The sequence below is a fragment of the Streptomyces albipurpureus genome, from assembly GCF_023701525.1.
Classification (GTDB): Bacteria; Actinomycetota; Actinomycetes; order Streptomycetales; family Streptomycetaceae; genus Streptomyces; species Streptomyces albipurpureus.
Window position 1 is genome coordinate 57,672 of record NZ_JAMQAW010000026.1, and the last position, 45,534, is coordinate 103,205.

Here is a 45,534-nt window from a genome sequence, read left to right on the forward strand (position 1 = left end):
AGCCGCAGGGTCGGCGCGCCGATGATCACACCGAAGATCAGCGAGACGACCGCCCCCGTGAGGACCGAGGCCCAGAACGGGAACTGCACATCGAACGCGGACGCCGTGGAACCGGAGACCAGGGCGGCCGTGTACGCGCCGACGCCGAGGAAGGCCACGTAGCCGAGGTCCAGCAGACCGGCCAGACCGACGACGATGTTCAGGCCCAGTGCGACCGTCGCGAAGATCAGGATGTTGACCGCGATGAGCGTGTACGTGTCGGTGTTCTGGGTGAACGGGAAGGCGATGGCGGCTGCGAACGCCGCGATCACCGTGACCTGGCGGTACTTGCTGGTCAGCCCTGAAAGCCGTGCTGTCAGACCGGCCTTGATCAGACCGGCGACCGCGAAGCCGACGGTGATGAGATAGCCGGTGAACAGCTCCGAGTACTCGGTGTCGATGCCGTACGTGATCACGTACATGCCGACGGCGAACGCGGCGACGATCAGCAGGATCTCGGCCCAGGAGGGCAGTTCCCTGGGACGCTTGGCCTTGTGGGTGTCGTCCGGGAGCGCGAAGGCGGCCAGCGGCACGGCCGATGCGACGGCGGCGGCAAAGGCGCCCGGTTCGAGGTTGGCCAGGCCTCCGAGCTGCCAGGCGATGGCGACGGTCGTGAACCAGGTGGTGGCGAAGGCGCCCAGGGCGAAGAACCAGAGCGCTTTGGTCGTTCCGGTGGGAGCGAGCCAACCCAGTCCCTTGATGCCGAGCGAGGCCAGTCCGTAGAGGACGACGAGCGCGCCGGCGACCAGGGTGAGGATCTGTAGTCCGCCGGGGTAACCGTAGACAGTGAGATCACCGGGGAACGCGTCGGTGTAGGTCCAGGCCGTAAAGGTGCTGGCGACGGTGGCGAGGCCACCGGCCGTGACGATCCAGCGGATCAGGGGCGTTCGGGACGCGTCGTCCCCGGCAGGTGTCGCGGCAGTCTTGGTGATGTCCGTGGTCATCGCTCTCACGCCCGATCCGCGACGCGCTCGCCGAGCAGGCCCTGCGGCCTGACGAGAAGCACGACGATGAGGAGTACAAACGCCCAGACGTTGGCCCAGGCGCCGCCACCGAGCTGCTGCATACCGGGGATCTCTTCGATGTAGGCGATCGACAGCGCCTCAGCGAGGCCGAGGACGACTCCGCCGACCATCGCTCCGTAGATGTTGCCGATGCCTCCGAGGACCGCGGCGGTGAACGCCTTCAGCCCGAGGATGAAGCCCATCTCAAACTGGATCTGACCCTTGTCCAGGCCGTACACCACCGCGGCGATCGCGGCGAACGCGGCACCGATGGCGAATGCCATCACGATGATCCGGTCCGTGTTGATGCCCATCAGCTTGGCCGTGTCCGGGTCCTGCGCGGTGGCCTGCATGGCGCGTCCATTGCGGCTCTTGGAGACGAAGAGCCCGAGCGCGAGCATGCAGAGCGGGGCGAGGACCAGCACGAAGGCGTCAGCGCGCTGGATGATCAGATTGTCCAGGATCTTGAAGGACTCACCGGTGAACTCCGGGAAACTTCTTGCCTTCTTCGCGTCCGGGTACCAGCCCCAGACCAGCTGCTGGAGCACGATCGACAGTCCGATCGCGGTGATCAGTGGGGCGAGCCGGGGCGCGCCTCGCAGTGGCCGATACGCGAATCTCTCCGCTAGTACGGCGACGCCGACGGAGGCTATCGCGCCACCTATGATCATGAGCGGAATCGCCACGAACAGGGAGATTCCGCTGGGGAGCCCTATATAGGTGGTGAGGGCGCCAAACCCCCCGATCATAAAGATCTCGCCATGGGCGAAGTTAATGAGCTGGACGATGCCGTAAACCATGGTGTACCCGATGGCGATGAGGCCATAGAGGGCACCCAGGGCAAGGCCATTGGCCAGCTGTTGCGGCAGTTCGTTCACCGCAGAGCCTCCGATGTCCGATGAGCGTGTCGGATATGACTCCGCGCGAGGGTGCTGTTTGCACCCTCGCGCGGCTGGTTCAGTGCTGCGGGGCAGTGCCGTGGGTCAGTCCTTGAACGTTTCGCTCTTGACGTCGGTCCACTTGCCGCCCTTGACGGAGTAGACGGTGAGCTGCTTGTTCGTGGTGTCGCCGAACTCATCGAAGGAGACCTTGCCGGTCACACCGTCGAAGGTCACCTTCGACATGGCCTCGGTGACCTTGGCGCGGGCGTCCTCCGGCAGCTTGCCGTCGTTGGCTGCCACGACGGCCTTGACGGCCTCGATGATGGCCCAACCGGCGTCGTAGGAGTAGCCGCCGTACGCCGCGTACGGGTCCTTGTAGCCGCCCGCCGCGTAGTCCGTGATGAACTTCTTCGCCGTTTCGAGCTTCTCGACCGGGAAGCCGACGGAGGTCGCGAGGTCACCCTCGTTGGACTCGCCGGAGGCGCTGATGAACGCGGGGTCGTAGATGCCGTCACCACCCATGGTGGGAATCTTCGCGCCGGTCTTCTTGATCTGGTCCGCGAGCAGGCCCGCCTCGGGGTACTGGCCACCGAAGTAGACCGAGTCCGCGCCGGAGGACTTGACCTTGTCGGCGGTGCTGGAGAAGTCGGTCTCCTTCACCGTGACGTGGTCGGTGCCCGCGACGGCACCGCCGAGGCGCTTGAACTCCTCCGCGAAGATCGCCGCGAGTCCGGCACCGTAGGTCTGCTTGTCGTCAACGACGTAGACCTTCTTCTTCTTGGCGTCGTTGTAGAGGTACTGGGCGGCGAACTTGCCCTGGATGACGTCCGTGGTGGCGGTGCGGAAGTATGTCTTGAAGGTGCGCTTCTTCTCGCCCTTGCCCCAGTTGTCGCCCTGTGACAGCGACGGGTTGGTGTTGGCCGGCGAGACCTGGGTCAGATTGGCCTTGTCGAATTCGCCCTGCATGGACTGGGCGACACCCGAGTTCAGCGGGCCGACGACGCCTATGACGTCCTTGTTGCCCACGAGCTTGGTGGCGTTTGCCTGACCGGAGGCGGGAATCGCCTGGTCATCGAGTGCTTCGATCTTGAATTCCACGCCGGGCACCGCATTGGTCTTGTTCGCGGTCTTGGCGGCGAGGTCCACCGAGTTCTTGATTCCCTGGCCGAGTGCGGACAGTGAACCCGTCAGCGGAGCGTCGACACCGATGATCACAGTGGTTTTTTTGCCACTGTCGGACTTCTTGTTGTCGTCGTCGCGCGATCCGCAGGCGGTGAGGGTAAGCGCTCCCGTGGTGACCACGGCGGTGAGTATGAGCAAGGAACGGTTTCGCACGAATAAGTCCTTTCCCTGGCGCGGCCCCTCCCCTGAAGGGCCGTTTCGTCGCCGAGCCGTACGGGCGTACACGTGTCGCGCTGACATTGCGCTCGGCGGCGCGGTGACTGGCCGTGACTCTAAGGGCAGGTGGATGGGTGGGTCAGTACGGAGGTCAGGATGTGACTCTCTTGTTATGCCGCGGTCAAATATCGGTGAGGTGGGGCGCTACGGATCAGTCATACGCCCCGCCAAACCTCGACCGCATCCTGAGAACGCCCAGTTCCACTAAGGGGCTTGAGGCGATATTGGTGCTGACTGCACGCATTCGGCTCCAGGGGTCTCCAGGGGCGTGCGGCAGGTAAGCGCGATCCGAGTGGACGGCTGGACTCCGCTTGGATTTTAGCTACGGAGAGTAAGTGTCAACGAGAGGCGGCTATCCGTCATATCCGGCTTGCCGCCGACTTCCGGCCCTGGCTCAACCGGGGCGGGGGAGGTGTGCGAGGTGCGGGTGGCTGCTGCTGCGTCTCCCTCGGGGTCGCGGAGCTGATGGGGCGTCTCTCCCTCTAGCGCGGAGTGCGCCAGTTCTCTGAACTGCCCGTCGCGCCACGTCGCGCTGTGCACTCCCGTCTGGCGCGGACATCGATCAACTCAAGTGCTCTCTCGCGACCTTGATGCAATTCCGTCGCCCGGGCGGCTGCCAGCAGATCCTCGTGGATTTCGTACTGCTCGTTGGACAGGCCCTTCTGCTCCCAGTCGAGCCCTGCCCATTTGCTGCCCTTGAGCGACTCTTTGGCCCAATACGATATGAGAGTTGCGCATATATCGGCAGGTGAGGACTTTCGGGGTGCGAGGGGTGAGGCGCCCTCGCCTTCGGGTTGAGGCCCTGGTGAACACCCGATGAAGGTGAGAATGAGGAGAAGTGCACCCAGGGCGAATCCGGCCGAATCGTGCCGTGAGATCCCCATGCTGGACACGCTATTCCGTCACGTTCGGTAACTCAATGGCGACGAATTTCCGGGGTGCCGGTGGATTGGCGAACGGGCCGGTCTATCGTTCCGGCGTGCCGCGCTGGCCACCTGGTGATCTTTACCGCGCGGTTTCGCGCCTTACGGCGGATCACGCAGGAGAGGGCACCATGATCGACTTCAAGCGATTCCCGCGGCCGGAAAGTCGGCGGACCGGCAGGGAACGGGCGGCGCAGTTGGGGCGGCAGGGGGCTCGATGATGATGTATATCGCCTTAAGCTGTCGCATTCTGCTCTTCGGGGTATTTCTGACCGCACTGGCCGGGAAGGTACATCGAAAGGCCGCTTTCGATGAGTTCACCACCTCAATACGGGACATGAGGCTTTTCTCCCCTAAGGTCGCGGGGATTGTCGCCGTTGCGGTGGCCGTAGGGGAGTTGGCCGCCCTGGTGCTGCTCGCCCTCCCAGCCACCGCGTCGATCGGACTTGCCCTGGCGGCGCTCCTGCTACTGGGCTTCACCGCGGGCATGGGGGCGGCGCTGCGCCGGGGGAGGCGTACTCCATGCCGTTGCTTCGGGGCCTCGGTGACCCCGCTGGGGCCGGTCCACCTGGTGCGGAATCTGGTTCTGGCCGCAGTGGGAGCCACCGGGGCGGCGGCCGTGGCCATCGGCGGTGGCGCCGGCTGGCCTCCCCATCCGGGCGGTGCGGCCATAGCCGCCACCGCCGCACTGGTCGCCGTGATCCTGGTGGTGCGCCTCGACGATCTGGTCGCCCTGTTCTCACTCGCCCCGGCCCCGGCCACTCGGGCCACCCCGCTGAGCCAAGCGCGGTCAGTGCCGCCTGCATCGGCGAAGGGCCAGTCCCGTACGCGGAGATGAGCCGGGCTGACGCCCTGGGCGGGCGGTTGGCGAGGTGCCCTGTCCCACCGGGCCCAGCGGCAGGAACTCCGATGCGCCTCCCGCCCGACCGCTGTTGTGCGTGAGCGGCGGCGCCCAGGGCTGGAGCACCGACCGAGGTGCGGGGGTTCGGCGCGGTAGGGGGCGGCGTCCTACGGTCGGACCCGTGGGCCTCCCGGTCCTGTTGACGCGCCGCTGTCCGGAGAGTCCCCGGACCGGTGACGCCCCACTGCGCAGTGGGCCCCGGTTCTGCTACGCGCCGCTGCGCATCGCGTCCGCCTCGCCAGGGCGTAGATCCCGCAGCATGCAGGTCAGCCGAGCGGTGCAGACCCGTCGGTCCTGCTCATCGGTGATGACGATCTCGTAGGTGGCCGTCGACCGGCCGCGGTGCACCGGCGTCGCCACCCCCTTGACGAGTCCGGAGCGGACCCCCCGGTGGTGGGTGCAATTGAGATCCACCCCGACGGCGATCTTGCTGCTGCCGCCGTGCAGCATCGCACCGATGGAACCGAGCGTCTCCGCGAGCACGGCGGACGCACCGCCGTGCAGCAGCCCATAAGGCTGGGTGTTCCCCTCGACGGGCATGGTGCCGATGATCCGCTCCGGCGCCGCCTCGACGACCTGGATGCCCATGCGGTTGCCCAGATTCCCCGCGGAGAAGAGCGCCAGGAGATCCACACCGAGCGCGGCGTACTCGTCGATGACCTCTTGCGGGAACTTCACGGCTTGGTGCTCGCCCATGGGGACCGGCTCCGATCTGAGTGGGTGCGTGCTGTGTGCACCGTCTTATCAGATGGCTGAGCAAACGCTTAGCGCCCAGGTCACATTCTGCCCCCGCTGGCCATGCCATCAGCGGGGGCCACCAGCACCGCTTCGCCGACCGGGACACCACTGGCGCGGCCTCGCACCTGCTCACTGATCCAGCCTGATCCAAACGACAGACCCTAGTAGTGCTTTGTTAGGTGGCCTTGTCAGGTTTGGTGTCTGGTAGTTCGCTGGTTGTATGAGGGCTGGGGAGCTTGCTGGGTGTCGGGGCCGGTTGGAGGATTTCGCCGGTGAGGTGTTCGCGCCGCTGGTCAGGCGGGATCAGCGGGCGAAGGGCCTGCTGTATCTGCGGGGTCTGCTGTTGGACGGTCGGCGGAAGTCGATGCAGCCCATGGCCGGGCGCCTTGGTGTCGATCATCAGCAGTTGCAGCAGTTCATGACCTCTTCGACCTGGCCGGTCCAGGACGTGCGGGCCCATCTGGCGTGGAGGGCGGTCCGCGTGGTGCGTCCGCAGGTATGGGTGGTGGACGACACCGGCTTCCCCAAGGACGGGATCTCCTCGCCGGGGGTGGCTCGGCAGTACTCGGGCACCCTGGGGAAAGTCGGCAACTGCCAGATCGGGGTCAGTATCCATGCCGCCTCCGACGCGGCCTCGTGTCCGTTGTCGTGGCGGCTGTTCCTGCCCGCCGTGTGGGACGGTCCGGATGCGGCGGCCCGGCGAGCGGCCTGCCGCATCCCTGAGAGTGAGCATCACCGCCCGAAGTGGCGGCTCGCGCTGGAGGAACTGGCCGGCACCGGGCTGAGGCCGGCGGTACTCGTCGCTGACACCGGCTACGGCGCGAACGCGGACTTCCGGCACGGTTTGGAAGCCCGTGGCCTTGCCCATGTCCTGCAGGCCAAGGGCGAGATGACCGCCCACCCCGCGACCGCCGAGCCGCATCAGCCCGCCTACGGCGGGCTCGGACCCCGACCCCTGCCCCGCTACCGCACCCGTCCGGTCTCCTTACGCGACCACGTCATCACCGCAGGCCGCCACCAGGGCCAGGCAGTGACCTGGCGCAAGGGCTCCAGGGCCGCGATGAGCTCGCACTTCGTACTCCTGCGGGTCCGTCTCGCAGGACGGCGTCCCAAGCCCACCGACGACGGCACGATCCCTCCCACCTGGTTGATCGCCCAGTGGCCCGATGGCGAATCAGAGCCGGTCAAGTACTGGATTTCGAACCTGCCGGAGACCATCCCGGCGAAGGATCTGGTCCGCCTCGCGAAGTCCCGGTGGCGCATCGAACACGACTACCACGAGCTGAAGACCGCCCTCGGGCTCGACCACTTCGAGGGACGCTCCTTCACCGGCTGGCACCGCCACGTCACCCTCGTCACCGCCGCCCATCTCTTCCTCACCGAACAGCGGATCTCCCCAAAAGCCCCTGCCAGGGCCTGACCCTCTACCAGGCCCTGGCACTCTTGCAGCACCTCATCGTCACCTGGACAGGCACCTGCCCTACCTGCCGACAACCCACCCCATGGCAGCCCTACGACACCACCTAACAAAGCACTACTAGGCCGGTTCCAACCGCACCACTACGGACTTGCTGGCCGGTGTGTTGCTGGTGTCCGCCGTAGAGTCCAGTGGCACCAGGACATTGGTCTCCGGGTAGTACGCCGCGGCGCACCCTTTGGCCGTTGGGTAGTGGACCACCCGGAAGCCGGGTGCCCTGCGCTCCACTCCGTCGCGCCACTCGCTGACGAGATCGACGTAGGAACCGTCCGCGAGATCCAACTCATCCGCGTCCCGCGGGTTCACCAGCACCACCCGCCGGCCCCCCTTGATGCCCCGATAACGGTCGTCAAGGCCATAGATCGTGGTGTTGTACTGATCGTGCGAACGCAGTGTCTGGAGCAGCAGCCTGCCCTGAGGCACCTCGGGGAACTCCACCGGTGCGGCGGTGAAGTTGGCCCTGCCCGTGGCGGTGGGGAAACGGCGCTCATCCCGCGGGGCATGGGGAAGGGTGAATCCACCAGGGCGCGCGATCTTCGCGTTGAAGTCCTCGAAGCCGGGCACCACCCGCGCGATCCGATCGCGGATCGTGCCGTAGTCCCGCTCGAACTCCTCCCACGGGGTCGCCGACTTGGCCCCCAGCACGGCGCGGGCCAGCCGCGCCACGATCGCGGGCTCCGAGAGCAGTTGCCCACTTGCCGGCGGGAGATTGCCCCGGGACGCGTGCACCATGCCCATGGAGTCCTCGACGGTCACCACCTGCCGGCCGCCGGCCTGCACATCCTTGTCCGTCCGCCCCAAGGTGGGCAGGATCAGCGCCCGGCTGCCCGTCACCGCATGAGAGCGATTGAGCTTGGTCGACACATGAACCGTCAGCCGCGCCGTGCGGATGGCGGCCTCGGTGACCTCCGTATCGGGGCTGGCCGCGACGAAGTTCCCGCCCATCGCGAAGAAGACCTTCGCCGTGCCGTCCCGCAGGGCCCTGATGGACCGTACGACATCGAGACCGTGGTGGCGGGGCGGTGCGAAGCCGAACTCCTTCTCCAGTGCGTCCAGGAACGCCGGCGCCGGGCGCTCGAAGATGCCCATGGTGCGATCGCCCTGAACGTTGGAGTGTCCCCGTACGGGGCACAGGCCCGCACCGGGGCGGCCGATATTGCCCCGCAGCAGCAGGAAGTTGACCACCTCGCGGATGGTGGCGACGGAGTGCTTGTGCTGGGTGAGTCCCATCGCCCAGCAGACGATCGTCCGCCGCGAAGCCAGCACCATGGTGAGAGCCCGCTCGATCTCGGCCCGCTCCAGGCCGGTCGCGGCGAGCGTCTCCTCCCAGTCGGCGGCCAGGGCGGCCGTGCGGAACTCCTCGTACCCATGGGTGTGCTCGGCGATGAACTCCTGATCGACCGCTTCCGCACCACTCTGCAGGACCAACTTGTTCAGGAGCCGGAACAGAGCCTGGTCGCCGCCGATACGGATCTGGAGGAAGAGGTCGTTCAACGCGACACCCTTGATCAGACCGCGCGGTGTCTGCGGGTTCTTGAATCGCTCCATACCCGCCTCGGGGAGCGGATTCACCGAGATGATCCGCGCGCCCGCGCGCTTCGCCTTCTCCAGCGCGGAGAGCATCCGAGGGTGGTTGGTGCCGGGATTCTGACCGGCGACGATGATCAGATCGGCCTGGTGCATGTCTTCGAGCGACACACTGCCCTTGCCGACCCCGATGGTCTCCGTGAGCGCCGAGCCGGAGGACTCATGGCACATGTTCGAGCAGTCGGGGAGATTGTTGGTGCCGAACTCACGGGCGAACAACTGGAGCAGGAAGGCCGCTTCATTGCTGGTGCGGCCCGAGGTGTAGAAGAGGGCTTCATCGGGCGAGGAGAGCGCGGTCAGATCCGTTGCGATGATCTCGAACGCCCGCTCCCAGCTCACCGCCTCATACCGGTCGCCACCTTCGGGCAGATAGACCGGCTCGGTGATCCGGCCCTGCTGACCCAGCCAGTAACCGCTGCGGGAGGCGAGATCCGCCAGGGGGTGCTCGGCGAAGAAGTCGGGCGTCACCCGGCGCAGGGTCGCCTCCTCGGCGACCGCCTTCGCGCCGTTCTCACAGAACTCCGCGGAATGGCGCTTGTCGCCCTCGGGCCAGGCGCATCCCGGACAGTCGAAGCCATCCTTCTGATTGACCTTGAGGAGCGTCTGCGCGGTGCGTTTCACACCCATCTGCTGCTGGGCGATCCTCAGGGTGTGTCCGATGGCGGAGAGACCGGCCGCCGCATGCTGGGGCGCGTCGATCTGCGGCGCGTCCTGAATCGGATCGCCTGCGGGAGGCTTGCCGGCCATCGTGCTCCCCTTCGAGCGCGGTCTCCACAGCTGTCGGTAGCTGTCTGTTTCCGTCCGTCCACGGCCACCAGGGGCGAGGTCGGACGAGATGGGGCGAACATATATACGTCTGAGGGACTCGTCCACTTTCGATACTGTCATGCCCCGCTGACAGCGGCCCGCGCCCACCGGTCGCGGGCTCGTCCGGGCACCGCCGGGCGGTCGCATTGCCAGTGATGTCAGTGGCACGTGGCAGGATCGTCCCCGTGGTTGAGACAGCATCGAAGAAGACTCCAGACGACAACCGTCCACGCCTGCTCCTCATGGACGGGCACTCCCTGGCGTACCGGGCGTTTTTCGCGCTGCCCGCGGAGAATTTCTCGACCGCGAGCGGCCAGACGACCAATGCCGTCTACGGCTTCGCGTCCATGCTGGCGAACACGCTGCGCGACGAAGCGCCTACGCATTTCGCCGTGGCCTTCGACGTATCGCGGAAGACCTGGCGCTCGAATGACTTCCCGGAGTACAAGGCGAACCGTTCGTCGACGCCCGACGAGTTCAAGGGGCAGGTCGAGCTGATCGGCGAGCTCCTCGACACGATGAACGCGGCGCGGTTCGCCGTCGACGGCTTCGAGGCCGACGACATCATCGCCACCTTGGCGACCGAGGCCGAGGCCGCCGGCTTCGACGTGCTGATCGTCACTGGCGACCGGGACTCCTTCCAGTTGGTCAGCGAGCACACGACCGTGCTCTATCCGACCAAGGGCGTCTCCGAGCTGACCCGCTTCACCCCGGCGAAGGTCGAGGAGAAGTACGGGCTGACCCCCACGCAGTATCCCGACTTCGCCGCCCTGCGCGGCGACCCGTCCGACAATCTCCCCGGTATCCCGGGCGTCGGCGAGAAGACAGCCACGAAGTGGATCCATCAGTTCGGCTCCTTCGCCGAACTCGTCGAGCGTGCGGACGAGGTGAAGGGCAAGGTCGGACAGTCGCTGCGGGACCATCTGGACGCGGTGAAGCTCAACCGCCATCTGACCGAGTTGGTGCGCGACGTCGAGCTGCCCAAGGCCGTCGCCGAGCTGGAGCGCGCCCCTTATGACCGGGCCGCGCTGAAGGGGTTCCTGGAAGTTCTGGAGATCCGCAACCCCAGCCTGCGGGATCGGCTGCTCGCGGTGGACCCGGGTTCGGCGGAGGAAGAGGCTCCGCCCCCCGCCGCCGGAGTGGAGCTCAACGGCTTGGTCGTGGGCGCCGGCGAACTGGCTCCCTGGCTTGAGCAGCACGGCGATCAGCCCCTCGGGATGGCCGTGGTCGCGAGCTGGGCGTTGGGCGTGGGCAGCGTCAGCGAGATCGCCCTGGCCGCCGCCGATGGAAACGCCGCGTGGTGTGACCCGACCCGTCTCGACGAGGCGGACGAGCGGGCCTTCGCCGCCTGGAGCGCGGACGAGTCCCGGCCCAAGGTGCTGCACAACGCCAAGGAAGTGCTGCGGGTGTTCCCCGAGCACGGCTGGCAGATCGCGGGCATCACCATGGACACCGCACTCGCCGCCTATCTGGTGAAACCCGGCCGCCGATCCTTCGCCCTGGACGCCCTTTCCATCGAGTACCTCCACCGTGAGCTGGCGCCTGCCGCAGCCGATGGCCAGTTGGCGTTCGGCGCGGACGACCAGGCGGAAGCCGACGCTCTGATGGCCCAGGCTCGCGCCGTCCTCGATCTGGGCGACGCCTTCGGCACCAAGCTGACCGAGGTCGGCGCCACCGAACTGCTCCACGATGTGGAGCTGCCCACCTCACTGCTGTTGGCCCGGATGGAGCGGTCCGGCATCGCCGCCGACCGAGCCCATCTGGAAGCCATGGAGCAACTCTTCGCGGGCGCCGTTCAGCAGGCGGTGAAGGAAGCCCACGCAGCCGTGGGCCATGAGTTCAACCTCGGCTCGCCCAAGCAGCTCCAAGAGGTCTTCTTCGGCGAGCTGAACCTCCCCAAGACCAAGAAGACCAAGACCGGCTACACCACCGACGCAGACGCACTGGCCTGGCTCGCCGGGCAGACCGAGCACGAGCTGCCGGTCATCATGCTGCGCCACCGCGAGCAGGCCCGGTTGCGTTCCACGGTCGAGGGGTTGATCAAGACGGTTGCGGCCGACGGCCGCGTCCACACCACGTTCAGCCAGACCGTCGCGGCGACCGGACGGCTCTCCTCCACCGATCCGAACCTTCAGAACGTGCCGGTGCGCACCGACGAGGGACGGGCCATCCGTCGCGGTTTCGTCGTCGGCGAGGGCTACGAGTCGCTGATGACGGCCGACTACAGCCAGATCGAGCTGCGGGTCATGGCCCACCTCTCCCAGGACGAGGGCTTGCTTGAGGCCTTCACCTCCGGTGAGGACCTGCACAACACCGTGGCCTCCCAGGTGTTCGGCGTGGAGACCTCCGCGGTCGATCCGGAGATGCGTCGGAAGATCAAGGCGATGTCCTACGGACTGGCCTATGGGCTCTCGGCATTCGGTCTGTCCCAGCAGCTCAACATCGAGGCGGGTGAGGCTCGCGCCCTGATGGACACCTACTTCGAGCGCTTCGGCGGAGTGCGGGACTACCTCCACCACGTCGTGGACGAGGCCAGGGCCACCGGGTACACGGCCACCATGCTCGGTCGCCGGCGCTACCTCCCCGACCTCAACAGCGACAACCGCCAGCGCCGCGAGGCCGCGGAGCGCATGGCGCTCAACGCCCCGATCCAGGGAACAGCCGCGGATATCGTCAAGATCGCCATGCTCAGAGTGGACGGGGCGCTCCAGGAGTCGAAGCTCTCCTCACGACTGCTGCTCCAGGTCCACGATGAAATCGTGCTGGAGATCTCACCGGGTGAGCGAGAGCAGGTGGAAGCGATCGTGCGCCGTGAGATGTCCACTGCCGCCTCGCTGAGCGCGCCACTGGACGTCTCGGTGGGTGTGGGCACGGACTGGGAGTCCGCAGCGCACTGATTCCGAACCATGAGCGGTGAAGGCGGGCCAGGGGAAGCCTCCCCTGGCCCGCCGCTGCGTGCCCCGGCTCGGATGGTTGGTTCCGGTGGGTTGCCTTGACTCCGATTCGAAGCGCCGCCGCCCGGGAGCGCGGAACCGTCGAGAAGCGACAACCAGACCGATGCCCGGGTGGGCACCACCGCGCTGGCGCTGTGTTGAGCCACCAAGCACGCGGGTCCGCCCAGAATGCGCCCGCTGTCGGATACGACGTTCCGTTGGGTCCGGGCGGTCAGACCCGGCTCCGGGCCGGGTGGGACTCCCGCGGCTCCGGGCCGGGTCGTACTCCCGCGTGTCAAACCCCGCCCGCCACCCTGCCCGTCAGTCGCATTCCCGCCCCGTAGAGCAGCAGCCCCGCGACCAGTCCCGCGCCGCCTCCGAAGCAGGCCGTGGGGATCAAGTCGATCGGGGAGAACGCGACCTCGGTGCGCAGATAGAGCAGTACGCACCGCTGTAGGGCTCCGATGAGCACGCAAGCGCCCAGCAGGACGCCGACGACCCGGCGCCCACGGCGGTCAAGGGAGGGAAGCGACGGGGGAGCGGACACCAGGGGCAGCCGTCGCAGCGCGGACCACAGGCATGCGCCGAGTACCGCGAGGGCGAGCGCGGAAGACCCGTACTGCACGAACTTGTGGACCCCGAAGCCCCCCACCGTTTCGTTGAGAACGGGTATCAGCCGGGTGCCCCAACGGCCTTCATGGGTGAAGGCGTCCCAGCCGATATGGGTGGCGGCACCGAGCACCGCGGAGAAGTAGAACCACATGACGGAGCGGGGATGGGGATGGAATGGGCGGCCTCGCAGCAAGAGATGGACGCGGCCCTGCCATTTCCTGGGCAGCAAGACTACCAAGGGGTCGCGCACCATCAACCAGAAGCCCACCAGCAGGGCGGTGAAAGCCACATCGACCGTGAGCAACCCCGGAAGCCCATGGGTGAACTGTCCGAAGGACATGGCGCCCGGCACCACGGAGGCCGCGAAGTAGGTCATGTCGGGCGAGAATGACCCCATGATCAGTGCCGAGGCGACCAAAGGCCCCCGCGCGGTCCCGTCTTTGGTGAGTCCCGGCAGAACCGCGGCGGCATGGCTGAGCGTGAATGGCATAGGAGGGGCCCCTGGTGATCGCGCTTGGTCGGATCTTGATTGTCAGCGCTCAGCATGAACGAAGGCCGCAGTCTGGACGCTTGGCAATGCGGAGGTGGCGACCTGGTGAAAACCGGTCAAGGCGCGGTGTCCCGGGGCCCGTAGTTGCCGTAGGGTCGCGTGGGTATTGCATTTAATCGTACTGGGGAGCGCGGGGCACCGCTTTCGGGAGGGAACAGACGTATGGCAGCGCAATTCGGCCGACGGCTGCGCAGGGGGGCGACCACCACCGCGGTCGCTGCTGCAGCTGTCGCGGCACTTTCCGCTTCTCAGGCGCCTGGAGTCACCGCCGCCGTGCCGGGTGACAGTCAGGGGCGCGGCGGCGGACAGAGCACATCCGAGGCAACGCCACCGGCAGGTACACCCGTCACCGGTAACTCCCCGTACTACACGGACCTCCCACCTCTGACCATTCCCGGCAAGCCCGCGACGTCCACGGAGCTTCCGGTGACCACCGGTCCCGCGGAAGCGGGAATCCCGGCCACCGTCCTCGCGGCCTACAAGCAGGCCGAGCAGACCATCGCCACCTCCGATCCCGGCTGCAAGGTGCCCTGGCAACTGCTCGCCGCGATCGGCAAGGTGGAGTCGGGGCAGGCCCGCGGTGGACGAGTGGATGCCAACGGCACCACTCTCTCTCCCATTCGCGGCCCGGTATTGAACGGTGTGGGCTTCGCCAACATCTCCGACACCGACAACGGTGCGCACGACGGGGACACGGTCTACGACCGTGCGGTCGGCCCTATGCAGTTCATCCCCTCCACCTGGGCGACATGGGGACAGGACGCCAACAGCGACGGGCTCAAAGACCCCAACAACATCTATGACGCAGCCTTGGCCGCGGGGCGATACCTCTGCGCGGGCAACAGGGACTTGACGGTCCAGAGCGACCTTGGCAGGGCCATCCTGGGCTACAACCAGTCCCGGGAGTATCTACGTACGGTTCTGTCCTGGTTCGAGTACTACAAGAGTGGTTCGCACGAGGTTCCCGACGGCGAGGGAGTCCTGCCCGAGGCGGGGACCCCGGACAGCCCGGCGACGGGTTCCGGCTCGATACCGGGGGGCGCTGCGCCGGGTGGAACCACTCCGGCCACTTCGCCCCCCAGCACCCAGAAGCCGGACCCCAAGCCGCCGAAGGGCCCCGGCGGGGGCACGGACACGCCACCCACCACACCGGGTTCCAAGCCGCCCCAGCCTCCCAACCCGCCGACGAAGCCCAACCCGAAGCCGCCCACACCGCCCGCCCAGTCACCCGTCACCCGGGTCGAGGACGCTGGTACCGGCAAGCTGACCGCTGCCGCCGGGCGGGACTTCGGGGAGAAGGTCACCGTTCGGGTGAAGAACGCTGCGGGCCAGGCGGTCGAGGGCAAAGAGGTGCGCTTTGAGATCGTCGGTGATACCGATGCGCGCTTCCATGGCGGAAGGACCAGCGTCGTCCGCGTCAGCGGCGCCAACGGCATCGCCGTTTCCCCCCTCTTGAAGGCCGGCGAGAAGACGGGAGCGTTCACGGTCTGGGCCAGTGTCGTGGGGCGCGAACTCAAGCCCGTCGCCTTCTCCGCCACAGTCACCGCGCCGGTGGCCGACAAGCTCACCCGGGTCGGAGACAGCCTCCTGACCGCCGCTCCCGGAGCCGAGTTCGCGGATCGTGTCGCGGTCAAGACCGCCTATCAGGGTGCGGACGCCTCCGGGGTGGCGATCACCGCGACGATGATCAAGTCTGCTGAGGGAACCGAACCGGTCGAGAACGGCCAGGGCCCCTACTTCAAGGACGCTGCGGGCAAGCCAGTTCGCGCACTCACCGCGCTCACCACCGACTCGAACGGAGTGCTGACCCTGCCGAAGATCTTCGCGGACGATCAGAGCGGCACCTTCCTGCTGCGACTGACCGCGGCCGGTGGTGTCAGCATCACCATCGAGCTTCAGGTCGCCCCGGCTTCTTCGCCCTCCGCTTCACCTACGCCGTCCCAGTCCCAGTCGCCGAGCCCGACGGAAAGCCCTACGGGCTGACCTCCAGCTGCCCTGTCGAACACTGCCCCTCCACCGCGGCCCGGTCGAGGGGCAGTGAAGTCGGCGGGCCATGAAGTCGGGGTGAAGTTGACGGGCCGTGATGCCGACGGGCAGCGAAGTCGAGGTGGGTGAAGTCGGAGGGCCGTGAAGCCGAGGGGTCGTGAAGCGATCTCTCTTGTGGCCCGGCTGGGGTCCTGCCGGCGCCAGGCTCTGAGAACTGATGAAGCACTGGGCGCCCCTTTGGGAAGCGCGCCCTCGAAGGCCAACGATGAGCGCCCTCGTCGCTACCACCTCAAGTCGGTCGATGCCTTCGGCGCTGTCCTCGCTGTCCCCGCCGTCCTCGCTGCCGTCCTCGTGGGCGAGCCCTACCGCGACCGGGCCTCGCCCGAGGACGCCCCGTTGTGACGGGCCTTGGTATGGCGGCTCGGCGCGGCGACCGAAGGGTCTTCCGGCCAGGGATGCTTGGGGTAGCGCCCGCGCAGTTCGGCTCGCACAGCTCGATACCCCTGCTCCCAGAAGGAAGCCAGATCCGCGGTGACCGCGGCCGGTCGGCCCGCCGGTGAGAGGAGATGCACCAGCACCGGCACTCCAGCGACCTTCGGCGTCTCCCGCAACCCGAAGAGCTCCTGCAGCTTCACCGCGAGCACGGGCTGCTCCCCGCCGTAATCCACCCGTATCCGTGAGCCGCTCGGTACTTCGATCCGCTCAGGTGCGAGCTCGTCCAGCCGGGCCGCCGCTCCGTCAGTCCATGGCATCAGCCGCCGCAGCGCCTGCCCTGCTGAGATCCGTCCCAGGTCCGACCGGCGCCTGGCCCGGGACAACTCCGGCTCCAGCCACTCATCACCACGCTCCAGCAGGGCCGGGTCGCTCATGGCCGGCCAGGGCGCACCCAACTCCCGGTGGAGAAAGGCCAGCCGTCGCCTCAGCTCTTCAGCCTCGCGTGACCAGTGCAGCAGCCCCAGGCCTTCCCGGCGCAACCCATCGAGCAACGCCTCACGAACGAGACCGGGCCGCGGGCTCCGCAACGCTTGCACGGACAGTTCGATGGCACCCAGGCGCCGAACCTTCCGGGCCACCACATCGTTGTCTTCCCAGAGCACTTCCTCCCTTGAGTCAAGGAGATGCGCGGCAGCCTTCAGCGCGGTCGCCTCATCCACAACAGCCGCGATTCGTACCCGGGCGGACGCGGCGGACGCCGGCCGGTCCGCCACCGCGATGGCGATCCAGGACACATCGCTGAGCCCTGAACCCTCCCGGACTTCGGCCGCGGTACCCGAAGCCATCAAGAAGCTCCGCTTCCCCCGGGCCCTCGCCACCCGCTCGGGAAACGCGAGCGAGGTGATCAGTCCGACCACGGCGTCGTCAGCCGTGGCGTTGATCGAACCGGTCGGCGTGACGGGCGCGCCCGACACCGCGCTACTTCCCGACCCCGCCGATCTGGCGGAAACACGAGAGGCCGAAGGCGCGGTGGACGGCGCGGGCGGGGTGGACAAGGACGACGCCAGCCTTTTGGTCTCCGTCCGCCAACGTGTGGAGTAGCCATCCCCACCACGGCGAGCCGTGCGCCAGGCCGCTGCCAGATCATCTCCGTACTCCCGTGGCGGTTCCTCGCTCAGCAGGGCGACCACCTCCGCCGCCGAGCGCTCACCCACGGCGGGTGCACCGTCGAGCAGCGCCCGGGCCAGCCGCGGGTGCAGTCCCAGCCGGGACATTCGGACCCCCCGCTCGGTCGCGCGACCAGCCCCGTCCACCGCCCCGATAGCCATGAGAACGTCCCGTGCCGCAGCCATCGCCCCGGCCGGAGGCGCATCCAGCAGTGCCAGGCCGGCGGCGGAGGGATCTCCCCAGCAGGAGACGCGGAGCGCGAAGGAGGCCAGGTCCGCGGTTTTGATCTCGGGCGAAGGGAACCGCGGGCGCCGTCCGTCATCGGCCTCCGCCCAGCAGCGGTAGACCACGCCGGATGCTTCGCGTCCCGCTCGACCGAGTCGCTGGGTGGCGCCCGCCACCGATACCGGGATGGTCGCCAGCGAGCCGAGCCCACGCGCGTGGTCCATCCGGGGCTCACGTGCCAGCCCCGAGTCGACGACGACGCGCACCCCGGGCACCGTCAGACTCGACTCGGCAACGGAGGTGGTCAGCACGACGCGTCGGTGGCCACTGCTGCCGCGTAGCACCGCGTCCTGGATCGCTGCGGGCGCCCGCCCGTGCAACTGCAGGACCTCCGCGTCCACCCCGTCCAGCATTCCGGAGACACGTGCAATCTCCCCGGTGCCCGGGAGGAAGCACAGGACATCCCCTTCATGCTGCTCCAGGGCCAGCCGGACCGTCGCCGCGACATGGCGCAGCAGGGCCGGGTCCACCCAGGTGCCGTGGGCCGGTCGGATACCGGCGGGCGGAGATACGAAGCGAACCCCTACCCCAAAGCCCTGGCCCCGGCTGTGGACGACCGGTGCCGGCCCGGAGCCGTCCAGAACCGTGAGCAGATCCGCCCACGCCTTGGTGTCACCGGTGGCGGAGGCCGCGATCAGCTTCAGCTCCGGCCGCAGTGTCGCCCGTACATCCACCAGGAACGCCAACGCCGTATCCGCGTCCAGATGACGCTCATGGCATTCGTCCATGAGCACCGCGTCCACACCCGACAGTTCGGGGTCTCGTTGGAGACGCTGGAGCAGTACGCCGGTGGTGACTACTTCGATGCGCGTCGAAGGTCCGACCTTCCGCTGCCCACGCACCGTAAAGCCGACCGCGTCACCCGGCTGCTGGCCCAGCAGCCACGCCATCCTCTGTGCGGCCGCCCGCACCGCCATCCTGCGCGGTTCGGCAACCAGCACCCGCCGTCTCGGCCCGGTGCCGACCAGACCGGCCAGGACCAGGGGCACCAGCGTCGTCTTGCCCGTACCGGGCGGGGAGTGCAGAACCGCGGCGCCGCGGTCGTCGAGAGCGGCGAGCAGCTCGGGGACGGCGTCACGGACCGGGAGGCGGTCGAGTGCGTCGGTTCGGATCATGCGCTCAGTGTCATCTCTCTGGGCGGCCGCTGCTGCGACTCATCCACAGGACCCATGGTGTCATCGGCTTGTATGACGAATCGGGCCCTGTCTTTGGCCTCCGAGGCGGCCGGTCCGCATGCGAGCCGCCCAGTCCCGAAGCGCGGCGGGGTGATTCCGCGGCCAATCGAGGGAAGCGGAACCCGCCTCAGCGCGACCGACCACCGATCACCGACCACCGATCACCGACCACCGATCACCGATCACCGACCACCGACCACCGACCACCGATCACCGATCACCGACCACCGACCACCGACCACCGACCACCGACCGACGTCGGCGGTGGCGGCTCAGCCGTGCCGCCTCGCTCCGGAGCGGCCTGACCCGATCAGCCCCGGGGGAGGGTGCCAGCTCAGTCCCGCTCGCAGACGAAGATCGCAGTTCCCGGGATCAGGCTGCCGCGTAGCGGAGACCAACCTCCCCACTCCTGGCTGTTCCAGGCCGGCCACTCCGGTTCCACCAAGTCCACCAGGCGGAAACCGCTGGCCACCACGTCCCGTACGCGGTCCCCGATCGTGCGGTGGTGCTCCACATATACCGCGCGTCCCTGTTCGTCCTGCTCCACGTACGGAGTGCGGTCGAAGTAGGAGGCGCTGATGCTCAGCCCTTCCGGACCCGGCTCGTCCGGGAAAGCCCAGCGGATGGGATGCGTAACGGAGAAGACCCAGCGGCCCCCCGGCCGGAGCACCCGGTGCACCTCGGCGAACACCTGCACCGGATCGGCGACGAAGGGCACCGCCCCATAGGCGGAACACGCCAGGTCGAAGGAGTCGGCGCGAAAGGGCAGCGCGCCGGCGTCCGCCTCCACGAGGCTCGGGGCGACGTCCGATGGCGTCTCCCCTTCGATCCGCAGGGCGTGCTGGAGCTGGCGGTGCGAGAGGTCCAGTGCCACCGGATGTGCGCCCTGCGCGGCCAGCCAGCGCGAGCACTGCGCCGCGCCGGCCCCGATCTCCAGGACGTCCATGCCCTTCAGGGACTCCGCGGGGCCCAGCAGCCTGGCCTCTGTCTCGTCGAGCCCCTCGGGCCCCCAGACGAAGCGGTCGTCCCCGAGGAACGAGCCGTGCTCGCTCTGGTACTCATCGGCGTTCCGGTCCCACCAGTGGCGGTTCGCCTGGCTGCTCTCCGTGGAGCCGGCGTCACGGCGGGTCGCCTCCGGCTCGGGATTCCCGACCTCGGCGGGATCAGCCAGTTCGGCGGGCCGGAGAGACGCCGCGGGGGTTGCGGATTGGGCGGGGCCTTGGGGATGCTGGATCATCTTCACCGTCGTTGTAGTTTGCGTTCAGCGCGACTGATGACGGCCATGGTGGCCTCCGCAAACTTTAGTTGTGCCAGGTATGCGGTGTTCCGCCCCGGGTGTGCGCCTTCGCGCATTGACCGGCTCCGGCTGCCCCCGTATGCTACAAGTTGCGCTGCGGGCCTGCGTGCCTCAGACAGAGCAGGCCGCGCTCGCATCTGTATGTATGTCCCTCGGTTCACGAGGCACCTCCATGCGGGTTTTCTCCGGAGTCTTCTGACTTCGTGGGTGACCTTGTGGGTGGGTGCTTCCTAAGCTGTCTGGCTTATGCAGCTGCGATACGGGCTCACGGCGTGGCATTACCTACGACTTCAATGTCCGCACCGGAGCCTTTTCCCACATGACGAGCAGCACCGAGACCACCGCCACTCCGCAGGTAGCGGTCAACGACATCGGTAACGAGGAAGCCTTCCTCGCCGCGATCGACGAGACGATCAAGTACTTCAACGACGGCGACATCGTCGACGGCGTCATCGTGAAGGTCGACCGGGACGAGGTCCTGCTCGACATCGGTTATAAGACCGAAGGTGTGATCCCGAGCCGCGAGCTCTCGATCAAGCACGATGTTGACCCCAATGAGGTTGTCAAGGTCGGCGACGAGATCGAGGCCCTTGTTCTCCAGAAGGAGGACAAGGAAGGCCGCCTGATCCTCTCGAAGAAGCGCGCCCAGTACGAGCGTGCCTGGGGCACCATCGAGAAGATCAAGGAAGAAGACGGGATCGTTACCGGTACCGTCATCGAGGTCGTCAAGGGTGGTCTCATCCTCGACATCGGCCTCCGTGGCTTCCTCCCGGCCTCCCTGGTCGAGATGCGCCGCGTCCGCGACCTCCAGCCGTACGTTGGCAAGGAGCTTGAGGCCAAGATCATCGAGCTGGACAAGAACCGCAACAACGTGGTTCTGTCCCGCCGTGCCTGGCTGGAGCAGACCCAGTCCGAGGTCCGCCAGACGTTCCTCACCACCCTTCAGAAGGGGCAGGTCCGCTCCGGCGTCGTGTCCTCGATCGTCAACTTCGGTGCCTTCGTGGACCTGGGTGGCGTCGACGGCCTGGTTCACGTCTCCGAGCTCTCCTGGAAGCACATCGACCACCCCTCCGAGGTTGTCGAGGTCGGCCAGGAAGTCACCGTCGAGGTTCTCGACGTCGACATGGACCGCGAGCGTGTCTCCCTGTCGCTCAAGGCGACGCAGGAAGACCCGTGGCAGCAGTTCGCCCGCACCCACCAGATTGGCCAGGTCGTTCCCGGCAAGGTCACCAAGCTGGTTCCGTTCGGTGCGTTCGTTCGCGTCGACGAGGGCATCGAGGGTCTGGTCCACATCTCCGAGCTGGCCGAGCGCCACGTGGAGATCCCGGAGCAGGTCGTCCAGGTCAACGACGAGATCTTCGTCAAGGTCATCGACATCGACCTTGAGCGTCGTCGCATCAGCCTCTCGCTGAAGCAGGCCAACGAGTCCTTCGGCTCTGACCCGGCCTCGGTCGAGTTCGACCCGACGCTGTACGGCATGGCCGCGTCGTACGACGACCAGGGGAACTACATCTACCCCGAGGGCTTCGACCCGGAGACCAACGACTGGCTGCCGGAGTTCGACACCCAGCGCGAGGCCTGGGAGACCCAGTACGCCGAGGCGCAGCAGCGCTTCGAGCAGCACCAGGCTCAGGTCATCAAGTCCCGCGAGGCCGACGAGGCCGCTGCTGCCGAGGGTGGCCCCGCCGCTCCGGCCGCCGCGCCCGCCAGCGGTTCCTACTCCTCGGAGTCGGACGACAACTCCGGCGCCCTGGCGTCGGACGAGGCGCTCGCCGCCCTGCGTGAGAAGCTGGCCGGAGGCCAGAGCTGACACCGCTTGGCATCTGCTGAGGGATAGCTGAACAGCGAGGCCCGCTCCTTTGGGAGCGGGCCTCGTCGTCTTTTCACCGGATCTTCCTCAAGAACCGCTCCGTAGCTGGAGTGTTCGGGCCCCTGTGGGGAATGCCCGTGCCAGACCGTGTGTTCTTGTCTACGAAGACGAGGAGGAGCGGTAATCGTGCTTGATCCGCAGGGATTGTACGAATGGGAGCCCAAGGGCCTCGCAGTCGTCGATATGGCGCTTGCGCAGGACTCGGCTGGTCTGGTCATGCTGTACCACTTCGACGGATACATCGATGCGGGGGAGACCGGTGACCAGATCGTCGGCAACATCCTTGACACGCTGCCTCACCAGGTCGTCGCCCGTTTCGACCACGACAAGTTGGTGGACTACCGGGCTCGCCGCCCGCTGCTGACCTTCCGGCGCGACCGTTGGACCGCGTACGAGACTCCGACCATCGAGGTGAGCCTTGTCCAGGACGCCACGGGTGCGCCGTTCCTGTTGCTCGCGGGCCCCGAGCCGGACGTGGAGTGGGAGCGGTTCGCGGCTGCCGTCGCACAGATCGTCGAGCGCCTGGGCGTGCGTCTGTCGGTCAACTTCCATGGCATCCCCATGGGCGTTCCCCACACCCGCCCGGTTGGCATCACACCGCACGGCAACCGCACGGACCTGATGCCCGGCCACCGCAGCCCCTTCGATGAGGCGCAGGTACCGGGGAGCGCCGAATCGCTCGTGGAGTTCCGTCTCATGGAAGCCGGTCACGATGTGCTGGGCGTCGCCGCCCATGTTCCGCACTATGTCGCCCGCTCGTCCTATCCCGACGCGGCATTGACCGCGCTGGAGGCGATCACCGCCGCCACCGGACTGGTACTGCCGGGCGTCGCTCACACACTGCGCACCGAGGCTCATCGCACCCAGAACGAGATCGAGCGCCAGATCGGTGAAGGCGACGAGGAACTGGTCGTACTGGTCCAGGGCCTTGAGCACCAGTACGACGCCATGGCCGGAGCCGACACCCGAGGCAACCTCGTCGCGGAGCCCGTGGACCTTCCGTCCGCGGACGAGATCGGTCTTGAATTCGAACGTTTCCTCGCCGAGAGGGAAGGCGACAGCTGAGGGCCGTCCCGGGGCTGAGGCACCCCGGGACAATCGGTTGCCGGCGAGACCGGCTCCCGGTGGAGGACAGTCCGGGGCTAAGCTGTCGATCATGCTGTCCGTAGGTTTGACCGGTGGTATCGGTGCCGGCAAGAGCGCAGTCTCCCGACTCCTCACGTCGTATGGAGCGGTCCTGATCGACGCCGACAAGATCGCCCGTGAGGTCGTTGAGCCCGGCACAGCGGGTCTCGCCGCGGTCGTCGAAGCCTTCGGCCCCGATGTCCTGACCGCTGATGGGGCTCTTGACCGTCCCCGGCTCGGCTCGGTCGTCTTCGCCGACCCGGAACGGCTCGCGGTGCTCAACGCCATCGTGCACCCGCTGGTCCGCGCGCGTTCAGCGGAGTTGGCGCGGTCCGTGGCCCCGGACGCGGTTGTCGTCCACGATGTACCGCTGCTCACCGAGAACGAGCTTGCCCCGCTGTACGACGTGATCATCGTCGTCGACGCATCCCCCGAGACCCAGTTGCAGCGGCTGGTCGAAGTCCGTGGGATGGCGGAGCCGGAAGCGCGGGCCCGGATGAAAGCCCAGGCGACGCGCGCGCAGAGGCGTGCCATCGCCGATATCGTCATCGACAACGACGGCCCATGGGAAGCCCTGGAGCCGCAGGTGCGCTCGGCATGGGCGGAACTGACCAGCCGAGCGGCAGCGCGCTGACAACAGCCATCGGCACCGACGGCCGGAGGCTGGCCTGAGCGGGGGCTTGCCGGGACCTTCGTACGAGCGGCGTTGTCAAGCCGGTGTGAGTTTTCCGTGCATCGGCGTCAGGCCTTCGTCAACCGACCGCCTGAGTATCCCTACTGCCCGTAGCCTCCGCGGTGTGGAGCTCGTATTCGCCGCCGTCACAGCGATGGGCGGGTTGGTAGCCGTGCTCGCCGGTGCCTACGGTCTATGGCAGACCGGCCGAATCTCGGGTTCCGGCTACTGTGCCATCGCGCTGGTCAAGCCGCCGCCTTTGGGCGCCCAGCGGCCCCTGTTGGAGTTCGAGACACTGGACGGTCGAATCATCGAGATCGTCTCCCCGGTGCCGTTCGCGGACGACAGCGGCGGAGTCCGACTCTGGTACGACCCGGGTAGTCCGAGTGACGTCGTTGTCGACGGTCATCAGCGGACCGGTGTCGACAGGGGGTTCGTCGCCGTGGGGCTCACGCTCATCGCGATCGGACTGGGCCTCGCACTCTCCACCGCGATCTAGAACACCTGCCTCCGGCGCTGGAACGGGCCTCTCGGTAGCTGGTTTCAGCCTGGGGCGCCTGGCCTGATGGCGATGACCCGTTCCCTCTCGCGGGCCGCACCGACCCCGGTCGGAGTGCTGCTCGGGCTCGGAATACCGCCAACGGGGTTGGTGTTGGAACCAGTCAGTGATGGGAAGGATGTTGCCGTGCCCGAAAGTAACCCGGATACGCACGTCATCGACTTCCGCGCGGCCGAGCAGCTGCTAGCGGCCAGAGACCCACGAGGAGCCGTCAAGCTCCTTGACTCGGTCATCGCCGCCCACCCCGAGAACACGGCTGCCCGCCTCTTGCGCGCCCGAGCGTTCTTCGCCGCGGCCCAACTGCGCCCCGCCGAGCTTGAATTCGAACTGGTCCTGGAGCGCGAGCCGGACAACGCGTTCGCGCACTTCGCCCTGGCCCGCACTTTTGAGCGCTCAGGCCGTCCCGAGCAAGCCAGACGTCACTTCAGGCTGGCAGCGGCTCTCGATCCCAAGCCGGAATATCTCAGGGCCGCGCGCTTTGACACGGATGGTTAGGGCCGCCCCCCGAGTTGGTCATCGCGCCGTGGCCCTGCGCTAGTCATCAGGCCGTGGCCCTGAAGGGGGCCGCGGCCCGCGCCGCCGACCCGGTTCCCTTTCCTCGTGCACTGGTTCGTAGGGAGGAACGTCCCGACCCGGCTGATAGTGGGGCCCCTGGTGAATGTGGCGTACCACCAAGCACAAATCGATGATGACAATCAGGAGGAGTACCCCGCAGGCCGCCGCCCAGCCGGGCTCTTCCAGCAGACTGAATATCGCTATCCCCGCTGCCGACCAGGCCAGTCCCCACAGGCTCAACCAGAACCGCATCCGCAGAGCACTGCGTGCGGTGATCGGTTCACTCCCTGTGCGCATGGTCATCGTGTCTCCTCCTCCAGGATGCACCTGCTCAGCTCTTCTGCCGAGGTCTCCGGCGAGCACACAGGTCTCTCTGGGAAACAGCAAGGAGTCGACAGATGGATAGATCGTCATGGGAGCGGGCAGTGGCACGTCGCTCCCGAATACGCGGCTGCCTGCTGGGCGGAGCGATCGGGGATGCCCTGGGCAACCCCATCGAATTCCAATCCCTCGCCACCATTGAGGGCCTGCACGGCGAGAAGGGTGTCACCGGGTTCGTACCCGACTTCGAGGGGATGACCGGGCGGATCACCGATGACACTCAGATGACGCTCTTTACGGTGGAGGGGCTCATCCGAGCACGTGCCACGGCGGCTGCCAGCGGGATCGGTGGCGCCGAGGTGGCGTGTACGCGCCATGCGTATCAGCGTTGGCTCGAGACTCAGAACTACCCGGCGCCACCGACCCGAGCCGCGGCCAACACCGTGAGGACCGGATGGCTCAGGACGCAGCCGTTCCTCTACGCCCGCCGCGCACCGGGCCATGCCTGTCTCACCGGTGTCGCCCAGCAGTACACCCCCGACCCCGAGCGTCCGCTGGGCCGGCCCGGCGAGGTCAACCCTCAGTCCAAGGGGTGCGGAACGGTGATGCGGTCCGCACCCTTCGGTCTCGTGGGAGCCGAACCTCAACAGGCGTTCGAACTGGCCGCACACTGCGCACAGATCACCCATGGGCATCCGACCGGGTACTACTCCGCCGGGGCGTTTGCGGCGATCATCGCCCATGTGCTGGAAGGCGAGACGACACGGCACGCCGTCCAGCAGACCATGGCGCTGCTGTCTGCCTACCCCGGCCACGAAGAGACCCATGCGGCACTCGGGGCGGCCGTCACCCTCGCCGCTGCCGGCGGCCCGCCGAACGCCCGGAAGGTGGAAACGCTGGGTGGCGGCTGGGTCGCGGAAGAGGCGCTTGCCATCGCCGTCTACTGCGCCCTGGCCCATCCAGACGATGTGGCAGAGGCGCTACTGCTCGCGGTCAACCACTCGGGCGACAGTGACTCCACCGGTGCGGTCTGCGGCAATCTCGTGGGCGCCCGAGACGGGGAGGTGGGCCTGCCCGCGTCCTGGGTGGTGGCGACCGAAGGCAGGGGGGTGATCACCGTCCTGGCCGACGATCTCAGCCTCCAGTTCGAGCGGACTGGTACCGGCAGCGTGGATCCCGTGCACCCGTACGACAGATATCCGCACAACTGACCTGATCACCGCGCCGAGAAGCCTGGTGGTGGGCGCAAGGGGGGAACCGCGGTCCCGATGCGGGGTAGCCGATCGACCTCGACGGTCGCACCGCCGCTCATGCGTCTGCCATCGCCGCTCGCTGCCAGAGGCGTGCTCTTCGCAGCGGGGAGTGATGGGGTCGCGGAGTGCGCCGCAGCGCTTGACGGGGGAGGAGAGGCGGGCGCCTGGCCGGGCGGGCCACCACCTTCTCAGGGAAGGCAAAGATTCTGGCTTCATCGGGCGAAGGAGGCATACCGTAGTAAAGAGTGCCCAGCTCGGACAGAAGGGGGTGCCCCGATGGTCGAGGAACTGGTGGTTGCGGGTGTGGCCGCGGCGGCTGGCCTGATGGCCTATGCGACGGCGGCCGCCCGGGTCGTCAAGCAGTATGAGCGAGGTGTGGTGTTCCGCCTAGGGCGGCTGCGCGGCGGAATCAAGGGTCCGGGCTTCACCATGGTCGTTCCCGCTATCGATCGGCTCCGCAAGGTCAACATGCAGGTCGTCACCATGCCGGTGCCGGCTCAGGAAGGCATCACCCGGGACAATGTCACCGTCCGTGTGGACGCGGTGGTCTACTTCCGGGTGGTCGATCCGGCGAATGCCATCATCGAGGTGGAGGACTACCGATTCGCCGTCTCGCAGATGGCTCAGACGTCGTTGCGTTCGATCATCGGAAAGAGCGATCTGGACGACCTTCTGTCCAACCGGGAGAAGCTCAACCAGGGTCTAGAGCTCATGATCGACAGCCCTGCGATGGGGTGGGGTGTTCAGATCGACCGGGTCGAGATCAAGGACGTCTCCCTGCCAGAGGCCATGAAGCGCTCTATGGCGCGGCAGGCGGAGGCCGATCGTGAGCGTCGCGCACGGGTAATCAACGCCGACGCGGAACTCCAGGCTTCGAAGAAGCTCGCGCAGGCGGCCGGCGAGATGTCCAAGGAACCCGCAGCCCTGCAGCTGCGCCTGCTCCAGACGGTGGTCGCCGTCGCCGCAGAGAAGAACTCCACCCTGGTTCTGCCCTTCCCCGTGGAATTGCTGCGCTTCCTGGAGCGGGCGCAGCAGCCCCAGCAGATACCGGAAGGACCTTCGCAGCAGTTGGCAACAGGTCGGGCCACGGCGCAGCGGGGCGCCGCGACAGGAGCGGCTGCCGATGAGGAACCCGGTGCCGTCAGGAAACCCGGTGTCGCGGGGGACACCTCGGAAGCGACCGGAGCCACCAGGGAAGACCGGGCGCCGGATGCCGCGGACCTCCTGGATACCGCTGATACGGGCTCGCCGGGCGGTGCGGACGCCGCGGACGCCTCCTCCGATCCGGCACCGCGGATACGACCACTGCCGCCTGCCGCCTAACCAGTCTGAGCGTCCTACCCAGGCGAGCGTTGTGCATCTGAGCGGGTCGGCCAGGCCCTCGACAGGTGTGGCAACGACTTCTAGAACCCACGAACCAGCGAGCGGCGTTCCCTCGGGCTCCACGCCGCGGGCAGTCACCCGCGACCGTGCGGGGCGCCGCTCTCCCACCCGCGCCGCTGCCTCCACCCGCTCCCGCTGCCGGGAGGCGATGCGGTCGCCCTGCGGGCCCGACCGTTGACGTGCCAACCAAGCGTGGTTGGCGTAGCCGCCCTGACCAGGATATACGGCCCGACTCGGGGGCGTTGTCAGACCCCACCCGTATGGTCGTAGACGTTGATGAACCGGTGCTGCGGCACCCAACCACTGTGGATGGGAGGTGACCCCATGGCGATCGGAACCGTGTCACCGGTGCGCGAGCCCGCCACGCAGGACACCCTGGGCTTCTGCGCCGCCGTCTTCCTACCGGCCGAGCTGCCGCGCGAGGGCAAGGTCGCCTTCTGGGACCCGGTCTCAGATCGGCTCCGGGGCGCGGCCGACGAGATCACGGTCTGCTCCCCGCCGCCGATGTCGACGACGGAGAGCCAAGGCCTCGACGGGAACATCGCCGTCCGGACCGTCCCCGCCGTGATCCTTCCGGTCATGGAGGCGCTGCCCGTGCTGGCCCGGGCGCGTATGCACCCTGCCTCCCACCCCGCCTCCGCCTCCTGGGGTGCGGCCGCGCTGCACGCGCTTCACCTGGTGGCCAACGGCAGGCTGCTCCCCGGTCTGACGCCAACCCACCAGGATGCTTGGCGAGCTGGCCCGCTGGATGCCCACGACATCGCGCAATTGAGGGCGATTGCCGCTGCGATGCCGTACGAGGCGTATGCGACGCCCGTACCCGGACACCGGGTCATGGCACTGCCCGAACCGGAAGCCCTCCTGCGGGCCTTCTTCGACGCGGTCGCGGATTGCCTGCCTCGGACCCCCGCCGCGGCCTGGGCGGTGGGCGCTCCCTTTGCCGCCATGGCACCCCAGTGGCTGCCCGACGCTGAGGAATGGGCCGCGGAAGCCGCGGCGGGCATGGACGCCGGGGTGCGGGTCTCCCTGCGCCTCGACCTCTCCCCCTTCCACCTCTTCGATACGCCCGCTGAGGGGGAGGAACCCCAGCAAGGAGCAGGCGCGGCCGTTGTCCAGGTGCACAGCCTCGCCGATCCGACGCTCGTCATCGACGCGGCCCGGCTCTGGGCGGGGGACGGGGACGAGCGTTTTGGGCCGCGCGCCAGAATCGACGCCGTGCTCGCCCTGCGCCGCGCCTCCCGGGTGTGGCCGCCGCTCGCCGGACTGCTGGAGCGGGATGTGCCCGATGTGCTCACCCTCGCCGAAGACGAGCTCTATGAACTACTCGGTCCGGGAGCCGAGCGGTTGGCCGCGGCCGGGGTGGCGATCCACTGGCCCAGGGACCTGGTGCGGTCGCTCTCCGCGACGGCGGTGGTGCGATCCGCGCCCGGCTCGTCGACGGACGGCACCCCCTTCTTCGACAGCACGGAACTCCTCAAGTTCAACTGGCAGTTGGCACTCAACGGCGATCCACTGACCGATGCCGAGATGGACGTCCTCGCCGAGTCGCACCGACCTGTTGTGCGATTGCGGGACCAGTGGGTGGTCGTCGACCCTGACCTGGTCCGCAAGGCGCGCAAACGGGAGCTGGGACTGCTGGAGCCGGTGGACGCACTCGCCGCGGCCCTCACCGGTACGGCCGAAGTCAACGGCGAAACGGTGGACGCGGTGCCCACGGGCGCACTGGCCGCACTACGGGATCGACTCACGGTCGGAGCTTCCCCGGTGCCCCCTCCGCGCGGCCTCGTCGCCACCCTGCGCGACTACCAACTGCGCGGACTGGCCTGGCTGGATCTGATGACATCTCTCGGGCTCGGCGGTTGCCTCGCCGATGACATGGGTCTCGGCAAGACGGTGACGGTCATCGCGCTCCATCTGCATCGCGATCGCCCGAACCCGACCTTGGTCGTCTGCCCCGCCTCACTCCTCGGCAACTGGCAGCGGGAGATCAGCCGGTTCGCTCCCGATGTGCCGGTCCGCCGCTTCCACGGCCTGGACCGGACGCTGGAGGGCGCAGCCGCGGGCTTTGTCCTGACCACCTACGGCACCATGCGCACCAGCGCCGAAGAACTGGCCGCACAGCCCTGGGGCATGGTCGTCGCCGATGAGGCACAACACGTCAAGAACCCCTTCTCCGCGACGGCCAAGGCCCTGCGGACCATTCCGGCACCCGCCCGTGTCGCGCTGACCGGTACACCCGTCGAGAACAACCTCTCCGAGCTCTGGGCGCTGCTGGATTGGACGACTCCGGGTCTCCTCGGCCCCCTGAAGGCCTTCCGTTCCCGTCATGCCCGACTGGTGGAGCTGGGTGAGGACGACGAGGCGGCCGAACGCCTCTCCCGGCTGGTCCGGCCCTTTCTGCTGCGTCGAAAGAAGTCCGATCCCGGCATCGTGCCGGAGCTACCACCCAAGACGGAGTCCGACCATCCCGTTGCCCTCACCCGCGAACAGGCCTCGCTCTATGAGGCGGTGGTCCGGGAGGCCATGGCCACCATCAACGGCGCGGAAGGCATCGCGCGTCGCGGTCTCGTGATGAAACTACTGACGGATCTCAAACAGATCTGCAATCACCCCGCGCAGTTCTTGAAGGAGTACGACGGGGTGAAGGGCGCCTCACGCCGAAGAGTCGCCCCGCGGCCCAGTCCTGAGCCTGTTCCGACGGAGATGCCCTCCCAAGCCCTCCCCGGCTCGGACGACCCCCGCTCGCCCCTCCCCGCCAACTGGCCCAGTGTAAGGGGGTCAGTAGCGCCGGCCCCGGGCGGACTCGATCCCACAGTCGCCGGGCATGGGCCTGGGGTAGGGGCTGACCAGTCAGAACCGTCCGTTGGCGGATGGCCTGGGGCAGCAGATACGCCTCCCCGGTTGGCCGGACGTTCCGGAAAGCTGGCGCTGCTCGACGAGTTGCTTGAGGTGATCCTGGCCGAGGGCAGCTCGGTCCTGGTCTTCACCCAGTACGTCACCATGGCCCGTCTGATCGAGCGGCATCTGGCGGCGCGGGGCATTTCCACCCAGCTGCTGCACGGCGGCACACCGGTCGCGGAGCGCGAGCGCATGGTCGACCGCTTTCAGTCGGGCGCCGTACCGGTGTTCCTCCTCTCCCTCAAGGCGGCGGGTACCGGACTGAACCTGACCCGTGCCGGCCATGTCATCCACTTCGACCGCTGGTGGAACCCCGCCGTCGAGGAACAAGCGACGGACCGCGCGTACCGCATCGGCCAGACGCAGCCGGTGCAGGTCCACCGGCTGATCGCGGAGGGCACGGTCGAGGACCGGATCGCCGTCATGCTGGCCCAGAAGCGCGCTCTGGCGGACGCCGTTCTCGGTTCGGGCGAAGCCGCCCTGACCGAGTTGACCAACCGTGAGCTGGCCGATCTCGTCTCGCTGCGGAGGCCCGCATGACCCCGCCCTACGGCCGACCTCGCACCGCCCGACAAGATCCCAGCGATCCGGTGAGAGACCGCCGTGCCCCCGGCGGGCGAGATCGGCGCACCGCCGCGATGGCTGCCCGGCACGATGACCGGCGGCGTACCTTCCCCGCACCCGATCCCCTGCGGGGCGAGGAGTCGGCGACCAGTTGGTGGGGCAACGCCTGGGTCGAGGCACTGGAGGACGCGGCACTCGACCCGGCCAGGCTCGCCCGGGGCCGGGCCTACGCCGGTCGTGGTCTCGTGGATTCGATCACGGTCACCCCCGGTCGGGTGGTGGCGTATGTCCATGGCAGCCGTCCCCGCCCCTACCGCACGGAGATCCGCCTCCGTGCCCTCAAGGACGAGGAGTGGGACGACCTTCTGTCTGCCGCCGCGGCCCGCCCCGACTACATTGCCGCCCTCCTCGACAAGGACGTCCCGCACGCGCTCGCAGGCGTGGTGGATCTTCTGCCGGCCACCGGGGACCTGATTCCGGACTGCTCCTGTCCCGACGACGGCTATCCCTGCAAGCACGCGGCCGCACTCTGCTACCAGACGGCCCGACTGCTGGACCAGGACCCCTTCGTTCTGTTTCTGATGCGGGGGATGGGTGAGCGAGACCTTCTCGCCGCTCTCTCCCATCGCAACGCCACCCGGTCAGCGGCTGAGCGCGCCTCTGCCGAGCCGGCCCCGCTTCCCACGGTCGCGGCCCGGCAGGCGCTCATTCCGCGCAGTCTCCCCGAACTACCGCCTCCCTTCCCGATCCCGGCCAGCCCCGGGCGGCCACCGTCCTATCCGCAGGCCCCCGGCGCCCCCGACCCGCTCGCACTGGACCTGCTCGCTACCGAAGCCGCTGTCCGCGCCCACACCCTGCTGACCACGGGCATCGACCCGATCGCACACCTCACCCCTTGGCAGGACGCGGTCCGGCTGGCGGCTGCCCACCCCGGTTCCGGGCTCACCGCTTCGTCCCGCGCCCTCTATCGGCGACTTGCCGGGGCCACGGGCCGTACCCCCACGGCCATCGCTCGCGCGGTTGCCGCCTGGAGACAGGGTGGCCTGTCGGCGCTCGAAGTGCTGGAGTCCCCCTGGGACCCGCCTGCGGGTCCTTTCGACCGTGCCCGGCCGGCCCTTACCGCCGCCGGCTTCCCGGACTTCCGTCCCCAGCTCAACCAGTTGTCGACCAGCACGCTCCAGCTCAGATTCGGCCGTGATGGGCTGTGGTACGGCTATGAGTCGGACGCGGGACGCGATGACTGGTGGCCACGCGGCGCCCCAGACACCGACCCGGTTGACGCACTCAACGCCCTGCTGAGCGGTAGACCGTGACGACGATGCCCACACAGAGCTCACCGAGTCGATCGGGCCCGTCTTGGGATGGTGCCGCGGGTGCGTTCACCCGCGGGCACCCGGCAGGTGTTCCCGGAGGGCGAATCGCAGGGCACGGCCCTGCGGCGAGGGCCAGCCGTCACTCCCATGACGTCACCGACGAGCACCGGCCCCGGCGGTCCGGCATCCACGCCTCCGGCGGTCCGGCACCCAGGCGTCCAGGGGGGTCCGGCATCCAGGCGTTGAGGCATTCCGGCGTTCGAGTAATCCGGCATCCAGGTGTTCAGGGTGAGGCACTCCGATGGAGCGGCCGCTGGGCCCGAGAGCCAGTGGCCGCTCCTGCTCCCCGTACACCTCCACCCTTCCCACTCCTCCTACGAGCCTCCGAAACCCCTCGGTGAGCGATTGACCTCGGGGAGGGAATTCGGCCCAGAACGGCGGGATTTGATGGCGAGCCGTCCTTGGGCCACTCAGTTCGGCCAGGAGGACAGAGCGCCCTCTCTAAGGTGAATCCACATGACCCTCGACGACCGCACGTCCGAACTCCTGACAGACCCCTACCCCGTCTACGACAAGCTGCGCGAGGCCGCACCGGTACACCGGATCGTGGGCCCGGACGGACTGCCCGTCTGGATCGTCACCCGCTACGAGGACGTACGGGAAGCACTTGCCGACCCACGGCTGTCCCTGGACAAGAGACATGCCACCCCCGGCGGATACCGCGGCTTTCGACTGCCACCCGCACTTGACGCAAACATGCTCAACATGGACCCGCCGGACCACACTCGGATCCGGCGCCTGGTCACCAAGACGTTCACCGCACGGCGGATCGAGCGGTTGAGGGAACCCGTCCGGCGCATTGCCGACGAACTGCTCGACGCCATGGCGACCCGTGACCGGACGGATCTGGTGGTCTCCTACGCCGCGCCCCTGCCCATCCACACCATCTGCGAGTTGCTCGGCGTACCCCGGGAGGCCCGACGGGACTTTCGTGACTGGACGGACGCACTCGTGCTTCCGGACCCCGCACGACCTCAGGCCGCCAAAGAGGCCGTCGGAAGCCTGATCGCCTATGTCTCCACCCTGCTGGAACACAAACGCGCACAACCGGGCGATGACCTGCTCTCCGCGCTGATCGCGGTTCGGGACGAGCCGGGCGCGGACGGAAGCGACCGCCTCAGCGAGGACGAACTGACCTCGCTCGCCTTTCTGATCCTCTTCGTCGGATACGAGAACACCGTCCAACTCATCGGCACCTCGGTACTGACCCTGTTCCGCAACCCCCGGCAGTTCGCTGAGCTGCGGGAGAACCCGTCCAGGATCGCCGCAGTGGTCGACGAGTTCATGCGGTACGAAGGACCCGCGCTGCTGGGCATTCGGCGCTTCCCCATCGAGGACCTGACCATCGGTGGAGTGACCGTACCGGCGGGCGAGACGGTGATGGTCTCCCTGGCGTCGGCCAACCGTGACCCGAACCGGTTCCCCGACCCCGACCAACTCGACCTGGATCGCGACGCACAAGGCCATGTCGCCCTTGGTCACGGTCTGCACTACTGCCTCGGCGCGCATCTGGCCCGGCTGGAGACGGAGATCGCGCTCACCGCGTTGCTTGAGCGGTTTCCTCGGCTGGCACTCGACACTGAGGAGAGCGCCCTGCGCTGGCGTCCGTCCATCCGCACCCGGGGGCTGCTGGCGCTTCCCGTGCGCTACTGAGCGACCCGGCCGAACCGACCGGTCGAGCCGGCTCCCGTACCCCACTTCACCCAACGGAAAAGGCGGACAGCCCGCCCATCCGTGTCGAAGCAGACCAGACCAGGAGGGTCGGATGGGCAGAGTCATCATCAAGGGGTGCACCGCCCTGGTGCATGACCACGACGGGCAGATCGAGTTCATCGAGGACGCGGTCATCTCCCTACGGCACGGCCTGATCGAATCGATCACCGCCCGCGCCGCCAGCGGGGCTGTCTCGTACCAGGTCACCGGTGCTCAGAGGGGTAGGGCGGATGCCGCCCCACCATCCGGGGCACCAGAAGCACCGACCTCGGTGCCGGAAACCGGCTCCACGGGCGGCACCCCGGCGGGTGCGCCCATCGAGTGGATCGATGGGCGGGGACAACTCGCGATGCCCGGCCTCATCAACTGCCATACCCATACGCCCATGGTGGCGCTACGGGGCATCGCCGAGGACATGGACATCGACGAGTGGTTCAACGACTGGATCTGGCCGATCGAGTCCAACCTCACCGATCACCTCGTGGAACTCGGGGCGCGGTTGGCGTGCGCCGAGATGATCCGGGCGGGCGTGACCACCTTCGCCGATCACTACTTCTCGATGGATCAGGTCGCAGCCGCGGTCGCCGAGAGCGGGCTGAGAGCGAATCTCGGCTGGGCCTACTTCTCCAGTCAGGGATCCGGTGGGCGCGAGCGATCCCTTGACTTCGCCCTGCGGCTACGCGGCGCGGCCGAGGGGCGCATCACCACCGCGCTCGCGCCCCACGCCCCGTACACCGTGAACGACATGGATCTGGCGGCGACGGCGGAACTCGCCCGCGAACACGGCCTCCTCGTCCATGTCCACGCGGCGGAGAACGCGGCCCAGACCGCCGCCAGCCTGGAGCAACACGGGCAGACCCCCATCGAGGTCCTTCACCGGGCCGGGCTGCTCGACGGGGATCTGCTGATCGCACATGGCACCGGCATCACCACGGAAGACCTTGAGATCCTCGGGGGCGCCCCAGGCCGGGTCGGTGTGGCGAGCGCGCCCCGGGGCTATCTGAAGTTCGGTTGGGGCACCACACCGGTACGGGGGCTCGCAGCGGTCGGTGTCCCGGTCGGGTTGGCCACCGATGGCGCCGCGTCGAACAACACCCTCGATGTGTGGGAGAGCATGACGCTCACCGCCCTCGTACAGAAGTCGGCCGAGAACGATCCCTCGTGGCTCACCGCTCGACAGGCCCTGGACCACGCCACCACCCAGAGCGCCCGGGTGGTCGGCCTTGGCGAACACATCGGTGCGCTCACCCCCGGGCGACGGGCCGATCTCATCCTGGTGGATCTCACCGGCCCGCACACCCAGCCGTCGCACGACCACGCAGCCACCCTGGTGCACAGCGCCCGCTCCAGCGATGTCCGCACCACGATCGTCGACGGTCGCGTTCTGATGCGGGATCGCCAGTTGCTCACCCTCGACGTGCCCACCATTGTCGCCGAACTCGGCTCGGAACTACCTGCTCTGATCGAGCGTCGAGAGGGTGAGCGAATCCAGAAGTACGGCTGATAGCGATGCCGGACGCTGACCGGGACGGGTGAGGCCGGTTCGAACAGGCGAACACTCAAAGGGGTGAAAGGCACCCAGAGTGGGATCCGAACGCCCTTTGGGCATCGTTGTCCGGGGTGCGGGCGAGTGCCCGAGAAGTTCTCCGGAAGGCAGGACCCGATGAGGCAGATTCATCGAAAGGGGCTCGCCACCGTGATGCTCACGGGTGGCGCGCTTGCACTGGCGGGACACGCAAGCGCGGACTCGATCGCCAACGGTGGTGCGGTCGGCTCTCCGGGAGTGATCGCGGGCAACACGGTGCAGCTCCCGATTCATGTTCCCCTCAACCTCTGCGGCAACACCGTCAACGTGGTGGGGCTGCTCAACCCGGCCGCTGGCAACAGTTGCGCCAACACCTCAAAGGGCGGCGCCACCGCCCCCGGCGGGCAGACGCCCGGCAGCCAGAACTCCGGCGGTTCGGTGGCCAACGGCATCACCAAGGGCTCACCCGGAGTGATCTCCGGCAATGGTGTCCAGCTGCCGGTCGATCTGCCGGTCAACCTCAGTGGAAACTCTCTGAACGTCGTCGGCATCGGCAATCCCGCCTTCGGCAACACCTCGGTGAACGGGCCGGCTGAGCCGACTGGCCCCAAGCCGCCCCCGCCGGTGAAGCCCGTGACCCCGCCGGTGACCCCGCCCATCACCACGCCGAAGCCTCCGCCGACGCAGAAGCCGGTGGACCGACCTGTGGAGAGGCCCAACACCCCGGACACCCCTGACGACACCAAGCCGCGGGGCGCCCTCGCCCACACCGGCGCGGGGGGAATCGGATATGTCGTTCCCGCCGGTGCGGCCCTGATGCTTGGCGGGGCCCTGCTCTACCGCCGAGCGCGTCGCGCGGAGGCCTAGGAGACCTGCCACTACGGCATTGAGCCTCACTACGGCGTTGAGCTGGAGACCGGCCAGTGGCGGGCCCCGGTTCAGCACCGGTCACCGGTCCGGCACAAGCCCTGGCCCCGGGTGTTCAGCGGACGCTCGGGGCGGCTGCACCAATGAACTCCGAGAGGGTCTCGCGGGCCTGCTCCGAGCGCTGTGAGCGATCGTCCTCATCGGGTGCCTCATGCATGCAGTTCGTCACCTCGAACGCGGCTGCCGCAAGCTCCAGTGCCTGAGCGTCGTCACACACCAACTGGACTCGGATCAATGCCTGATGGGCGCTTGAACGCAACCGGTACGAGTCGATCCGCGCCTCTTCGGCGGCTGGGCTGCCCGGCGTCTGCTGAGCGCGGTGCCAGCGGTCGTTCTGTCCCCTTCGGTAGTCGACGAGCGCCCCGGCGAAGGCGCTGTACGCGGAGATCCGCTCCTGACGCAACTGTTCGGCGCGGGACAGTTCGGCGGCGCGCTCGGTAGTCCGGCGCTGGAAGAAGTGGGTGACCACCGAGCCGAGCAGCGTGCCGATGACGGCGATGACGGCTGTCTCCATGGTGCTTGCTCCCCAAGGGCGTTGAGTTGAAGGGGCGAGAGGGTGGTTGGCCGCGGATGACGGCCCGGGCGATGGAGAAATGACGATGATCCGATGGGGATCGGAATAATCGTTCGAGCGCTCACGACGGTCTTGATACCTTGATCGACGTGGCGAAACTAAATCAGATCATCGCAGTGGAGAAGGGCGTCAAGTCCAAGGCGCACCAGGACTTGACCACCGCCCACCACGGGCTCCAGAAACCTGCGCTGCTCGCCGGCATCTCGCGTACCTACCAGCCGAAGGACGAGGACGGCGAGCAGTTGCCGCCGGAGTCGACCAGGGTCCAGGTGCAGGCGGAGGACGTGCTGCGCGAGACGGCGAGGACGCTGACTCGGCTCTTTGATGTGACCGCCACCAAGGATTGGGCGAACTGCACCGCTCGGGCCGATGTCACGGTTGACGGGCGGGTGCTGGTGAGCGAGGTGCCCGTGGCCTATCTGCTCTTCCTGGAGAAGCAGTTGACGGACATCAACACCTTCATCCGCAAGCTGCCCGTCCTCGATGCCTCGGAGTCATGGACGCAGGACCCGTCGACCGATGCCTGGAAGACGGAGATCGTGCGTACGGTGCGGACGAAGAAGGTCCCGCGCAACCATGTGAAGGCGGAGGCGACGGAGAAGCACCCGGCGCAGGTCGACGTCTACTACGAGGACATTCCGGTCGGTTATTGGACGACGGTGAAGTTCTCCGGCGCGCTGCCCGCTCGACGGGTGAACGAACTGCTGGAGCGGGTGGAGAAGCTTCAGCAGGCCGTGAAGTTCGCGCGCGAGGAAGCCAATGGCGCGGAGGTCACGGACCAGCGGGTGGGTGACGCCGTTTTTGGCTATCTGTTCGAGTGAACGGATAGTCTCAAGACTCCTCATCCGCGGTTATGCGGGTGGGGTGCGCGAGGAGCGCAAGCTGAGACTGAGGCTTGTCGTGATCGTGCGGTTCCAGTGGAGGTTCGAATCCTCCCCGCGGCACAGCCAGTACGGGCCGCGGTAGCCCAAGTCCGGTAGAGGCAGACCGCCGTCAGACTGAGATTACTGCTCCAGATTCAGCATTTTCCGCCGATCGCCGGATCGACCGGGCCCGAGCCCTGGGACGTCGAAATGCCGGTTCAAGTCCGGTCCGCACAGCTCGATGTGCGGTGGTCCAAAGGCAGGACGCGACGACATAACGACTGACTCGGGTCCTCAAGCGTGCCGGCGTGCCACATGGGTGGAATCAAAGGGTCCGGAGGCCGGCTACGCCTTCGGACCCGCTCCTTTCCCACTGCCGTTTCCGCTGGTCGCGCCCTAGCGGAACGACCGTCCAACCAGTCCGTTGCCACGCTTGCTTTCCGGACTGCTCCTTCTCGAATAGCGTGACGTCCTTTGGCGAGGCACCCGGACGGACGGGTGAGCACAGCCACATCCTCCCGGGCAGAGGAGTTGGAGGCTTTCATGGGGTTCGAGGACATGCTGGGAAACGGTGCACGTCACGGGCGGGCGCGCGGTGCCATGGTGATGGACGGCTGCTTGACGGCGTTACCAACGGCGCCGTCGGCGGCGAGTGCCACGGCGGGCAACGGCGTTGCCAGCAGTGGTGTTGCGGGCACGGTACTGGCGCGCGGAGTCTCCCAGGGGACCTTGAAGATCAAGGCCAAAGGCCGCACCGATGTGATCGTCCGGACGATCACCATTGCCCCGGGCGACTCCACCGGATGGCACTACCACCACGGCCAACTCCTTGCCGTCGTGAAGTCGGGCACCTTGACTCGCACGCTCCAGGACTGCTCCGTCGAGGTGGCCCCCGCCGGGTCGGCGTTCATAGAACCGTCCGGCGCTGAGCACCGCCACATCGCACGGAACGCCGGTAGCGAGCCGGTGGTGCTGTATGTGACGTATCTGCTGCCCCAGGGCAGTCCGCTCTCGGTGGACGCCGAGCCGCCAACGTGTCTGGGGGAGTAGGAACCCCTCTTCGCTACGGATCGATGGATGGTTGGACGATGATTGACTCGTGCTACTCGAAGCGATCACCTGGGAGCGACTGACCGACGCCGTGGTGGACCAGACCACGCGTACCTCGGCCGAGAAGAGCGGTCCTTGGTTCTGCATCGGGTTGGACGGGTCCTTTGACGCAGGTGTCGGAGACTTGGCCGCTCGGGTCGGGGACGCGCTGAGGCTGCGGGGACGGAGCGTGCTGGCCGTCAGCACGGCCGGTTTTCTCCGTCCGGCGTCGTTGCGCTATGAGTACGGGCGCACCGATCCCGATGCGTACTACAACGGCTGGTTTGACACCGGGGCGTTGTGGCGGGAGGTCTTCGGGCCGTTGGAGACCGGCGGCAGTGGACTGGTGCTGCCGGATCTCTGGGACCCCTCAAGGGACAGGGCGACCCGTAGTCCGCGGGTCGCCCTTCCCGAGGGCGGTGTGTTGCTGCTCTACGGCCCGTTTCTGCTGGGGCACTGGTTCCCCTTCGATCTCACCCTGCATCTGAGGCTGTCGCCCGGGGCGTTGGCGCGGCGTACGGCGGCGGCCGAGCGGTGGACACTGCCCGCGTTTCAGCGGTACGAGGAGGAGGTGGGCCCGGTGGAGTCGGCCGATGCGGTGGTGTCGGTGGATGACCTGCGCCATCCCGCGTGGAGCGGATTCGGCGGGGACTTCTGACAAGCCGGAGCCGGCTGTGCGCACCGAGTGGGTTCGGCCGCGCCGGAGTTGTGCGGCCGCCGTGCACCGTTGGATCTTGCGGGTCAGGGGATGGGGCTGCTTAGGTTTCGGCCATGACCAGCAATCCAGTGCCACCTCGTCTGCCGTCGGTGGCTCTCCGGGGTCGTTCGGAAAGCCTCTGGCTGGAAGGCGGGGCGATTCTGCTGGAGCAGCGCGGTGTCCGACGACGGATACCGTTGAAGGCAGTGCGAGAGATACGGGTTGGCGCGGCCGGCCAGCGTTCGGTGGAGGTGGTGCTGACCGCGGCTGAGGGGACCTTGGGCACGGTCTACCGGATCGACTGCCGCAACGAACGCGCGGTGGCCGCCTTCGCGGACGCCGTCAACGGTGCGCTGCCGGTGCAGGGTCACACACCCCATCGAGACGGCAAGCGACTCGTTGAGGTACTCCCTCGATCGGCTGCCACCGGCTGGGGGGCGATGGACCGTTCGATGAAGACCATTCTGTTGGTCTGCGTGGGCACCTACGCAACGGGTTTGGTGACCATGTTCCTCCTGGGTGACATGACCAACCAGTTGAGCTGGGGGCTGGGATTCATGCCCCTGTTCCTCGGGGTGTCCGTAGCGGCGATCGCCGGCCGAAACCTCTATGACCGGGTGGTGTTGAGCCGGCGCGGCATCACTGCGACGGCGACGTTCCATGGAAAGCGGGGCAAGGAGAAGCTCTTCTCCTACATCGACGTCGAGGGCAGGAAACGCAGGGTCGTACTCCCGTGGAAACCCTTCTTCGTCGATGGTGTCCCCAAACGGGTCCAGGTGACCTACGACCCGCAGCGCCCGGAGTTCAGTGTGGTCGCCCTTCCCCTGTGGAGTTGGGTGTTCCGAACGATCGGATTTCTTGGCCTGGGGCTTCCGCTCCTGGTGCTGGGCCTCTTCATGGTTCCGTATCAGCTGATTGATGTGCTCTTTCTCTGAGTGAGCCGCGCCAACACATCACTCTGACCTCGTGCGCGTCACGGTGGGATGCGACCTCACCTCGGCTGCCGGGGCGAAGCCGCGGGGGCCTTCCGTGGTGGACGGGCGCCGACCACTGTCACTGCCTGTGCTCCCGCGCGGCAGCCCGCTGCCGCCGCCCTCGCCGCGTCCGCGCCTGATTGCCGGGCGGCCAGAAACGCCCCGGTGAAGGCGTCTCCCGCCCCGGTCGAGTCCAGGGACCTGGCCGTATGGGGCGGCACCGAGGCGATCAACTGACCTGAACCGGCCACCAACGCCCCCTTCGCACCCAGGGTCACCACTGCCAGCGGCACGAGTCCGCTCAGGGCCAGGGTGGCGTCGGTCGGATCGGGTAGCCCGGTGAGCAGACATGCTTCGTCGGCGTTGGGGATCAGGACATCCACATCCCCGTATGCGTTCAGTAGACGGTCCACGCCCACCGCCTCGATGAACCCCGCAGACGCCGGGTCCACGCTCACCGAGATCCCGCGGCTTCGGGCTGACTGCGTGGCCACACGGGCTAGTCGGCGCCCGGTATCGGAGAAGTAGAGATAGCCGGACAGATGGAGATGTCCCACGCCGTCCAGAAGCGACGGAGACCAGTCCTCAGGGCCGATACGCAGCGCGGCCCCGCTGTCCGAGAGCAGTGTTCCCTCGGCGGTTGCGTCAATCAGGACGATGACGGTCGCGGTTGGGGCCTCGGCGTCCCTGATCAACAGCGGGCGCACTCCGGCCGACCGGAGCACTGACTCATGCCAACCCGTCTCATCAGGGCCGACGCGTCCCAGCAGCCGTACGTCCGCCACCCCGCAGTACGCCGCCCAGCAGGCCACATTCGCTCCGGCGCCACCCGGGAGGATGCTGATGCGGGCGGCGGTGTCGGTGCCTCTGACCAGGTCCGTGGAGTGGCGGGCCAGCACATCGGTCACCACCTCTCCGATGACCAGGAGGGCGGAGGGCTCGGGTGAGCCGACGGAGAGGGCCGCTCGGGGGTCTTGTCGGCCGCCCGTCCTGTGGGACGGCACCTCGTCCACCGCGGTGCCGCCCTTCTCGTCGGTGCCTCCTGAGCTCATAGTGCCGCAGCGATCTGGGCCGCCAGCCGTACGTTGCCCCGTACCGCTGAGACATTGGCCTCCAGGGACGCGCCACCGGTCTCGCGGGTGAGGAAATCCAACAGGAACGGGGTCACCGACTGCCCCGTGATCGCCCGCTCGCGGCATTCGTCCAGTGCCTCACCCAGCACGCGGTCATGCAGTCCGGGATCCAACTGCTCCGACTCGGCCACCGGATTGGCGACGATCAACGCGGACTCCGGAGGACCGAGCGCCTCGCGGGCATGGATCACCTCCGCCACGCCCTCAGGGGAGTGGACCGTCCAGTCCACCGGCTGTCCCGAGGAGGAGAGGTAGAACCCGGGGAAGTGTTCCGTCCGATAGCCGACCACTCCCACCCCCAGTGTCTCCAGGCGTTGGAGCGTCGCCGGTACGTCGAGGACCGATTTCACCCCGGCACACACCACGGTGATACCCGTGCTGGCCAGCACCCGCAGATCCGCTGACTCGTCCTGGTCACGGGTCCACTCACGGTGTACGCCACCGAGCCCGCCGGTGGCGAAGACCTTGATTCCGGCGCGGGCGGCGAGGAACGCCGTCGCGGAGACCGTGGTGGCCCCGCTGGCCCCTGTCGCCAGCGCGGGTGCGAGGTCCCGCTGACCCAGTTTCCGTACGCTGTCGTCCTCGGCGACCCGCTCCAGTTGGAGCTTGTCCAGGCCGATTCTGATCCGTCCATCGATGACGGCGATGGTGGCGGGGATCGCGCCGCCGGACCGTACCAACCCCTCCAACTCCGCTGCGACGGCCAGATTCCGTGGACGCGGCAGGCCATGGGCGATGATCGTTGACTCCAGGGCCACCACGGGGCGGTTGGCGGCGAGTGCTTCCCTTACTTCTTCGGTCACTTCGGTGAGCAGCATGTCCCATCCCTGGCACCGGGGCGCGCTCTCCAAACACGGTTCTGCGCGCGCCCGGCGTCGAGAGGAACCGGGTGTCAGGGGTGCGCCGGAGCCGACCATCGGTCACAGCCCCCTGGCCTGCGCCCACAGCGGTGGAGTTGGTGACGGGGGCTGCTCCCTCGGCGGCTGAACCGGCGGCTGGTGCGTTGGCTCGTGGCCGGTGCAAACCGGGGAGCGAAGCAGTCAGCGGGCGCTCGGGGGTGCGGGAAGGGGGCCTAGTCTAGGCCGCTCGGTCGGTGTCGAGCGAGGGGTGCACTGCGCTCTCCGGCCTCGGTAGGCCGTGCATCAGCGCATGGCCCGGCGGATCGCCAGCGCGGCCATCGGAAGGAGCAGACAGGCACCGACCGCGTTCAGCCAGCCGTAGCCGGCTTGCGCGACGATCAGTCCGGCGCAGATCCCGCCGATGCCGGCGGCCGTGTTCATCACCAGGTCGGAGAGGCCCTGCACGGCGGCGCGCGACGGGGCCGGCACAGAGTCGGTGAGCAGTGCCGATCCGGACACCACACCGGCCGACCAGCCGAGTCCGAGGAGGAACAGTCCGAGGGCGAGCTGGGTGTGGCTCGGTCCGGCCCCGCCGGCGAACAGTGCCGCGAGCGCGAGCAGCCCTACCGCGAGACCGATGACCGAAATCCTGCCGAATCGATCCGCCAGCCAGCCCATGACGGGGGAGAAGGCGTACATGCCCGCGATGTGCCCGCTGATGACCAGGCCGATCAACTCGATGTCCGCTCCATGGTGGCTGAGCGCCACCGGCGCCATCGACATGATGGCCACCATGGTGGTGTGTGACACCGAGACGGTGACCAGGGCGAGTTTGGCCATCGGTGACTGCCGTACGGCCTCGATCCCCGATCGCAGCGAGCGCCCTCGGGGCGAAGGCTCGGTCGGCCCCAGGGCCCTGGCCGCCAGCAGCGGGTCGGGGCGCAGGAGCAAGTGCACCAGGAGGGCCGCGAGGAGGAACACACCGGCCGCCCAGACAAAGGGTCCGGCCTCGGCGGGAATCCCCAGACCGGAGACGCTGCGGCCGGCGGGTGCGGCGATGTTGGGGCCGAGCACAGCTCCGACCGTGGTCGCCCACACGACATTGGAGATGGCCCGCCCCCGTCGTTCGGGCACGGCGAGGTCGGCGGCGGCGAAGCGGGCCTGGAGAGTCGCCAGGGAACCGGCGCCGAATGCGGTCATACCGGCGAGCAGCAGCGGAAAGTTCTCCACCACGGCGGCGAGCACCACCACACACCCACCGAAGGCCCCGATGACATAGGCGAGGACAAGGCCGGGGCGCCTGCCGCGGGAGGCCATCAGCGAGGCCAGCGGCATGGAGAGCAGCGCGGTCCCGGCGACGGTCGAGGTGGGAGCGAGCCCGGCCAGCGCCTCGGTCCCGCTGATCTGCTCGGCGAGTACCGCGGCCAGCGCCACACCGATGGCGACACCGAGTCCACCCAGGATCTGGCTGATGACGAGAACGGCGGTGATACGCCGCCGCAGCGCGGGCAGAGCTTCAACGGAGAGGCCGGGCGTTGTGACGGGACCCGCCGCCGCGCGGGCCGGCTCTGCTGGGACGCCTTCGGGCTCAGAGGCGCCGGATATGTCAGGTAGATCAGGACTGATGCTCACCCGCGCAGTCTGTCAGCTCGCGGAATCCTGGTACTCACATGACCCTGGGATATGCCAGCTCGGGAGGCTCGGGAGCGGCATCACCGGCCCGGAGAGGCCGCTGGCGATCTCCGGTCTCGCGTCAGCCGTGCGCGGGGCTCGGCCCCTGTCGGGACGCACGGGTGGTGAGCGAAGCCGCGCCCGAGGGCGGCAGGAACGCCAGGGAGGGAGGCGGGCGGTAAGAAGGCAGGCGGGTGCCAGCGCCTGGCCGGGAGGCCTGGGCTCACTCAGAACAGCGGCTCCGGGAGAACGCCTTCCAGCGCCAGCAGCTTCCGCTTGGTCTCCAGCCCGCCGCTGAATCCCCCCAGCCTTCCGCCGCTCTCCACCACCCGGTGGCAGGGCACGACCACCGGCAGCGGATTGGAGCCCATCGCGGCGCCCACGGCCTGCGCGGCTCCGGGCTGGCCAACCCGGGCGGCCAGGTCCCCGTACGCCACGACGGTGCCGTACGGGACCCCGGTGGCCAGCTCCCGGAGCACTACCCGGTTGAACCCACCAGAAAGGGACCAATCGAGCGACAGTGTGAAGTCATGCGACTCACCCGAGAAGTAGGCCTCAAGCTGCCTGACCGGCTCGACCAGCAGACCCGTCGCGTCAGCCACCGGCTCGGCGCCCAACCGGCTTGACAGCTCGCGCAGCGCCTTGCCCTGAGTGGCCTGGTCGGCATGGAAGGCCACGCTGACCAAGCCGTTCTCGGTGGCGGCCAGCAACAGCGGCCCTAGGTCCGTCCCTATCACGGTCCAGTCGAAGCTCTTCATGC

The 45,534-nt window shown here is 67.9% G+C and carries 34 protein-coding genes (1 of these 34 cut by a window edge); 20 read left to right on the forward strand and 14 right to left on the reverse strand.

Going from position 1 to position 45,534, the window contains the following annotated elements:
* From NBG84_RS21290 to NBG84_RS21300, 3 genes are all read right to left on the reverse strand, one after another.
* A protein-coding gene (locus NBG84_RS21290) for a branched-chain amino acid ABC transporter permease (protein WP_250921229.1) crosses the window boundary here: on the reverse strand, nucleotides 1–983 show its 5' portion. The gene continues 751 nt to the left of window position 1, outside the view; 983 of the gene's 1,734 nt are visible here — the first part of the coding sequence; the start codon lies at nucleotides 981–983; its stop codon lies beyond the left edge, outside the window.
* Nucleotides 984–988: 5 nt separating this feature from the next.
* Nucleotides 989–1,921 (reverse strand): branched-chain amino acid ABC transporter permease, encoded by a 933-nt coding sequence (locus NBG84_RS21295; RefSeq protein ID WP_250921144.1) that lies wholly within the window; start codon nucleotides 1,919–1,921, stop codon nucleotides 989–991.
* Between the two features lie 105 nt (nucleotides 1,922–2,026).
* Nucleotides 2,027–3,259 carry a branched-chain amino acid ABC transporter substrate-binding protein gene (locus tag NBG84_RS21300; RefSeq protein ID WP_250921145.1) on the reverse strand — a complete coding sequence of 411 codons (1,233 nt, stop codon included), beginning with the start codon at nucleotides 3,257–3,259 and terminating at the stop codon, nucleotides 2,027–2,029.
* A 1,209-nt stretch (nucleotides 3,260–4,468) separates the two neighbouring features.
* Here NBG84_RS21300 and NBG84_RS21305 point away from each other — a divergent pair.
* Complete coding sequence (locus NBG84_RS21305; protein WP_250921230.1) at nucleotides 4,469–5,083, forward strand: MauE/DoxX family redox-associated membrane protein; 615 nt, start codon at nucleotides 4,469–4,471, stop codon at nucleotides 5,081–5,083.
* Between the two features lie 270 nt (nucleotides 5,084–5,353).
* Here NBG84_RS21305 and NBG84_RS21310 read toward each other — a convergent pair whose 3' ends face one another.
* Complete coding sequence (locus NBG84_RS21310; protein WP_250921146.1) at nucleotides 5,354–5,842, reverse strand: PaaI family thioesterase; 489 nt, start codon at nucleotides 5,840–5,842, stop codon at nucleotides 5,354–5,356.
* Nucleotides 5,843–6,104: 262 nt separating this feature from the next.
* Between NBG84_RS21310 and NBG84_RS21315 the strand changes: the two genes are divergently transcribed.
* Nucleotides 6,105–7,304, forward strand: coding sequence for an IS701 family transposase (locus NBG84_RS21315; protein ID WP_250921147.1), 1,200 nt, complete (start codon nucleotides 6,105–6,107; stop codon nucleotides 7,302–7,304).
* A gap of 117 nt (nucleotides 7,305–7,421) precedes the next feature.
* Here NBG84_RS21315 and NBG84_RS21320 read toward each other — a convergent pair whose 3' ends face one another.
* The gene (locus tag NBG84_RS21320) at nucleotides 7,422–9,695 is read right to left on the reverse strand and encodes an FdhF/YdeP family oxidoreductase (RefSeq protein WP_250921148.1); all 2,274 of its coding nucleotides are present in this window, start codon (nucleotides 9,693–9,695) and stop codon (nucleotides 7,422–7,424) included.
* A gap of 245 nt (nucleotides 9,696–9,940) precedes the next feature.
* On the opposite strand from NBG84_RS21320, the gene polA reads away from it, so the two are divergent.
* The gene (gene polA, locus NBG84_RS21325; protein WP_250921149.1) at nucleotides 9,941–12,652 is read left to right on the forward strand and encodes a DNA polymerase I; all 2,712 of its coding nucleotides are present in this window, start codon (nucleotides 9,941–9,943) and stop codon (nucleotides 12,650–12,652) included.
* Between the two features lie 331 nt (nucleotides 12,653–12,983).
* Here the strand turns inward: polA and NBG84_RS21330 are convergent, their stop codons facing one another.
* Entirely contained in the window at nucleotides 12,984–13,790 is an 807-nt protein-coding gene (locus NBG84_RS21330) for a DUF4184 family protein (RefSeq protein ID WP_250921150.1), read from the reverse strand.
* Between the two features lie 222 nt (nucleotides 13,791–14,012).
* Between NBG84_RS21330 and NBG84_RS21335 the strand changes: the two genes are divergently transcribed.
* Nucleotides 14,013–15,833: a lytic transglycosylase domain-containing protein gene (locus NBG84_RS21335; RefSeq protein WP_250921151.1), complete on the forward strand. Its 1,821-nt coding sequence runs from the start codon at nucleotides 14,013–14,015 to the stop codon at nucleotides 15,831–15,833.
* Nucleotides 15,834–16,198: 365 nt separating this feature from the next.
* Here the strand turns inward: NBG84_RS21335 and hrpB are convergent, their stop codons facing one another.
* Nucleotides 16,199–18,838 (reverse strand): ATP-dependent helicase HrpB, encoded by a 2,640-nt coding sequence (gene hrpB, locus NBG84_RS21340; protein ID WP_250921152.1) that lies wholly within the window; start codon nucleotides 18,836–18,838, stop codon nucleotides 16,199–16,201.
* 394 nt (nucleotides 18,839–19,232) lie between these two features.
* Nucleotides 19,233–20,135 (reverse strand): class I SAM-dependent methyltransferase, encoded by a 903-nt coding sequence (locus tag NBG84_RS21345; protein ID WP_250921231.1) that lies wholly within the window; start codon nucleotides 20,133–20,135, stop codon nucleotides 19,233–19,235.
* Nucleotides 20,136–20,514: 379 nt separating this feature from the next.
* Here NBG84_RS21345 and rpsA point away from each other — a divergent pair, with 379 nt between their 5' ends.
* From rpsA to NBG84_RS21370, 5 genes are all read left to right on the forward strand, one after another.
* A complete protein-coding gene (gene rpsA / locus NBG84_RS21350) occupies nucleotides 20,515–22,005 on the forward strand; it encodes a 30S ribosomal protein S1 (RefSeq protein ID WP_250921153.1) in 1,491 nt (496 codons plus the stop codon).
* Nucleotides 22,006–22,191: 186 nt separating this feature from the next.
* On the forward strand, nucleotides 22,192–23,130 hold the full coding sequence (locus tag NBG84_RS21355) for a PAC2 family protein (RefSeq protein ID WP_250921154.1): 939 nt from the start codon (nucleotides 22,192–22,194) through the stop codon (nucleotides 23,128–23,130).
* 91 nt (nucleotides 23,131–23,221) lie between these two features.
* Nucleotides 23,222–23,824 carry a dephospho-CoA kinase gene (coaE, locus tag NBG84_RS21360; protein WP_250921155.1) on the forward strand — a complete coding sequence of 201 codons (603 nt, stop codon included), beginning with the start codon at nucleotides 23,222–23,224 and terminating at the stop codon, nucleotides 23,822–23,824.
* 163 nt (nucleotides 23,825–23,987) lie between these two features.
* On the forward strand, nucleotides 23,988–24,362 hold the full coding sequence (locus NBG84_RS21365; RefSeq protein WP_250921156.1) for a hypothetical protein: 375 nt from the start codon (nucleotides 23,988–23,990) through the stop codon (nucleotides 24,360–24,362).
* A gap of 186 nt (nucleotides 24,363–24,548) precedes the next feature.
* Nucleotides 24,549–24,917 carry a tetratricopeptide repeat protein gene (locus tag NBG84_RS21370; RefSeq protein ID WP_250921157.1) on the forward strand — a complete coding sequence of 123 codons (369 nt, stop codon included), beginning with the start codon at nucleotides 24,549–24,551 and terminating at the stop codon, nucleotides 24,915–24,917.
* 39 nt (nucleotides 24,918–24,956) lie between these two features.
* Here the strand turns inward: NBG84_RS21370 and NBG84_RS21375 are convergent, their stop codons facing one another.
* Nucleotides 24,957–25,274, reverse strand: a complete 318-nt coding sequence (locus NBG84_RS21375) for a DUF6343 family protein (protein ID WP_250921232.1) — start codon at nucleotides 25,272–25,274, stop codon at nucleotides 24,957–24,959.
* Nucleotides 25,275–25,375: 101 nt separating this feature from the next.
* Between NBG84_RS21375 and NBG84_RS21380 the strand changes: the two genes are divergently transcribed.
* The 7 genes from NBG84_RS21380 (at nucleotide 25,376) to NBG84_RS21410 (ending at nucleotide 36,874) form a co-directional block, all read left to right on the forward strand.
* Nucleotides 25,376–26,509, forward strand: a complete 1,134-nt coding sequence (locus NBG84_RS21380) for an ADP-ribosylglycohydrolase family protein (protein ID WP_250921158.1) — start codon at nucleotides 25,376–25,378, stop codon at nucleotides 26,507–26,509.
* A gap of 318 nt (nucleotides 26,510–26,827) precedes the next feature.
* Entirely contained in the window at nucleotides 26,828–27,874 is a 1,047-nt protein-coding gene (locus tag NBG84_RS21385) for a slipin family protein (RefSeq protein ID WP_250921159.1), read from the forward strand.
* 384 nt (nucleotides 27,875–28,258) lie between these two features.
* Nucleotides 28,259–31,372: a DEAD/DEAH box helicase gene (locus NBG84_RS21390; protein ID WP_250921160.1), complete on the forward strand. Its 3,114-nt coding sequence runs from the start codon at nucleotides 28,259–28,261 to the stop codon at nucleotides 31,370–31,372.
* Complete coding sequence (locus tag NBG84_RS21395) at nucleotides 31,369–32,709, forward strand: SWIM zinc finger family protein (protein ID WP_425608673.1); 1,341 nt, start codon at nucleotides 31,369–31,371, stop codon at nucleotides 32,707–32,709. The genes NBG84_RS21390 and NBG84_RS21395 overlap by 4 nt, the downstream gene beginning before the upstream one ends.
* 516 nt (nucleotides 32,710–33,225) lie before the next feature.
* Nucleotides 33,226–34,422 carry a cytochrome P450 family protein gene (locus NBG84_RS21400; RefSeq protein ID WP_250921161.1) on the forward strand — a complete coding sequence of 399 codons (1,197 nt, stop codon included), beginning with the start codon at nucleotides 33,226–33,228 and terminating at the stop codon, nucleotides 34,420–34,422.
* Between the two features lie 112 nt (nucleotides 34,423–34,534).
* On the forward strand, nucleotides 34,535–35,986 hold the full coding sequence (locus tag NBG84_RS21405; protein ID WP_250921162.1) for an amidohydrolase: 1,452 nt from the start codon (nucleotides 34,535–34,537) through the stop codon (nucleotides 35,984–35,986).
* A gap of 159 nt (nucleotides 35,987–36,145) precedes the next feature.
* Nucleotides 36,146–36,874, forward strand: a complete 729-nt coding sequence (locus NBG84_RS21410; RefSeq protein WP_250921163.1) for a chaplin — start codon at nucleotides 36,146–36,148, stop codon at nucleotides 36,872–36,874.
* A 115-nt stretch (nucleotides 36,875–36,989) separates the two neighbouring features.
* On the opposite strand, the gene NBG84_RS21415 is transcribed toward NBG84_RS21410, so the two are convergent.
* Complete coding sequence (locus tag NBG84_RS21415) at nucleotides 36,990–37,448, reverse strand: hypothetical protein (protein WP_250921164.1); 459 nt, start codon at nucleotides 37,446–37,448, stop codon at nucleotides 36,990–36,992.
* A 149-nt stretch (nucleotides 37,449–37,597) separates the two neighbouring features.
* Between NBG84_RS21415 and NBG84_RS21420 the strand changes: the two genes are divergently transcribed.
* The 4 genes from NBG84_RS21420 to NBG84_RS21435 all read left to right on the forward strand — a co-directional run bounded on the left by NBG84_RS21420 (nucleotide 37,598) and on the right by NBG84_RS21435 (nucleotide 41,092).
* A complete protein-coding gene (locus tag NBG84_RS21420) occupies nucleotides 37,598–38,329 on the forward strand; it encodes a DUF7873 family protein (protein ID WP_250921165.1) in 732 nt (243 codons plus the stop codon).
* A 642-nt stretch (nucleotides 38,330–38,971) separates the two neighbouring features.
* The gene (locus tag NBG84_RS21425) at nucleotides 38,972–39,421 is read left to right on the forward strand and encodes a cupin domain-containing protein (protein ID WP_250921234.1); all 450 of its coding nucleotides are present in this window, start codon (nucleotides 38,972–38,974) and stop codon (nucleotides 39,419–39,421) included.
* A gap of 49 nt (nucleotides 39,422–39,470) precedes the next feature.
* On the forward strand, nucleotides 39,471–40,118 hold the full coding sequence (locus tag NBG84_RS21430; protein WP_250921166.1) for a nucleoside/nucleotide kinase family protein: 648 nt from the start codon (nucleotides 39,471–39,473) through the stop codon (nucleotides 40,116–40,118).
* A 113-nt stretch (nucleotides 40,119–40,231) separates the two neighbouring features.
* Entirely contained in the window at nucleotides 40,232–41,092 is an 861-nt protein-coding gene (locus tag NBG84_RS21435) for a hypothetical protein (protein WP_250921167.1), read from the forward strand.
* Nucleotides 41,093–41,148: 56 nt separating this feature from the next.
* Here NBG84_RS21435 and NBG84_RS21440 read toward each other — a convergent pair whose 3' ends face one another.
* The 4 genes from NBG84_RS21440 to NBG84_RS21455 all read right to left on the reverse strand — a co-directional run bounded on the left by NBG84_RS21440 (nucleotide 41,149) and on the right by NBG84_RS21455 (nucleotide 45,532).
* Nucleotides 41,149–42,183, reverse strand: a complete 1,035-nt coding sequence (locus NBG84_RS21440) for a carbohydrate kinase family protein (protein ID WP_250921168.1) — start codon at nucleotides 42,181–42,183, stop codon at nucleotides 41,149–41,151.
* Nucleotides 42,180–43,082, reverse strand: coding sequence for a pseudouridine-5'-phosphate glycosidase (locus NBG84_RS21445; RefSeq protein ID WP_250921169.1), 903 nt, complete (start codon nucleotides 43,080–43,082; stop codon nucleotides 42,180–42,182). The genes NBG84_RS21440 and NBG84_RS21445 overlap by 4 nt, the downstream gene beginning before the upstream one ends.
* A 324-nt stretch (nucleotides 43,083–43,406) precedes the next feature.
* The gene (locus NBG84_RS21450) at nucleotides 43,407–44,615 is read right to left on the reverse strand and encodes an MFS transporter (protein ID WP_250921235.1); all 1,209 of its coding nucleotides are present in this window, start codon (nucleotides 44,613–44,615) and stop codon (nucleotides 43,407–43,409) included.
* A 386-nt stretch (nucleotides 44,616–45,001) separates the two neighbouring features.
* Nucleotides 45,002–45,532, reverse strand: a complete 531-nt coding sequence (locus tag NBG84_RS21455) for a methylated-DNA--[protein]-cysteine S-methyltransferase (RefSeq protein WP_250921170.1) — start codon at nucleotides 45,530–45,532, stop codon at nucleotides 45,002–45,004.
* Between the last annotated feature and the right edge of the window lie 2 nt (nucleotides 45,533–45,534).

Bases quoted from the DNA above. Each gene is read 5' to 3' on its own strand.
- NBG84_RS21305 (WP_250921230.1), top strand. From the start codon at position 4,469: ATGTATATCGCCTTAAGCTGTCGCATTCTGCTCTTCGGGGTATTTCTG.
- NBG84_RS21310 (WP_250921146.1), bottom strand. From the start codon at position 5,842: ATGGGCGAGCACCAAGCCGTGAAGTTCCCGCAAGAGGTCATCGACGAG.
- NBG84_RS21315 (WP_250921147.1), top strand. From the start codon at position 6,105: ATGAGGGCTGGGGAGCTTGCTGGGTGTCGGGGCCGGTTGGAGGATTTC.
- NBG84_RS21320 (WP_250921148.1), bottom strand. From the start codon at position 9,695: ATGGCCGGCAAGCCTCCCGCAGGCGATCCGATTCAGGACGCGCCGCAG.
- NBG84_RS21330 (WP_250921150.1), bottom strand. From the start codon at position 13,790: ATGCCATTCACGCTCAGCCATGCCGCCGCGGTTCTGCCGGGACTCACC.
- NBG84_RS21335 (WP_250921151.1), top strand. From the start codon at position 14,013: ATGGCAGCGCAATTCGGCCGACGGCTGCGCAGGGGGGCGACCACCACC.
- hrpB (WP_250921152.1), bottom strand. From the start codon at position 18,838: ATGATCCGAACCGACGCACTCGACCGCCTCCCGGTCCGTGACGCCGTC.
- NBG84_RS21345 (WP_250921231.1), bottom strand. From the start codon at position 20,135: ATGATCCAGCATCCCCAAGGCCCCGCCCAATCCGCAACCCCCGCGGCG.
- rpsA (WP_250921153.1), top strand. From the start codon at position 20,515: ATGACGAGCAGCACCGAGACCACCGCCACTCCGCAGGTAGCGGTCAAC.
- coaE (WP_250921155.1), top strand. From the start codon at position 23,222: ATGCTGTCCGTAGGTTTGACCGGTGGTATCGGTGCCGGCAAGAGCGCA.
- NBG84_RS21375 (WP_250921232.1), bottom strand. From the start codon at position 25,274: ATGCGCACAGGGAGTGAACCGATCACCGCACGCAGTGCTCTGCGGATG.
- NBG84_RS21380 (WP_250921158.1), top strand. From the start codon at position 25,376: ATGGATAGATCGTCATGGGAGCGGGCAGTGGCACGTCGCTCCCGAATA.
- NBG84_RS21385 (WP_250921159.1), top strand. From the start codon at position 26,828: ATGGTCGAGGAACTGGTGGTTGCGGGTGTGGCCGCGGCGGCTGGCCTG.
- NBG84_RS21390 (WP_250921160.1), top strand. From the start codon at position 28,259: ATGGCGATCGGAACCGTGTCACCGGTGCGCGAGCCCGCCACGCAGGAC.
- NBG84_RS21395 (WP_425608673.1), top strand. From the start codon at position 31,369: ATGACCCCGCCCTACGGCCGACCTCGCACCGCCCGACAAGATCCCAGC.
- NBG84_RS21400 (WP_250921161.1), top strand. From the start codon at position 33,226: ATGACCCTCGACGACCGCACGTCCGAACTCCTGACAGACCCCTACCCC.
- NBG84_RS21405 (WP_250921162.1), top strand. From the start codon at position 34,535: ATGGGCAGAGTCATCATCAAGGGGTGCACCGCCCTGGTGCATGACCAC.
- NBG84_RS21410 (WP_250921163.1), top strand. From the start codon at position 36,146: ATGAGGCAGATTCATCGAAAGGGGCTCGCCACCGTGATGCTCACGGGT.
- NBG84_RS21415 (WP_250921164.1), bottom strand. From the start codon at position 37,448: ATGGAGACAGCCGTCATCGCCGTCATCGGCACGCTGCTCGGCTCGGTG.
- NBG84_RS21425 (WP_250921234.1), top strand. From the start codon at position 38,972: ATGGTGATGGACGGCTGCTTGACGGCGTTACCAACGGCGCCGTCGGCG.
- NBG84_RS21435 (WP_250921167.1), top strand. From the start codon at position 40,232: ATGACCAGCAATCCAGTGCCACCTCGTCTGCCGTCGGTGGCTCTCCGG.
- NBG84_RS21440 (WP_250921168.1), bottom strand. From the start codon at position 42,183: ATGAGCTCAGGAGGCACCGACGAGAAGGGCGGCACCGCGGTGGACGAG.
- NBG84_RS21445 (WP_250921169.1), bottom strand. From the start codon at position 43,082: ATGCTGCTCACCGAAGTGACCGAAGAAGTAAGGGAAGCACTCGCCGCC.
- NBG84_RS21455 (WP_250921170.1), bottom strand. From the start codon at position 45,532: ATGAAGAGCTTCGACTGGACCGTGATAGGGACGGACCTAGGGCCGCTG.